45 protein-coding genes, 1 tRNA gene, 1 other RNA gene and 1 pseudogene (2 of these 48 cut by a window edge) are annotated in these 57,671 nt (G+C 33.6%); 21 read left to right on the top strand and 27 right to left on the bottom strand.

Features of this window, described 5'->3' with window-relative positions; translation table 11 throughout:
* The 3 genes from secA to H3T96_RS00475 form a co-directional block, all read left to right on the top strand.
* Positions 1–1,005, top strand: the end of a protein-coding gene (secA, locus tag H3T96_RS00485; RefSeq protein ID WP_086327331.1) for a preprotein translocase subunit SecA. The gene continues 1,728 nt to the left of window position 1, outside the view; 1,005 of the gene's 2,733 nt are visible here — the last part of the coding sequence; the start codon falls outside the window, past its left edge; it ends in the stop codon at positions 1,003–1,005.
* Between the two features lie 117 nt (positions 1,006–1,122).
* Entirely contained in the window at positions 1,123–1,527 is a 405-nt protein-coding gene (gene mutT, locus H3T96_RS00480; RefSeq protein ID WP_144091303.1) for an 8-oxo-dGTP diphosphatase MutT, read from the top strand.
* 364 nt (positions 1,528–1,891) lie between these two features.
* A complete protein-coding gene (locus tag H3T96_RS00475) occupies positions 1,892–2,128 on the top strand; it encodes a DUF4177 domain-containing protein (RefSeq protein WP_144091302.1) in 237 nt (78 codons plus the stop codon).
* Between the two features lie 149 nt (positions 2,129–2,277).
* On the opposite strand, the gene H3T96_RS00470 is transcribed toward H3T96_RS00475, so the two are convergent.
* From H3T96_RS00470 to H3T96_RS00450, 5 genes are read right to left on the bottom strand one after another with little or no spacing between them, the layout of a single operon-like run.
* Positions 2,278–2,661, bottom strand: a complete 384-nt coding sequence (locus tag H3T96_RS00470) for a multidrug efflux SMR transporter (protein ID WP_039128142.1) — start codon at positions 2,659–2,661, stop codon at positions 2,278–2,280.
* The gene (locus H3T96_RS00465) at positions 2,661–3,017 is read right to left on the bottom strand and encodes an EamA family transporter (protein ID WP_039128145.1); all 357 of its coding nucleotides are present in this window, start codon (positions 3,015–3,017) and stop codon (positions 2,661–2,663) included. The genes H3T96_RS00470 and H3T96_RS00465 overlap by 1 nt, the downstream gene beginning before the upstream one ends.
* Positions 3,005–3,439: a zinc uptake transcriptional repressor Zur gene (zur, locus tag H3T96_RS00460; protein WP_025316323.1), complete on the bottom strand. Its 435-nt coding sequence runs from the start codon at positions 3,437–3,439 to the stop codon at positions 3,005–3,007. Before zur ends, H3T96_RS00465 begins: the two co-directional genes overlap by 13 nt.
* 23 nt (positions 3,440–3,462) lie before the next feature.
* Complete coding sequence (locus tag H3T96_RS00455; RefSeq protein ID WP_144091301.1) at positions 3,463–3,732, bottom strand: RnfH family protein; 270 nt, start codon at positions 3,730–3,732, stop codon at positions 3,463–3,465.
* A 1-nt stretch (position 3,733) separates the two neighbouring features.
* A complete protein-coding gene (locus H3T96_RS00450; protein WP_039128162.1) occupies positions 3,734–4,162 on the bottom strand; it encodes a type II toxin-antitoxin system RatA family toxin in 429 nt (142 codons plus the stop codon).
* 65 nt (positions 4,163–4,227) lie between these two features.
* Here H3T96_RS00450 and smpB point away from each other — a divergent pair, with 65 nt between their 5' ends.
* Positions 4,228–4,710: an SsrA-binding protein SmpB gene (gene smpB, locus H3T96_RS00445; RefSeq protein WP_065738534.1), complete on the top strand. Its 483-nt coding sequence runs from the start codon at positions 4,228–4,230 to the stop codon at positions 4,708–4,710.
* 31 nt (positions 4,711–4,741) lie between these two features.
* On the opposite strand, the gene H3T96_RS00440 is transcribed toward smpB, so the two are convergent.
* From H3T96_RS00440 to H3T96_RS00405, 8 genes are all read right to left on the bottom strand, one after another.
* Positions 4,742–5,740, bottom strand: coding sequence for a substrate-binding domain-containing protein (locus H3T96_RS00440; protein WP_144091300.1), 999 nt, complete (start codon positions 5,738–5,740; stop codon positions 4,742–4,744).
* Positions 5,741–5,755: 15 nt separating this feature from the next.
* The gene (locus H3T96_RS00435; RefSeq protein ID WP_025316327.1) at positions 5,756–6,874 is read right to left on the bottom strand and encodes a glycoside hydrolase family 172 protein; all 1,119 of its coding nucleotides are present in this window, start codon (positions 6,872–6,874) and stop codon (positions 5,756–5,758) included.
* Between the two features lie 58 nt (positions 6,875–6,932).
* Positions 6,933–8,183 (bottom strand): oligosaccharide MFS transporter, encoded by a 1,251-nt coding sequence (locus H3T96_RS00430; protein ID WP_198248555.1) that lies wholly within the window; start codon positions 8,181–8,183, stop codon positions 6,933–6,935.
* 624 nt (positions 8,184–8,807) lie between these two features.
* Positions 8,808–10,124, bottom strand: a complete 1,317-nt coding sequence (locus tag H3T96_RS00425; protein WP_370545708.1) for a glycoside hydrolase family 28 protein — start codon at positions 10,122–10,124, stop codon at positions 8,808–8,810.
* Between the two features lie 114 nt (positions 10,125–10,238).
* Positions 10,239–11,738 (bottom strand): UxaA family hydrolase, encoded by a 1,500-nt coding sequence (locus H3T96_RS00420; protein ID WP_144091379.1) that lies wholly within the window; start codon positions 11,736–11,738, stop codon positions 10,239–10,241.
* A gap of 13 nt (positions 11,739–11,751) precedes the next feature.
* A complete protein-coding gene (locus H3T96_RS00415; RefSeq protein ID WP_144091297.1) occupies positions 11,752–13,215 on the bottom strand; it encodes a tagaturonate reductase in 1,464 nt (487 codons plus the stop codon).
* 18 nt (positions 13,216–13,233) lie between these two features.
* On the bottom strand, positions 13,234–14,646 hold the full coding sequence (gene uxaC, locus H3T96_RS00410; RefSeq protein WP_086309332.1) for a glucuronate isomerase: 1,413 nt from the start codon (positions 14,644–14,646) through the stop codon (positions 13,234–13,236).
* A gap of 68 nt (positions 14,647–14,714) precedes the next feature.
* Positions 14,715–15,983 carry an MFS transporter gene (locus H3T96_RS00405; protein WP_144091296.1) on the bottom strand — a complete coding sequence of 423 codons (1,269 nt, stop codon included), beginning with the start codon at positions 15,981–15,983 and terminating at the stop codon, positions 14,715–14,717.
* Between the two features lie 242 nt (positions 15,984–16,225).
* On the opposite strand from H3T96_RS00405, the gene exuR reads away from it, so the two are divergent.
* Entirely contained in the window at positions 16,226–17,008 is a 783-nt protein-coding gene (gene exuR, locus H3T96_RS00400; RefSeq protein WP_086326216.1) for a transcriptional regulator ExuR, read from the top strand.
* 560 nt (positions 17,009–17,568) lie between these two features.
* Here exuR and lolA read toward each other — a convergent pair.
* Positions 17,569–18,162, bottom strand: a complete 594-nt coding sequence (gene lolA / locus H3T96_RS00395; RefSeq protein WP_086309334.1) for an outer membrane lipoprotein chaperone LolA — start codon at positions 18,160–18,162, stop codon at positions 17,569–17,571.
* 175 nt (positions 18,163–18,337) lie between these two features.
* On the opposite strand from lolA, the gene H3T96_RS00390 reads away from it, so the two are divergent.
* From H3T96_RS00390 to H3T96_RS00360, 7 genes are all read left to right on the top strand, one after another.
* On the top strand, positions 18,338–19,678 hold the full coding sequence (locus H3T96_RS00390; RefSeq protein ID WP_086326218.1) for a replication-associated recombination protein A: 1,341 nt from the start codon (positions 18,338–18,340) through the stop codon (positions 19,676–19,678).
* A 686-nt stretch (positions 19,679–20,364) separates the two neighbouring features.
* Positions 20,365–21,780 (top strand): hypothetical protein, encoded by a 1,416-nt coding sequence (locus tag H3T96_RS00385; protein ID WP_144091295.1) that lies wholly within the window; start codon positions 20,365–20,367, stop codon positions 21,778–21,780.
* A 686-nt stretch (positions 21,781–22,466) separates the two neighbouring features.
* A complete protein-coding gene (locus tag H3T96_RS00380) occupies positions 22,467–23,861 on the top strand; it encodes a hypothetical protein (RefSeq protein WP_144091294.1) in 1,395 nt (464 codons plus the stop codon).
* 341 nt (positions 23,862–24,202) lie between these two features.
* The gene (nrdA, locus tag H3T96_RS00375) at positions 24,203–26,488 is read left to right on the top strand and encodes a class 1a ribonucleoside-diphosphate reductase subunit alpha (RefSeq protein WP_065738522.1); all 2,286 of its coding nucleotides are present in this window, start codon (positions 24,203–24,205) and stop codon (positions 26,486–26,488) included.
* 139 nt (positions 26,489–26,627) lie between these two features.
* Positions 26,628–27,758, top strand: coding sequence for a class Ia ribonucleoside-diphosphate reductase subunit beta (gene nrdB / locus H3T96_RS00370; protein ID WP_039128970.1), 1,131 nt, complete (start codon positions 26,628–26,630; stop codon positions 27,756–27,758).
* A gap of 329 nt (positions 27,759–28,087) precedes the next feature.
* Positions 28,088–30,742 carry a bifunctional uridylyltransferase/uridylyl-removing protein GlnD gene (glnD, locus tag H3T96_RS00365; RefSeq protein ID WP_144091293.1) on the top strand — a complete coding sequence of 885 codons (2,655 nt, stop codon included), beginning with the start codon at positions 28,088–28,090 and terminating at the stop codon, positions 30,740–30,742.
* A 24-nt stretch (positions 30,743–30,766) separates the two neighbouring features.
* Positions 30,767–31,690, top strand: coding sequence for an AEC family transporter (locus H3T96_RS00360; protein WP_144091292.1), 924 nt, complete (start codon positions 30,767–30,769; stop codon positions 31,688–31,690).
* A 163-nt stretch (positions 31,691–31,853) separates the two neighbouring features.
* On the opposite strand, the gene H3T96_RS00355 is transcribed toward H3T96_RS00360, so the two are convergent.
* Positions 31,854–32,534, bottom strand: a complete 681-nt coding sequence (locus tag H3T96_RS00355) for an HD domain-containing protein (RefSeq protein WP_144091291.1) — start codon at positions 32,532–32,534, stop codon at positions 31,854–31,856.
* A gap of 373 nt (positions 32,535–32,907) precedes the next feature.
* Here H3T96_RS00355 and mprF point away from each other — a divergent pair, with 373 nt between their 5' ends.
* On the top strand, positions 32,908–35,508 hold the full coding sequence (mprF, locus tag H3T96_RS00350) for a bifunctional lysylphosphatidylglycerol flippase/synthetase MprF (protein WP_198248554.1): 2,601 nt from the start codon (positions 32,908–32,910) through the stop codon (positions 35,506–35,508).
* Between the two features lie 4 nt (positions 35,509–35,512).
* The gene (locus H3T96_RS00345) at positions 35,513–36,793 is read left to right on the top strand and encodes a virulence factor family protein (protein ID WP_144091289.1); all 1,281 of its coding nucleotides are present in this window, start codon (positions 35,513–35,515) and stop codon (positions 36,791–36,793) included.
* A gap of 58 nt (positions 36,794–36,851) precedes the next feature.
* On the opposite strand, the gene H3T96_RS00340 is transcribed toward H3T96_RS00345, so the two are convergent.
* Together H3T96_RS00340 and H3T96_RS00335 are read right to left on the bottom strand one after the other, a co-directional pair.
* Positions 36,852–37,748: a DMT family transporter gene (locus H3T96_RS00340; protein WP_086327149.1), complete on the bottom strand. Its 897-nt coding sequence runs from the start codon at positions 37,746–37,748 to the stop codon at positions 36,852–36,854.
* A 622-nt stretch (positions 37,749–38,370) separates the two neighbouring features.
* Positions 38,371–39,363, bottom strand: a complete 993-nt coding sequence (locus H3T96_RS00335) for a LacI family DNA-binding transcriptional regulator (RefSeq protein WP_039128890.1) — start codon at positions 39,361–39,363, stop codon at positions 38,371–38,373.
* Positions 39,364–39,648: 285 nt separating this feature from the next.
* Between H3T96_RS00335 and H3T96_RS00330 the strand changes: the two genes are divergently transcribed.
* The 6 genes and pseudogenes from H3T96_RS00330 to H3T96_RS00300 all read left to right on the top strand — a co-directional run bounded on the left by H3T96_RS00330 (position 39,649) and on the right by H3T96_RS00300 (position 46,148).
* Positions 39,649–41,052, top strand: coding sequence for a glycosyl hydrolase family 32 (locus H3T96_RS00330; RefSeq protein WP_144091287.1), 1,404 nt, complete (start codon positions 39,649–39,651; stop codon positions 41,050–41,052).
* 143 nt (positions 41,053–41,195) lie between these two features.
* Positions 41,196–42,587 (top strand): MFS transporter, encoded by a 1,392-nt coding sequence (locus tag H3T96_RS00325; protein WP_086351332.1) that lies wholly within the window; start codon positions 41,196–41,198, stop codon positions 42,585–42,587.
* Positions 42,588–42,880: 293 nt separating this feature from the next.
* Positions 42,881–43,245, top strand: a transfer-messenger RNA (tmRNA) gene (ssrA, locus tag H3T96_RS00320).
* 183 nt (positions 43,246–43,428) lie between these two features.
* A pseudogene (locus tag H3T96_RS00310) lies at positions 43,429–44,076 on the top strand (integrase arm-type DNA-binding domain-containing protein).
* A gap of 173 nt (positions 44,077–44,249) precedes the next feature.
* On the top strand, positions 44,250–44,888 hold the full coding sequence (locus tag H3T96_RS00305) for a GNAT family N-acetyltransferase (protein WP_144091284.1): 639 nt from the start codon (positions 44,250–44,252) through the stop codon (positions 44,886–44,888).
* 717 nt (positions 44,889–45,605) lie between these two features.
* Positions 45,606–46,148, top strand: a complete 543-nt coding sequence (locus tag H3T96_RS00300; protein ID WP_144091283.1) for a hypothetical protein — start codon at positions 45,606–45,608, stop codon at positions 46,146–46,148.
* Positions 46,149–46,325: 177 nt separating this feature from the next.
* On the opposite strand, the gene H3T96_RS00295 is transcribed toward H3T96_RS00300, so the two are convergent.
* The 5 genes from H3T96_RS00295 to H3T96_RS00275 form a co-directional block, all read right to left on the bottom strand.
* Positions 46,326–46,673 (bottom strand): hypothetical protein, encoded by a 348-nt coding sequence (locus H3T96_RS00295; RefSeq protein ID WP_144091282.1) that lies wholly within the window; start codon positions 46,671–46,673, stop codon positions 46,326–46,328.
* A gap of 263 nt (positions 46,674–46,936) precedes the next feature.
* Entirely contained in the window at positions 46,937–47,845 is a 909-nt protein-coding gene (locus H3T96_RS00290) for a DUF5655 domain-containing protein (protein ID WP_144091281.1), read from the bottom strand.
* A gap of 1,021 nt (positions 47,846–48,866) precedes the next feature.
* Positions 48,867–49,604, bottom strand: coding sequence for a carbonic anhydrase (locus H3T96_RS00285; protein ID WP_144091280.1), 738 nt, complete (start codon positions 49,602–49,604; stop codon positions 48,867–48,869).
* Between the two features lie 394 nt (positions 49,605–49,998).
* The gene (locus tag H3T96_RS00280) at positions 49,999–50,727 is read right to left on the bottom strand and encodes an outer membrane protein (RefSeq protein ID WP_039126609.1); all 729 of its coding nucleotides are present in this window, start codon (positions 50,725–50,727) and stop codon (positions 49,999–50,001) included.
* Positions 50,728–51,000: 273 nt separating this feature from the next.
* Positions 51,001–51,076, bottom strand: a tRNA-Asn gene (locus tag H3T96_RS00275).
* Positions 51,077–51,222: 146 nt separating this feature from the next.
* Between H3T96_RS00275 and H3T96_RS00270 the strand changes: the two genes are divergently transcribed.
* Complete coding sequence (locus H3T96_RS00270; RefSeq protein ID WP_144091279.1) at positions 51,223–51,798, top strand: TIGR00730 family Rossman fold protein; 576 nt, start codon at positions 51,223–51,225, stop codon at positions 51,796–51,798.
* A gap of 55 nt (positions 51,799–51,853) precedes the next feature.
* Here H3T96_RS00270 and fruA read toward each other — a convergent pair whose 3' ends face one another.
* From fruA to H3T96_RS00245, 5 genes are all read right to left on the bottom strand, one after another.
* Complete coding sequence (gene fruA / locus H3T96_RS00265) at positions 51,854–53,551, bottom strand: PTS fructose transporter subunit IIBC (RefSeq protein ID WP_144091278.1); 1,698 nt, start codon at positions 53,549–53,551, stop codon at positions 51,854–51,856.
* 8 nt (positions 53,552–53,559) lie between these two features.
* Positions 53,560–54,495: a 1-phosphofructokinase gene (gene fruK / locus H3T96_RS00260; protein WP_144091277.1), complete on the bottom strand. Its 936-nt coding sequence runs from the start codon at positions 54,493–54,495 to the stop codon at positions 53,560–53,562.
* On the bottom strand, positions 54,495–55,694 hold the full coding sequence (fruB, locus tag H3T96_RS00255; RefSeq protein ID WP_144091276.1) for a fused PTS fructose transporter subunit IIA/HPr protein: 1,200 nt from the start codon (positions 55,692–55,694) through the stop codon (positions 54,495–54,497). Before fruB ends, fruK begins: the two co-directional genes overlap by 1 nt.
* Positions 55,695–55,903: 209 nt before the next feature.
* Positions 55,904–56,935, bottom strand: coding sequence for a catabolite repressor/activator (gene cra / locus H3T96_RS00250; protein ID WP_065738492.1), 1,032 nt, complete (start codon positions 56,933–56,935; stop codon positions 55,904–55,906).
* A gap of 122 nt (positions 56,936–57,057) precedes the next feature.
* Positions 57,058–57,671, bottom strand: partial view of an ABC transporter ATP-binding protein gene (locus H3T96_RS00245; protein ID WP_039126626.1) — the 3' portion only. The gene runs 142 nt beyond the window's last position; 614 of the gene's 756 nt are visible here — the last part of the coding sequence; its start codon lies off the right edge, out of view — the gene reads right to left on this strand; it ends in the stop codon at positions 57,058–57,060.

Raw genomic sequence — 57,671 nt, 5'->3', positions numbered from 1 at the left:
CGTCAAGGTGACCCAGGGGCATCACGCTTTTACCTATCACTGGAAGATCCATTAATGCGAATTTTTGCTTCCGATCGTGTGGGTAACATGATGCGTAAACTAGGTATGAAAGAAGGTGAAGCTATTGAGCATCCTTGGGTAACCAAAGCTATTGCTAATGCTCAAAAGAAAGTTGAAAGCCGAAACTTTGATATTCGTAAACAGTTACTTGAATACGATGATGTTGCAAACGATCAACGTAAAGTTATTTATCGTCAACGTAATGAATTACTTGATAACTCCGATATTAAAGAAACGATTGATTCAATCCGTAGTGATGTCTTTAATGCATTAATTGATCAATATATTCCGCCACAATCCATTGAAGAAATGTGGGATGTTGCAGGGCTTGAAACAGCACTTAAAAGCGATTTTGATTTAGATTTACCGATTGCTAAATGGCTAGATGAAGAACAAAATCTTCATGAAGAAACATTACGTGAACGTATTTTACAAATAGCCCAAGATACCTATATCGCAAAAGAAAATAATGCTGGTTCTGAAGCATTTAGACATTTTGAAAAAAGCGTTATGTTACAAACAATTGATACTTTATGGAAAGAACATCTAGCAGCAATGGATTATTTACGTCAAGGTATTCATTTACGTGGTTATGCACAAAAAGATCCAAAACAGGAATATAAACGTGAATCATTTAATATGTTTGCTGGTATGCTAGAAGCATTAAAATATGATGTAATAGGGATATTAAGTCGCGTTCAGATTCGTTCTCAAGAAGAAGTTGATGAAGCTGAACGTCAACGTCTAGCCGAAATGGAAAAATTAATGGCAAAACAACAAGCCAACCATGAAGAGGTAACAAATATGGGCAGTGAAAGTAAAGAACAATCAGCAGGAACTTTATCACAACCAATAGTAAGAAACCAAGCTAAAGTGGGACGTAATGACCCATGTCCTTGTGGTTCAGGTAAAAAATATAAACATTGTCATGGTGCTGTTCACTAAGGCAAAAATTTAGTATCATCAAGCAATATTGATATTAAATAACCGATTAAACTCGGTACTAAAATTACTAGGGAAAGTACCAACTTTCCCTGATTTTAATCACAAATAGACAGGATTATGGAAAAACATACTGAAATTGCTGTAGGTATTATTCGTTCACAAGATTGTCAAATCTTTATAACTCAACGCGGTGAAGACTCCCATCTTGCTGGTTTTTGGGAATTCCCAGGTGGAAAGATTGAAGTAGGTGAGACCCCATTTCAAACCTTGCAACGTGAAATAGCGGAAGAAGTTGATATCCAAATTCATCAAGCCCAATTTTTAAATGTTTTTAAACATAGTTATGATGATCGTGATATCACCATTCATGCTTATCTTGTTGAAGAATGGGACGGTGTGCCATTTGCTAAAGAAGGCCAACCTAGCCGTTGGGTTGCACAAGAAGATCTTAATGCTGACGAATTTCCTGATGCCAATAGACCGATTATCGAAATGCTTAAAAACTTAGATAAACAGATTTAATTCATTTGTCTGGTCACTTTAGATAGCTTTGAAATATTTTAAAGCTAGAGTACTTTTTGTTTTTTGTCACATTAAAGTAATACGCTAAATTATTAATTCCCTTTAATTTACTTATCAATTCTTGCCAAATGGTGTCATAAGCGTTACCAATTATCTTAATATTCATTTAAATTATAATTTTTATACTGAAACGTATGCATTACCTGAAACTTTTTGACAAAACTTACGTTAAATTAGTTAGTTTTAATTATTGTAAGTTTAATTGTTTGTTTGACTGGTTAAAAAAGGTATAATTTCTGCCTATTTTTTAACATTGCATTCAAAAAAATGACTATTTTTGTAAAAGGAATTAAGGTTTAACTATATGAAAGAATACAAAGTAATAATTTATCAAGAAAATGCATTATCCTCATTACTTTTAGGTACCGCTAACGCTGATCCTTTAAAGTTTTCTAATTTTTTAAATAAATATGCGCTTCAAGGTTGGCGAGTGGTTACGATGGAAAAAGACATACGTCGTTTATATCTATTTTGGCGTAGAGAAGCTTACTTAGTTATACTGGAACGAGAACACGATAATATTAAACCAAACTTTTTCTAATCCAGTCATTAAAAAAGGAATCAATATTTCTATTAACTTTATTGATTCCTAATAATTAATAGATCGAGTCAATAATTAACCTAAAAAAGTAAATAAGAAAAATTTTTGTCAAAAAGTTTCAGGTAATGCATACGTTTCAGTATAAAAACTTATTTTTTGCATTGTAATTTTTGCTCAGCCAAAGCCAAAAATACAATACCAATAATAATACATAACCCACCCAACAAACGAGTTAATGTTATTTGTTCATTAAACACGATCACTGAAACTAGCATAACGGTCACTACTTGTAGATGTGAAGCAGCAAACGCTGGCCCTACTGGCGCTTTTTTTAATAAAACCATCCAAGTCATAAATGCGCCTGTATAGCCTAAAATGACCAAATATGCCCAACCATGACTAAAAATACGGATTAACCAATCGAAACTAATTTCAAATGGTAAAGCTGATAATGCGGTTAATTTGAAAGTAGTTTGACCAAATGTATCAAAAAATAACAATAAGATAAAACCGATGATATAAAATTTTTTCATTAGGTAAGTCCTACTAATATCACGCCGAAAGTAATAAAAAATATACCAATAAGACGAAATGCTGTTAGATGTTCTTTGAATAAAATTCGCCCAGCAACCATTACTGTGATGATATTAAACGATCCTAATAGAATACCTTGCGATAATGGAACTTCACTTAAAAAAGCCAGCCAAAAAATAAAGCCAACAAAATAGGTACTAAACCCTAACCATAGCCAAAAATTACCAAACAATTTTTGCCAATAGTGTAAACCTTGTTGATGTTTTGAAGTTATTGCAGCATATTTAAAGGCAATTTGTCCGACAGTATCACAAAATAGATTTACTAACCAAAGAGTAATAATTAAGGCTGACATGGCTGACAAATTCCATGTATTTCAAGCACACTGTGTTTTATTAAAAAGTCACTTTGTAGCGCTAATTGCTTAAGTTGTGTTTCGATATCTTGAGAATGTTTTTCAATGATCTGTTGACACTTGTCACAAATAAACAGTATTGAAATATGCTCTGGATCATGAAAATGTGGACAAATAATAAAACTATTCGACGATTCAACTTTATGGATAAAACCTTGTTCAAGCAAAAATTCTAACGCACGATAAATTGTTGGCGGCTTTGCTTGTGGTTCACTGACCTTAAGCAAATCTAAAAGATCATATGCACTCATTGCTTTATTTGCTTTCAGCATAATATCTAACACTGTTCGACGCTGTGTTGTCAATTTAATACCACGCTTCTTGCATAAAGTTTCAATTTTTTCAATTAGCAGATTATGCATTCTGTTTCCTTTGCTTCAATAAATTATTTTTTTGCTGCTCTTCTTCGTCTTATTTCTTTAGGGTCATTAATTAATGGACGATAGATTTCAATACGATCGCCATTTTTCACTAAATCATTAAGATCACAACGTTTACCATAAATACCAATCAAGTGTTCATCTAATTTTATCTGACAGATCGATAAGATATTGGATTTTGTGATCGCTTGCAAGACATTCATTTGCTCATCAACATCACAATTAATTATTGTTGGATTATTAGGTAGCGCATAAACAATTTGAATACTGTTCATCTTAATAAATCTGCCTTGCTCTTTGTGAAAATGCATTAACCATATTCGCCATCACCTCTTTAAATACTGGAGTGAAAGCAATATCAAGTAACTTATTTTTGAATTCAAAATTCAACTCAAAACTAATTTTACTTTTATCTTCCCCTAATGAAGTAAACTGCCATTTTCCCGATAGATATTTAAACGGGCCATCTAACAAACTCATTTCTATTGAATGAGGCTGATTAATTTTGTTTAGTGTTGTAAAAGATTTCTTAAAACCTAATTTCTCAACTTCAATAAATGCCGCCATTAAATTATCTTGTTTTCTAATAATGCCAGTTGCGATACAATCAGGTACAAATTCTGGATAGAGAGTAATATCATTGACCAAAGCAAACATTTGCTCAATTGAATAAGGCTCGATAACCTCGTGAAAAACATGTGCCATAATAATAAAATAAAAGTTAAAATTAGTGGCATATAGTATCACGTAACTTTATAATATCGCACATTATGACTAAGAAAAAATTACACAAGCCGGGTTCGGCAACTATAGCATTAAATAAACGCGCACGCCATGAGTACTTTATTGAACAGGAAATTGAGGCAGGATTATCCCTGCAAGGCTGGGAAGTAAAATCATTGCGTGCAGGTAAAGCCAATATTAGTGATAGTTATGTATTACTTAAAGATGGTGAAGCATGGTTATTTGGTGCAACGATTACACCGCTGAATGTTGCGTCAACACATGTGGTGTGTGAACCTATGCGCAATCGAAAATTATTATTAAATGAACGTGAGCTTAACTCATTATTTGGTCAAATCAATCGTCAAGGTTATACCGTTGTTGCCCTTTCTTTATATTGGAAAAATGCTTGGGCAAAAGTAAAAATTGGTGTTGCTAAAGGTAAAAAAGAGTACGATAAACGCACCGATATCAAAGAGCGTCAATGGCAAGTTGATAAAGCCCGTATTATGAAAAACGCTAATCGTTAATCATTATGTAATTCATCAATCAATGATCAATTTAATGATGGCGTATTATTTGTGGTTTGATAAAAATTTCATGGTTTTTTAACTCTTTAAAGTTAAGTAAATCACCGATCACATCAACACAAACATGCGCCATACTTTGAAAATCCTGCGCAATGGCATCAATTGGATAATATGAGTAATCTAGATAGATGTTGTAGTCATAAGAACATATGCAAATTTCTTTCGGATCTAACTTTATTTCCACTAAATAACTAAGCACTTCTTGTAACAGATTCCCTGACGGTGTAAAAATCGCTTTTGGTAAGCGCCCTAGTTTGTTATGCAGATTTTTAAGCAAATCGTATCCTTTATTTGGACAGTAGTCATCACTCACTAACCACTCCGGATTAACGGCTAAACCAGCATTATTAAGTCCTTGCTTAAACCCTTTAAGCCTTGCATCAATCGATGTGAGTTGCGTGTCACAACCAATAAAATAAAATTCATCTAATTGTTTGGCATAAGGTTGAATTAATTCAGCAACTGAATCCAATGATTCACTTGTGATAAAAGGTAAGGAGGTATCTTTAAGATAACGGTCAAAAAATAGTACCGGGGTATGTTGGTTAATACTTACATAAAAATCATCACTGTCTAAAGATGTCACCACAATCATCGCATCTACTTTACGCTCAACTAAATTTTGAGCGACGTTAACTTCGACGTCTTTATTATAATGACTACAAGTAATTAATAATTGGATGTTTTTTTGCCTAAACGATGCCTCTAAATGATGCAAAAACATTGAAAAAAAAGAATTCGACATATCAGGAACAATAACACCTACTGTATTGGTACTATTGGCTTTTATTAAATATTGGCGAATATGCGATTGATCACTGTATTGTTGAGCAATGGCTAATACCCTTTGCCGTGTCTGCGGTGAAATACGATATTTTTTATCTCGTTTATTAAAGATATGACTGACGGTCGTCGCCGACACGCCAGCCAAACGAGCAATATCATTGATTTTTAATTTATTACTCGCCATTTACTACTCTCTAAATTATCGTGGTGTACGTTGTTGTTTATTCGGGAATACCGGATTATGGTTTTCCGATGGACTTTGATACCAATAAGCAACACTGGCAATATCATCGCAACGTTCATATAATCTTATATCATCATTACCAATTTGTTGAAAAGCAAGTTTGATATTTTTATGGAACGCAATTGGGTCTGGTAAATGCCAACGATATAAGCCATGCATTGGTAAGCTATCATCACCAAAACCGTGTACTGGGTTAGAATCTCCAGTTTGGAAAAAGTCACGCGTTGCATCACGATTGGTTTGATATGGATATCCCATAAACAGTGTTTGGAAACATTTCGCTTTTGGCCGACCTTGACTGTCGCGGTTATGAAATGCCCATGCGCCACCAAAATAGTCTTCTGAGCCGGTTGAATGTTGAGTTGGGTAATCGCTATCGCCATCTAGATAGAATTTAAACTCACCTTCCCCCCACCAATAACGCTCAAGGGCGGTCAATGCTAAGTAAGTACCAACATAATAGCCATGACCTTCAACATTGTCTAATATCACATAGTCTTGTGCATAATTAGTGACGCGCTGTCTACGCCATTGTGCATGGAAATAAAGTGGTGCTTCAAACGGTTTTGGCATAATGGCATAATTAATAGTAAAGAAGAAATGTTGTAAATCAGCTTCATGCTCATTTTGAATTTCAATGCGCGCTTTTTTATTAAATGGCATTCTAAAATAGCTATTAAAACCACCTGTTGGATTAACAACAATTGGCACTGAATTAATATCACACCTAGCCCCAAAACCATTACAGAAAAAATCACCAATTGGGCTTTCAACAGAAGGCACTTTTTCATCATCCCAATAAATACGAATCACTACATCACGAAGTACAAAACTACCGCGATGCGTTCTGTCGGTTAAGGTAAACCACATATGACGAATTTCAGCTGGACCTGTGATCTCAGCAATTGTTACCGTTTCACCTGCTGGAATCGAAATACAACCTTGTCCTTTACGGCTTGGACCTAATGCACTGCCTTTCATACAAGATTTACCTTTTTCACCGGTCATATTTTCTGGCGAAATGGTTCGAGTTTGTTCGAAGTGAAATTGTGTTACAGAATTATATATGTTCATTGTGAATCCTTACTAACGTTATTAAATTCTATTAATGAAAATTGAAAACAGTTTTAATTTATTTAACTTCTGGCTTATCTTCGATATTGACACTTTTTCTATCACGACTTAAGAAGAAGATGGCAAAAATCATAAAGCCTAATACAACTAAACCAAGATTATTAAATGTTGTTGCTGCACCTGCTGTATCATAAAAATCACCAACTAAAGTTGAAAATAAAATGACCCCTACTGAACCTGCAACCTGATAACCAATTAAAAAGACAGTCGCAGATAATCGAGCATTAAAGTTATTATCAATATATTTGAACACTGAAACCAAAATGGTTGAAATTTCTAAGCAGTGCATAAGTTTAATTACTGAGATAATTGCAATGCTGCTTACATGACCCGTTAAGAAGATACGAGAAGCCGAAACAAATGCGGCAAAAATCAATGCATTTTTTGCACCAACACGATTCACCACAAATGGTACACAAAACATAACTGCGGCTTCTAAAAAGACTTGGAATGAATTTAAAACACCATACAAACGATATCCATCATTGACATCTTCAAATTGTTGTGTGAAATAAACAGGGAATAACTGTTGATCATAAATATTATAAAGGCTGTAAGTTCCGAGCACATAGATAACAAATATCCAGAATTTTTTAAGGGTAAAAACAGAGAGGATCTCATTAAAACTGAGTTTATCCTTTTTCTGGAACACGGCTTCAGTTGATTTGCTTAAATCAGGCTTAAAGTTGAGGTTAAGAATCATGAAACAAACACCAACACCCGATGCTGCCCAAAAATTAAGGTGAGGATTGATACTAATCAAAATACCCGCAATAAAAGTACCGACAGCATAAGCAATACATCCCCATGTTCGACACTGGCCAAACTCAAAACCAAACGCCCGGCTGATTTTTTCGCAGTAGGAATCAATTAGCCCCATGCCAGCAATCCAACCAAATCCTAAAAAGAAACTACCGAAAATCACACCAAGATAAAAATTATGGCGCAATAGGGGTTCATACACATAAATTAATGCGGGAGCAGCGCAAGTAATAATAATACTTTGAAACCAGACAAGGTGTTTTTTTAGCACTAATTTATCTTGATAAATACCATACATAATCATAATGATTAACGAAATAAAGTAGTTAAACGAATAAATAATGCCGGTCTGTTTTGCGCTTAAGCCTATCTCCTTACTTAGCCATATAGCATAAAAGGAAAAAACGAAACTTCCCGCTGCGTAATACATAATGCTATAAAACGAGGCAAACCAATAAGTTGGTTTTTTATAAAATGCACTAGTCATAATTTATCCTATAAAGAGTTAAGTACGCATTTGAGTATGAATAGCTAAAAATTTAGCTTTAATGGCTTTATTAGATAAATGTGATCAACTTCAAAGTTATTTTGCTAAAGTAATGTAAATAAGAATTATAAGCGACCTTGTTATTGAAGCTCTGCTAAGTTTATTGTTGACCAATTAGGCAATATGAAAACACTTACAGACTCTGTAGTTTGGTGATCATTAGCAGCAAAATTAGCCATACTGTTATCTATTGGTTCCCATTTACCATTTCAATAAAGAAGATTTGTTGCATCCCCATGCGCAGCAGGATTTATCAACAATTAAGTCAATTTCAATCATTCAAATGACAAGGCGGTATAAATTTGTAATGAATATTGGATGGATTTTAATGTGCTTATCAGTGGATGGAATAAAATAGCTAAATTGCCATAATGGATAATGGATGTAATTATTACCATTGATAAATGGTAATAATTATTTAATTGCATTATGCGCAATCTATTTTCCAAAGGAATATTATTGATTAACGTTTTTTAATTATAAAAAATAACCGCTGCAAAAGCGGTTATTTACCAAAAATGACCCATCTTTCAAATAGAATTTGGAGGATTATCTATAATGTGCTCAAACTTTCAATTTAATTAATTTGCCATCCTGCTTAACAAATGACTGATTAACGTAAACATCACTACTATTTTTAACACAAAGCGGCTCACTTACAACATTATCGATAATAACGTTATTAAATAAAATACTTTGGGCATTTTCGATAAAAAATCCTTTACCAGCCTCAGGTTTAACATCCTTAAACATATCAACTTCACCTGCCTTGGCATTAATTTGCATTGATACTCGAATATTATCAAACGAAATATTGGCAATTGGCGATTCAGGAATGCCATATAAAAAACCAGCATAGGCACGCACATTTTTGGCGATAATGTTTGAAAAACTAATATTATGACAGGCTGGGGTTGCTTCATTTATTGACAGCGGATCTTTATTCCAAACAATTGGATCGTTACCTTTTGGTCCGCAGTAATAGTAATAATTCATTACAAAGACTGATAGTACTTCATCCATAACAATATTACTAAAAGTAATATCTGAAATGGTACCACCGCGACCTCGACGTGTTTTGAATCTCACACCTCGATCTGTTTTTTGAAATACACAGTTAGTAATAGTGACATTACGAATACTACCACTCATTTCACTACCCAATACTACCGCGCCATGACCATGAATCATATTACAGTTAGTAATTAAAATATTTTCGCAAGGGCTTTTATCTGCTGTTTCCTCAGTACCCGCTTTAATTGCAATGCAATCATCACCCACATCAATATAGCAATTTGAAATTCTGACATTACGGCAAGATTCAGGATTAATACCATCGGTATTAGGTGAATCTGCAGGATTTAAAATCGATATATTATCAATCACTACATTATTTGACTCCATTGGATGGACTGTCCAACTTGGTGACTGGGTTAAAAAGACTTTTTCAATAGTTATACGTTGGCAAAAATCAAAACCGATTAAGTAAGGTCTTGGATACTTTAGGGCATCACGATTATGACGGAAAGTATGCCACCATTTAGCACCATTGCCATCAATTTTACCGCCACCGGTGATAATGACATTTTCAAGATGTTGACCGTAAATACAAGGCATATAGACATCTTGTTTTACTCCCTCCCAACGTGAATGCACGATTGGGTAATGTTGTTCATTATCTGAAAATAATAAAGTCGCATTCTGTTCAATAACTAAAGTTAAATTACTGCAAAGCTTGATTGCGCCTGTTAAATAAGTTCCCACTGGAACGATAAGCGTTCCACCACCTTGTTGTTCTATATGTTGTATTGCATTGGCAAAAGCAACTGTATTAAGTGTTTTGCCATTACCTATTGCACCAAAATCTTTAACAGATACCATTGTCATTGTTGCTTCCTTTTGCATTTTAACGCGAACTGTCGCCCATTATAGATTACAGTTCGCATTGTTATTTGGATAAGTAGGCTGGTTAATTTTAGCCTTGAGTGGATAGTTTTAAAGAGTTACACCACTTTTTAATATCGCTAGATTTCTGAAATTATTTATCTCATTGCGTGTTTGCTGACCATTAGCAACCAGTACGATATAGTCAATAAATTCAATTAATAACTGTTGCATAGAGGTACCCTCAATGAGTTTGCCAGCATTAAAGTCAATCCAATTTCCTTTTTTGTCTGCTAATTGTGTATTAGTCGCAATTTTTACCGTTGGTACGATTCCACCATAAGGAGTTCCGCGACCTGTAGTAAATAGCACCATATGACATCCTGCTGCTGATAAAGCCCCTGTAGCCACGGCATCATTACCAGGCGCACTGAGTAAATTGAGTCCATGCTTTGTTAGTCTTTCACCATATTTCAAGACATCAATCACTTCACTTCCGCCTGCTTTTTGCGTACAACCAAGGGATTTTTCTTCTAAGGTTGTTATTCCACCCGCTTTGTTACCTGGAGACGGATTTTCATAAATAGGCTGATTGTTTGAGATGAAATACTGTTTAAAATCGTTGATCATAAGCACGGTTTTATCGAAAGTAGGCTCGTCAACGCAGTGAGACATCAAAATATTTTCTGCTCCGAACATTTCAGGTACTTCGGTAAGAACACTGGTTCCTCCATGGGCAATGACATAATCCGAAAACAGCCCTAGCATCGGATTAGCAGTGATTCCGGAAAAACCATCTGATCCACCACACTCTAAACCAAATTTTAATTCGCTTAACCGCCCTACTTCGCGTTTGTCTTGCTTCATAATGGCATAAAGTTCTCTTAGCAGCGTCAATGCACAAGCAACTTCATCGGCTTCTTGTTGAGCAATCAGGAATCTAACACGCGACTCATCATAATCACCAAGATCGGCTTTAAATTCTGAGATTTGATTATTTTCACATCCAAGTCCAATAACTAATACAGCCCCCGCATTAGGGTGTTTAACAAGATCTTGTAATATTATTTTGGTGTTTTTATGATCCTGTCCAAGTTGTGAACAACCATAAGGATGTTCAAGTACGGTAATACCATCAATTTCTAATTGATTATTGAGTTCATCACAAAACTGTTTAACAATTTGTTGCGCAATACCATTAATACACGTTACCGTTGGTATAATCCAAAGTTCATTACGGATACCAACTTCACCGTTTTTTCGGCGATAAATGTTGACTGGTTTATCAGCTATTTCATGTAAAGACTGATTTTTGGATAAAGTAGGTTGATATTTATAATCATTGATATCATTTAGATTGGTTTTTAAATTGTGTGAATGAATATGCTCACCTGTTTTAATTAAACAAGTGGCATGTCCTATTGGTAAACCATATTTAATAATATTTTCATTAGGCTCAATATCTTTAAGGGCAAATTTATGCCCTTGTTTGATCGCTTGTGGTAAATCAATGGCGTTTCCATCGATTATAATATTATCTTCATGTGCTTCTATATCAGATAATGCCACAGCGACATTATCTTCATTGTTAATTTTTATAAATTTTACCATTGCTCCACTCATTTTATTTGCTACCAGTAACACATTTTTCAATTGCACTGCGCATACCTTCTTGAGTAATGACAGTTAAATATTGTGTTAATGTTTGTGCTAATTGCGGAATATTTAGCAAATCGCAATCCCAATGAGTACTATCACTAAGTACTGTTTCCACTAATTGTGCGAGTGTTTCATTACCACTACTGACATTGGCCCAGCCAGTACTAAAGCGCTCTAACCAAATTGCATCGTCTTGTAATGGATAATTTTGGTTATTTCTTACACCTCGATAGAAAGCAATTAAAGCAGCAAAAGAGAAGACTAAATGCTTAGGTAACACACTTTTTGCTTTTTGATAAGCGAGCAATTGTGGAAGTATACGTGTTTTAAATTTGGTCATACTATTTAGAGCAATTGACATTAATTGGTGCTCAATAAATGGATTTTTAAAACGATTGATAACTGACTGCGCAAAATCAACTAATTCTTGATGTGGCAAATCTAAAACTGGAATAATTTCATCAAAAATTGTCTCTTTAATATATTCTAAAATTTGCGAATCATTCATTGATTCGCCTACCGTATCAATTCCAGCTAGATAAGCGACTGGAACCAATGCTGTATGCGCACCATTTAAAATTGCAACTTTACGCTCTTTATAGGGTTTAATATCATCGACAATTTTGATATTAATGTTGCATTTATCCAAATTCAATTTTTGCGCTAGCCATTGTGGGCCTTGGATAACAAAAAGGTAGAAATATTCTGCAGAATCAATAAAGTTATCTTTATAACCTAATTCCGATTCTAATTCAGAAATTTGAGCTTTAGGATAACCTGGGACAATCCTATCAACCAATGTTGAGCAAAATACATTATCGTTTTCTAACCAAGCAATAAATTTGTCTGACAAATTCCACTGGTTAGCATATTTTAAGACCAATTTTTTCAGTGCATCGCCATTATAATCAATTAACTCACATGGAATAATGATTAAGCCACTCTCTTTGCTACCAGAAAAATGGTTAAATCTTTCATATAAGAAAGCCGTTAATTTAGCTGGATAGCTTGTAGCAGGTTGGTCTGTAAGTTTATCGCTTTCAACATAGCTGATACCGGCTTCAGTGGTGTTAGAAAAAATAAATTGAATATTAGGATCTTTGGCTAATGCAAGGTACTGGTCATACTGTGTATAGACATTTATCTCACTATTAACGGAACGAATCATCCTAAATTCTTTTACTGTTTCATTGCGTTCATTTAATCCACGAATTAATGTGGTATATAAACCATCTTGAGTATTTAATGATGGTGGAAAGTCTGTATTAAGTGGGCGAATAATTGCTACACCCGCATCAAGATCGGTTTTTTCATTTAAGATATCCAATTGCCAATCTAAAAATGCACGTAAAAAATTACCTTCGCCAAATTGTACAACACGGGTAGTATATTTAGCGCCGGGAAAATCAATTCTGTTCAATGTTTTCATTACTATTACTCTAATATATTAATTTAATTCGATACCAAAATAGTTTTTCGCATTATCAAAACTAATATTTTTGACCATTTGACCTAGTAACTCGATATCACGAGGTGCTTCACCATCTTCTACCCAGCGACCAATCATACGACATAAAATGCGTCTAAAATATTCATGACGAGTATAAGAAAGGAAACTGCGGCTATCGGTTAACATTCCAACAAAACGACTTAATAAACCAAGCTGAGCCAGTTGGGTCATTTGGCGAATCATGCCGTCTTTTTGATCGTTAAACCACCAACCTGAACCAAATTGCATTTTGCCTTGTATTCCTTCCCCTTGGAAATTACCTATCATCGTACCCAAAATCTCATTATCAGATGGATTTAAGCAATAGAGAATTGTTTTAGGTAGAGCATTTTGTTTAGCTTGTGCATCTAATAGTCGGGATAATGGTTGAGCAATAGGTGAGTCATTAATAGAATCAAAACCAACATCAGGCCCCATTAGATTAAACATTCTTGAATTGTTATTACGTAAAGCGCCAATATGATATTGCTGTACCCATCCACGTTTGTTGTATTCGCTGCCTAAATAAATGATAACCGCAGTCTTGAATTGAGCGACTTCTTTCGAAGTTAGATTTGCTCCAGTTAGTCGTTTAGTTAAAATTGCATCTAATTCTTTTTCTGTCGCTTCTTCATAAACGACGGTATCTAAGGCGTGATCAGAAACTTTACAACCATGTGCAGCAAAATGATCCATACGTTTTGCTAACGCCTGACAAAGTTGGTGGAAACTTGAGATATTAATATCCGAAACAGTTGATAATTTTTCGATATAGGCTACAAAAAATTCAGAATCGATATTAAACGCTTTATCTGGTCGCCAACTTGGTAAAACTTTAATATCAAATGAACTATCTTGAGCAATGGTTTTATGGTGAACTAAATCATCAATTGGATCATCAGTTGTGCCGACCATTTTTACATTCATTTTTTTCATAATGCTACGTGCAGTAAATTCTTTAGTTTCAAGCATTGCATTACATTTGTTCCAAATGGTTTCAGCGGTGGCTGGTGATAGTAAAATATCATCGATACCAAATGGTCTACGTAATTCTAAATGCGTCCAATGATAAAGTGGATTACCGATTGTATGAGGCACCGTTTCGGCCCAAGCTTTGAATTTTTCAAAATCATTTACCTCGCTGCCAGTACAAAACTTCTCCGGCACACCATTAGTACGCATGGCTCGCCATTTGTAGTGATCGCCTTTTAACCAGATGTCGTACAAATTTTTAAATTGATAATCTTGTGCAATTTGTTCTGGTGGTAAGTGGCAGTGATAATCAAAAATCGGCTGTTGTGCCGCATAATTGTGATAAAGTTGACGAGAAAATTCAGTATCAAGTAAAAAGTCTTCAGTTAAAAAACGCATATTATTCTCCATAAACCGTGTTTATCTATTTAATTGCACATGCCAATAACATGCGCAACTCGATTAATTTATTGTTGCTCAGTTGTTGATGGTGCTTTTAAAATTGTCCATACCGCTAACGCAGCTAAAAGGTCAAGACAACTTAAAATTACAAATAATGGGCTAAAACCAACAGATTCCGCAAGCGCGCCCACAATTAAAGCAAAGATAGTACTAGCAAGCCATGCTGCCATACCTGTAAAACCATTAGCAGTTGCAACTTCATTTCGACCAAATACATCGGATGATAATGTAATTAATGCACCAGATAATGCTTGGTGAGCGAATCCACCAATACAAAATAAGAAGATAGCAACATAAGGATTTGCAAACAGTCCAATTAACCCAGGTGCAATCATTAATACGCCACCAACAGTAACAACTAATTTGCGCGAGTTAATCAAACTGACGTTGAAATTTTTTTGGAAAAATGGCGCCATATAGCCACCGAGTATACAACCAAAATCAGCAAACAACATTGGCATCCAAGCAAAAATCGCAATCTGTTTTAAGTCAAAACCATAAACCGTAGACATAAATAATGGGATCCATGCGTTAAAGGTTCCCCATGCAGGTTCGGCTAAAAACCTTGGGATGGCAATGCCCCAAAAGCGACGAGTACTTACGATTTTATACGCAGGTAATTTGGTAGTGTTTGATGTTTGGTGACTAACTTCTTGCCCTGATAAAATGTATTTTCTTTCTTCTTCTGATAATCGTTTTTGGTTAGTTGGATGACGATAAAGAGCAAACCAAAATAACCCCCAAATAAAGCTAAGTAAACCACAAATAACAAACGCTAATTGCCAACTGTGTAACCATATTGCTCCGGCAACTAATGGCGGTGCGATCATTGCTCCAACGGATGATCCTAAATTAAACCAACCAACAGCGATTGATCTTTCTTTTGCCGGAAACCATTCACTTGTTGCTTTTAAACCAGCAGGTATCATAGCCGCTTCGGCAGCTCCAACAGCGCCACGCGTAAACGCAAGCCCCACCCAACTGCCAGAAAATGCGGTACTGATACAGAAAACTGACCATAATAAAGCAAATACCGCATAACCTACGCGTGTGCCAAGTAAGTCAAGAACATACCCCGCTACAGGTTGCATTACGGTATAACAGGCTGAATAAGCTGCAACAACATATGAATATTGTTGAGTTGTCATACCCATGACTTCATTAAGCACTGGGGCAGCAACTGCAATTGAATTTCGAGTTAAATAACCAAGAATTGTGCCAATAGTCACTAACGCTATCATATACCAGCGAAGATTTTTTATTGTTTTGTACATTTTATGCTCCATATACATTATGAATTTTGGCGCATATTAACATGTCAGTCAACTTAAAAAGTTGACATACATCACAGAACATAGCAAATAACCACAATAAAAATCCGGTTGTTCATTTGTCCGTCTTATTGAAAAATTATCTGACAAGATTACAAAATTTTAATTCAAGCTTGTTTAACTCTAAGCAATTAGATGTTATTTTAAGTACCAAACTTGAATTATGGAACTACTCAAAAATTATTATGACCCAAGAACAGAATGAACATCAGCGTCTTTATCAAGTTATCGCTACAGAATTAAAAAACCGAATTATCAATGGCGTTTACCCTGTAGGCAGCAAATTACCGTCAGAAAGACTCATTTGTGAAGAATTAAAAGTCAGTCGTTCAGTGGTAAGAGAAGCGATTATAATGTTAGAAGTTGAAGGTTTTGTTGATGCTAGAAAAGGGTCTGGTATACATGTTATTGCCAATAAACAGCAGACCATAAATATGATCGCTGACTCACACGGACTCAATTTTGCTACAACAGGGCCATTTGAGTTATTACAAGCTCGTCAATTAATCGAAAGTAATATTGCTGAGTTTGCTGCAACTCAGATCACAAAAGATGATATTGTTAACCTATTAGAAATTCAGCATAATGCAAAAAAAGAAGATCACTATCGGGACTCTGATTGGGATCTAAAATTTCACACACAAATTGCCATGATTACGCGTAATACGGCTTTAATAACCATTGTTGAAGAAACATGGCGACAGCGAACCCTAAATCCTTTATGGAAAAAACTCCATGAACATGTACAGCAACAAGATATCGAAAGCTGGTGGGAAGAACATGATAAAATTCTTGAAGCATTAATCAATCGCGATCCTAAAGCAGCTAAATTAGCGATGTGGCAACATTTAGAAAATACGAAAAAAATGTTATTTGATGCGGCAAGTGAAGATTTTGAAACTAAACGCGATCACTATCTGTTTTCAGATAATCCAGTTGTCAGTATTAATGAAAATGAATTTGAATAACTATTGTACTTATTTATGCCTTGTTAACTTATAGGTTTTATCAACTGACCGTATATTTTATATGGCAAGCGAATAATGGGATCAGGTACTCTGGTTAATTTAAGCATTACAAATAAATACCAAAAAACCTTTTTTTATATTTGATAATCGAAATTGGTCAAACCAATACGACATTAAGATACTTCAAAAATGTTCCGATAAAATAATGAAGAAAGTTATTTTATCGGCCGTTTTGGCGACCGCAAATCAATACTATTTTTTAACCCTAAATTATTCAATATTGATGCTAAACAAGCTGATAGTATTTTAAAAATTGATAATATTTTTCAGAAAGATACATAAAGATTCTATTGAAAAATTGAATAGGCATAACTGAGTTCAGATAAAAGACATTCACTAACATTTTACATAGTAATAATCTTTTATCTGATATCATTATTAAAGATTTATAACTTTTATGATATTCATGACTAACTTTATTAATAACGGTCAAACATAAAAAAACTAACTAGAAGTATGAATGATAAATATCTACACATTCTAATTATCTCTATATAGAACTAACGTTGATCATCAATCGCTATACCTGCTGGTGGCGTAAATTTAAATTTGCCTAAGTCAACTTTGCCAAGTTTCTGGTTAGATAATTCATAGTAGCTACGTTGTCCATCTTCTTCAATAATGGAAAAGTTAGAAATCATGCCAGTTGGTAATACCGAAATAACAAAATCCTGATTGGATCCATCTGTTGGTTTTAATGTAAATGAATCTTGTTTACGAGTCACATTATAAACATTCCAAATGGCATTGTGACTATCAGTTATCAGTAGCATTAATCGATTATCCACTGCTTTTTTTAAATCCATGACACTTACTTGATCAACCGCCGGCGTATATACCCACATATCTGTTCCATCAGAGATAATTGAAGTTTCATCAGGTTCATTCATTGTCCAATTAAAATAATAAGGTCTTGTAACCCAAAGTTCTCCTCTCCCCTCTTGTACCAATTGATTATCAGCTGTTTTCACTTCTTGAGAAAAATGTGCATAAAATCCATCAATTTTATTAAGACGTTGTTGTAATAACTCTTTATCGCCAGCCCATACTGATACGCTAGTCAACAATCCCATTAACAATAAAAACTTTTTCATAACTCATCCTTATGTACTTTATTTGGCAATATTCAAATCAACTTTGATAATTGAATTTGCTTAAAATATTACTGTTTTTTAGTTAGAGGGAAAAGATATTTTCTTTTCTTTTTCACTAATTTCATCTAACAAGTATATAATACCTATAATTATCTAAAATTGGACTCAATGTGTTATGCCTAGTATGTCTTTTGAATTTACGACAGAAGAATTTAAGCCTTTAGCGGCAAGAATGCGTCCTCGTACGTTATCAGAATATATTGGTCAAACACAGCTTTTAGGTGCAAACAAACCACTACCCAAAGCAATTGCAGCTGGTAATTTACATTCGATGATTTTATGGGGGCCGCCTGGTACAGGTAAAACGACTCTCGCTGAAATCATTGCCCATCATGCTAACGCAAAAGTCGAAAGAGTTTCAGCAGTAACGTCAGGGATCAAAGATATTCGCGAAGCTATTGAAAGAGCAAAAATCAATCAGCAAGCGGGGATTCGTACTATTTTATTTGTTGATGAAGTTCACCGTTTTAACAAAAGTCAACAAGATGCATTTTTACCCTATGTTGAAAATGGTACGGTAACATTTATAGGTGCTACCACTGAAAATCCTTCATTTGAATTAAATTCTGCATTATTATCGCGTGCTCGTGTGTATCTGCTCAAATCATTAACCACAAATGACATTGAGTTAATTTTACAACAAGCAATGGACGATCCACAGCGCGGATATGGTAAGTATAACATTGAGCTACCCGATGAAACCAAAAAACAGATTGCTGAATTTGTGGGTGGAGATGCTCGACGCGCCCTAAATACCCTTGAACTTTTAGTAGATATGTCTGACGGACAACCGCTTACACCTACATTACTTAAAGAAGTGATAGGCGAACGTAGTGCTCGATTTGATAATCAAGGTGATCGTTATTATGATTTAATTTCTGCTGTTCACAAATCTATTCGAGGTTCAGCTCCTGATGCGGCACTTTACTGGTATGCGAGAATCATTTCAGCAGGTGGTGATCCACTTTATGTTGCCCGTCGATTATTAGCCATAGCGTCAGAAGACGTAGGTAATGCCGATCCAAGGGCAATGCAAGTTGCACTCGCTGCATGGGATTGCTTTACACGTGTTGGCCCGGCTGAAGGTGAACGTGCTATCGCCCAAGCAATTGTCTATCTTGCTTGCGCACCAAAAAGTAATGCCGTGTATTTAGCTTTTAAACAAGCTATGCTCGATGCACAATCGAAGCCTGATTATGATGTTCCAGAACATTTACGTAATGCACCAACAAATTTAATGAAAAAATTAGGCTACGGAGCTCAGTATCGTTATGCTCATGATGAACCTAATGCGTTTGCAGCAGGAGAAAATTATTTTCCACCTGAACTAGCCGATAGCAAATATTATTATCCAACCACGCGGGGAGCCGAAAAAAATTATAGTGACAAACTTGCTTGGTTAGAATCGCAAAATCAATCCAGCCCAATTCAACGTTATAAATCCTCAAAAGATTAAAATATTTGAAAAATGGTCATCTCATGACAAAGTGATTACTTTCTATTTAACGAAATTAAACATGTATTTCTTTTAGTGGATGGACAATTCTCAAAAGTTACACAAAGCTTAGTGACGCTTAACTTAATATATTGATAATTTCTTCGTAAATATTAATTGCCAAAAACTATTGTTATGTTCCGATATTATCACAATCAATTTAGAAAAAGGTTACAAAGATCATTAATTCATGGCCTAAGATACGTTAATTTTACTAGTCCATATTTAAAATTGTATACCACTCAATATATTTAATAATACGTATCATTTACATTAAGAGATATTATTATCGTATATACAATAAATTATAATATTTTAAATAAACAAAAATTGACAAAAATATTGTTTATTAAAAAATATTTATGAGATAGGATCTGCGAATTGTATATATGATGCCCATTTTTTAAATTATTATTAGCTATATAATTGATTTTTAAAATTTAAAGAATATTTTTTGATAAAAATTAAAAAAAACAGCGATTTTGAATATAATTGATCGACTAGCTATATTATTTTTATTATAATCAGCTCATTAATCATTCGATATATTGAATGATTAATTGAAAAAACAATATGCAATATATATAAAACAAATAATTACATAATAAAAGTAACAATTAACAATTTTAAACATGAAAGTGAATACAATGATCAGATCCTTAAAAAAAACTCGGTATGCTTTGCTGCTATTACCTTTTTTTCAGTTAAGTTATGCTAACTTAACTATCGAAACAGCTCAAACAATTCAAGGAACAAAACCAAGATTATCAGATGAATTAGAAAGTAGTTTAATTAATACTGGTGAATTAAAACCGTTATTTGGTTTGATTTTTAATAATCGCACTTATTATAATGATGAAGAAATAGCTCAAATATCGATTCCAATTAACGACGCATTTAGCCATCTAATTACGCCGGCAATGATTAAGCAACCCGATGCAAATGAATATTTTGATAGAGATGGCGATAAATTATCTTTTTTGACAACTGTAGATGAAATTGAGATGCAATGGTACTTTACAGACGAAAATGGTAAAGACAAAGAATTTACACCTGAAGAGGGGCAGACGTTTTGTTCATTGGCGGCTAAAGGAAAATCTGCACCCTATAAAGTAAAATTATCTGCTGATTTGATCTTATTTTCTGAACATGGTGATCCTGATTTTAATACTTATCCTAACGATGTCATTGATAATAAACCGTCGGCGACATTTACTATTCTAAAGGATGTTGGCGTTTGTTATGCAAAACCATCATTAAAACCTGGAGTTCCTTCTGGCGATAAAGGTCAGTGGGTTCCTAAAAAAGGTTTCAAAATCCAATCGGGTATTGACTCAACAAGAAACTTTCCAACTACTGGTTTTTTTGGTGCTCAGTTTGATCTAATCTTATTTGATACAAATCTTTATTCCGACTATCAGTGGTATGTAAAACAGGGCAGTGATCTTGTAACAGTTATTAAAGATACTCAAACCAATATTCCAACAGTAATGTTCAATGGACCAGATGCAAAAGATCCAGGAAAAGCTTGGGAGCATGTTATGGGTGGCTCTGGCAAAGGATATCCAGTTGTTATTGAAGGGAAAAATACTAAAACCGGTAAAACAACCCAATATGCCTTTACTATTAGACAATGGTTTGACGTTTGGAAACAAAATATTGTTAAAGGTAAGTTAGAGGCTGAAGTAGGTAAAGTTTCAGATGTTGTTCAGGCATGCGAAAGCAAAAGTGGATATTATCGTGTAAGCCGTACTGAAGATATAAGTAATGCTATTGAAACAGTTGATGGCAAAGGTAGACCTAAAGATGTTAAATTCACACGTGAAATAGGCTCATTAATTAGTGAATGGGGTGATGTTGATCAAAAAAGTTATCCTGGCTCTTTTGGTCCTCAGCGTAATGGTGCTGTTAACAAACGTTTTTATGTATTTAGTACGGATTTTGATGATGGAGATCCAGAAGATGGAAAATATTGTGATATACATCTTGACAACGGTACATTTCATTGCCGTAATAAAGAAAAGGAACATAAAAATGCTGTCTGTGCTTCCTTTAAGCCATAATATCTAAACGCCAGTCAATTTTCTTTAAATATATGACCATCTATAAACAGATGGTCATTGTCATTTAAATGATTGTTCTTTTCTTCAATATCTTTCGTATTATTTATTCCTTTCAAAAAGCAATAATATAACCTTTAATAACGGTTGATTTCCTATTAAGGCTAAAAAATATTTTATAGCAATGAGTGATGTAAGAATTCTGCTTATTTTAATCATCTTTTTTTACTTTAATATTTTGTTTTTCTAATGAAATTAGCAATACATCTAGTGATATATATTTATTGAATGATAATAGTCATTACCGATATGAGGACAGTAAAGATAAAAATAATGTTGTTGAATCGATATATAAACATTAGAAAAATTTCTGTGTAATACAATGACTATCTATTCATAGATTATCATTTAACTCTTTGTTCTTTTTTAACTCTTTCTTTTACTCATATCTAATTAATAATTATCAATATAACAATGAATAATAGTTAACTTCATTATCACTTTTAAAAAGTTTCTAATCCTATTGCTAATACCTTACATCCGTTAATCACATGAATTAACTATTATTTAACTGTTTTTCGTTCCAATTAAATTTAATTAATTAAGCTATACTCTTTTGTAAATATAGATAAGTTTACGTAAATAAACTTTCTTCTATCCAATGAACATTTAATGAAAGATAAAAAATAGTGAAATTAATAGCCATTAGTCGTCATATAAAAAAAATTACTTATACTTTCCTTTTATTGCAATTTTCTACCAGCAGTTATGGATATTTTACCGCCCAGACAGCACAAACAATCCAAGGGGCGCGTCCATCTTTATCACAAGAATTAGAGACGAATATTGATAATTTGCAGTTATTTGGTTTAATGATTTCTAATCACATTTATTATGGTCAGAAAGAAATAGCTAAAATGCCGATTCCAACTGCCTATCCATTTGCTAATCAATTGTCACCTTCAATAATGATTAGACAACCTGATGAAAATGAATTTTTTGATAGGGATGGTGATAAATTAGATTATTTAGTGGCTGACGATGATATTAGTATGGTATGGTACTATACAGATGCTAACAATAATGATATTGAATTTACACCAAAAGATAATGATACATTTTGTTCATTGGCTGCTGAAGAAAAATATGCACCTTTTAAAGTAAAACTATCTGCTAATTTAGTCCTATTTTCTCAATATGGTGATCCTAATGATAATACCTATCCTAATAACATTATCAAAACTCAACCATCAGTAACATATACAGTTGTTGATGATGTTGGCATTTGCTTTGCCAGACCTGAATTAAAACCTAATAGTGTTATTGGTAGTGAAAAAAATCAGTGGGATGCCGACAATGGATTTTTAATTCAATCGAATATTGATTCAACAAAAAACTTTCCAACTACCGGTTTTTACGGGGCTAAATTTGATCTACTTTTATCTAAAGATGGTATCGTCAATAATTATAATTGGCATGTAAAGCAAGGTAGCGAACTTGTTAGTATTGATGACAGTGATGCGAATGTAGTTACGGTATTATTTAATGGACCAGATGCTCAAGATACAGAAAAAGCTTGGGAGCATGTTATCGGTTCAGGCAAAGGGTATAAAGTTATTATTGAAGGAGTAAATAAAAAAAACAATAAAAAAATTCAATATACATTCACTTTAACTATGTGGTTCGATGCTTGGAAACAAAAAATTGATGGAGACGTATATAAAGCAGTAACAGGTGAAGTCGCAGAGGTTGTTGCTGAATGTGCAGCTAAAAAAGGTCATTATGAATTGAGTAATGCTGAGGAAATAAGTAATGCTGTTTTAGGATCAAAAGGTGAAGCTCAACTTTCACGTGAAATAGGCAGATTAATCAGTGAATGGGGTGATGCAAATCAACAATCTTATCCAGGTTCTTTTGCACCTCATAAAAATGGCAGTTACAAACGCTTTTATGTATGGGAACCAACAGCAGGAGATGACGGTGAAGGGCAAATTTGTGACTTACATATTGATTCAGGTGTATATCACTGTCGTTCTAACGAAAAAGAAAATAAAAATGGTGTATGCGCCTCAATACCTAAATAAAGCATTAATAACTTTTTAAGCTCTATTTGTAAATAGAGCTTATTTTTATTGAATGTTAACTCTTAAATAATAACTTCAAAAAACGATTCATTGGTAAATTCTTAACTACTCATTTTTTTGTGTTTATTTTAGTCGTCATCTCACATTATTATCATTATATAATTTAACATTATCAACTATTTAAAACTTTATTAACCAGTTTTAGTTCTTAAAATCAATATTATAAATTAATAAATATACTATATATAGTAATTAATTTATTAATAGGCACTATATATTGTATATTTTGACAAATATCAATTATTATATCTTTCACAAAACAACAGGACATTGGATGAAAAATGAATAAATTAATGCTCGTTACTAAACGAGATGGTAAAAAAGAACCGATTAATCTTGATAAGATCCATAAAGTAATTACTTGGGCAGCAGAGGGATTAGAGAATGTTTCAGTTTCCCAAGTTGAGTTACGCTCACATATCCAATTTTATGATGGCATTCGTACATCTGATATTCATGAAACAATTATTCGAGCCGCAGCCGATCTGATTTCACAAGAAACACCTGATTATCAATATTTAGCTGCTCGTTTAGCCATTTTTCATTTACGTAAAAAAGCTTTTAATCAATTTACCCCACCGCCTCTTTTTGAACACGTTAAAAAATTAGTAGAGAGTAAACGTTATGACAAACATTTACTTGAAGATTATACTCAAGAAGAGTTTGAACAAATGGATAAGATGATTGATCACTGGCGAGATATGTCTTTTTCCTACGCAGCAGTAAAACAGCTAGAAGGTAAATATTTAGTACAAAACCGTGTATCAGGTGAAATTTATGAAAGTGCACAATTTTTATATATTTTAGTTGCTGCTTGTCTTTTTGCTAATTACCCAAAAGAGACTCGACTTGATTATATCAAACGTTTTTACGATGCTGTGTCAACATTTAAAATTTCATTGCCAACACCCATTATGGCAGGCGTTAGAACCCCAACACGTCAATTTAGCTCATGTGTCCTTATTGAATGTGATGATAGCCTAGATTCAATTAATGCAACGGCGAGTGCAATTGTCAAATATGTATCACAACGCGCAGGTATTGGTGTCAATGCGGGACGTATTCGTGCTTTAGGGAGTTCAATTCGAGGTGGAGAAGCTTTTCATACTGGATGTATTCCATTTTATAAATATTTTCAAACGGCGGTTAAATCATGTTCACAAGGCGGTGTACGTGGTGGTGCAGCTACCGTATTTTACCCAATCTGGCATTTAGAAGTTGAAAGCCTACTTGTTTTACGAAATAACCGTGGTGTAGAAGAAAACCGAGTTCGTCATTTGGATTATGGCGTTCAAATTAATAAGTTGATGTATCAACGGCTGATTAAAAACGAAAATATAACACTATTTAGTCCATCAGATGTACCTGGACTTTATGATGCATTTTTTGCTGATCAAAATAAATTTGAAACACTTTATCATCAATATGAACAAGACGTAACTATCCGCAAACGTGTAGTAAAAGCAATTGAACTCTTTTCATTGTTAATGCAAGAACGTGCTTCAACGGGTCGAATCTATATACAAAATGTTGATCATTGTAATACTCATAGTCCATTTGATGCACAATTAGCGCCTGTCCATCAATCCAATTTATGTATGGAAATTGCGTTACCAACTAAACCTCTTAATAATGTTAATGATGAAAAAGGGGAAATTGCACTTTGTACCCTGTCTGCTTTCAACTTAGGAAAAATTGATTCTCTTGATGATTTTGAAGAATTAGCGGATTTAACCGTACGTGCCCTTGACTCACTACTTGACTATCAAGATTACCCCGTACCAGCTGCCCGTAACTCATCGATCAATCGTCGAACACTAGGCGTTGGCGTGATCAACTATGCCTACTATTTAGCTAAACATGGCGTTAAATATTCTGACGGCAGTGCCAATAATTTAACACACCGCACTTTTGAAGCTATGCAATATTATTTATTAAAAGCTTCTAACAATTTAGCGAAAGAAAAAGGTGCTTGCTCACTATTTAATGAAACAACTTACTCACAAGGTATTTTACCGATTGATACGTATAAAAAAGATTTAGACACCATTAGTAATGAACCATTACATTATGATTGGGAATCATTACGTGAATCAATAAAAACTTATGGTTTACGTAACTCGACTTTATCAGCGTTAATGCCGTCAGAAACTTCATCACAAATTTCTAATGCAACTAATGGTATTGAACCTCCTCGCGGTTATATTAGTGTTAAAGCATCAAAAGATGGTATTTTAAGACAAGTCGTACCGGATTATGAAAATCTAAAAAATGCTTATGAATTGTTATGGCAAATTCCAAATAATACGGGTTATTTGCATTTAGTTGGAATTATGCAGAAATTTATAGATCAATCCATTTCAGCCAATACTAATTATGATCCAACTAAATTCCCAAATGATAAAGTACCAATGAAACAATTATTAGCTGATTTACTAACAGCTTATAAATTTGGCGTAAAAACACTTTATTATCATAATACTCGTGATGGTGCTGAAGATATTCAAGGTGATATCGCATTAACTGGAAGTGACGATGGCTGTGAAGGTGGAGCTTGTAAAATTTAATTAATTTAAATTATAGAAACATTGATACATAGTATCGTATTTAGGGGAATTGATAACCCCCTAATGATTCCCCCTATTTTCTAATGACGAAATGTGGCGGTAAAAGCAACCAAACTCGATTAGGAGTTATTTTATGAGTATGAATTACAGTACCTTTTCGCATGTACATAATGATCAACTTAAAGAGCCAATGTTTCTTGGCCAACCGGTAAATGTTGCACGTTATGATCAACAAAAATATGAAATGTTCGAAAAATTAATCGAAAAACAACTTTCCTTTTTCTGGCGACCAGAAGAAGTGGATATCTCACAAGACCGCATTGATTATGCCGCCTTACCAGAACATGAAAAACACATATTTATCAGTAATTTAAAATACCAAACCTTGCTTGATTCAATTCAAGGTCGTAGTCCAAATGTAGCACTACTCCCACTCATTTCTATTCCTGAACTAGAAACATGGGTAGAAACTTGGTCATTTTCAGAAACCATTCACTCTCGTTCATATACACATATCATTCGTAACATTGTTAATGATCCTTCCGTTGTTTTTGACGATATTGTCACAAATAAAGAAATTCAAAAACGCGCCGGCGACATCGCAGGTTATTACGATGATCTTATTAGTTATGCAAGTTACTACAATTTATTAGGTGAAGGTAAACACACGGTTAACAACCGCACCATAACCATCGATCTGCGTGAGCTTAAAAGAAAGCTTTATCTTTGCCTAATGAGTGTTAATGCACTTGAAGCTATTCGTTTTTATGTCAGTTTTGCTTGTTCTTTTGCTTTCGCTGAACGTGAACTAATGGAAGGTAATGCTAAAATTATCAAACTTATTGCTCGTGACGAAGCTCTGCACTTAACTGGTACACAATTTATGATCAACACTTTGCGCAGTGGTGAAGATGATCCTGAAATGGCTGAAATTGCTAAAGAATGTGAACAAGATTGCTATGAGCTGTTTTTGCAAGCGGCCAATCAAGAAAAAGAGTGGGCTGGATACTTATTTGAAAGCGGCTCAATGATTGGTCTAAACAAAGATATCTTATGCCAATATGTCGAATATATCACAAATATCCGCATGCAAGCAGTTGGATTAAAATTACCATTCCAAGTCAAATCCAACCCAATCCCATGGATTAACAATTGGCTTGTTTCTGACAATGTTCAAGTTGCGCCACAAGAAGCTGAAATGAGTTCTTATTTAGTTGGGCAAATTGACGCTGAGATTAACGAAGATGATTTGAGTGATTTTAAATTGTAGTTTTTACTTAAACGTATAGTTAACCTCAAACTTTTTTACAAGAGGAACCTTTAAAGTTCCTTTTTATTCAAAAAGTTGTATAAAAATATTAATAATCGTTTATATAATTTATAACATGATTATTAATATTTATTATTTAATAATTAATTGATTATCACATACAAATCTAGTATCCATTAACTGACCAATTTACTTAACATTGTTTTATAAACTAAATAGTAAGTATTGTTTTTAAAACTTATAAACAATTCAAATAACTGTAACTTGACAGTGCTTTAAAATCAGGTGACGATATGGCAAATGAATCATCCTAATTTGATATGATGACTATGACTCAAATGCTTACGTTTTACCCTAATTCGCCGCTTAATTTTAGCGATGAGCAGATAAATATTGACTACCTCAAACAACAACTTAATGACTTTCAACAATGGTCTGTCACACAATTTAAACAAAATGTCGATATTGATATTTTAGTGCATTTACGCAGCCATTTTATTGATGAGTTGTTGCAACGTTTATGGTGTTATTTTCAAATACCTGAACAAGTCTCCTCTGTTTTTAAACAAAACCGTATAGCTTTGATTGCCGTTGGCGGATATGGACGGACTGAACTTCATCCATTATCGGATATTGATATATTAATATTAAGTGATTATCCATGTGCTAAAGAGATTGAACAAAAAATCAGTGATTTAATTCGTTTGCTTTGGGATCTTCATTTAGATATAGGTCATAGTGTTAGAACGTTAAAGACTTGTCTACAAGAAGCAAAAAATGATATTACCATCATGACAAACTTGATTGAATCAAGAATAGTCGCTGGTAATCAATCATTATTAAATGAACTGCGTAAACATATCTTTAGTGATAAGATCTGGCCCTCAGCTACTTTTTTCCGGGCTAAAGTTAAAGAACAACAAGATCGTCATAAGCAATATCATAGTACCAGTTATAATCTCGAACCTGATTTAAAAAATAGCCCGGGTGGACTTCGCGATATGCAAATCGTACAGTGGATTGCGATTCGTCATTTTGGTGAAGAATTCTTACAAAAAATAGCTCATTTTGATTATTTGACTCCTGAAGATATTGAAGACTTTAAGACATGTCGAAAATTTTTATGGCGTATGCGCTTTGCGCTACATAGTGTCATAACGCGTTATGATAATCGCTTACTGTTTGATCGCCAATTAAGCATTGCTAATATGCTTGGTTATCAAGGTCAAGGCAATACTCCAGTCGAAAAAATGATGCACGATTATTATTGTGTTGCCCGCAATATTACTGAGCTCAATCAGATGTTATTACAGCTTTTTGATGAGACGATACTCGAGCTTAATCCAAAAAATAAAATATATGATATAGATGAACATTTTCAGATTAGGGAAAAGCTCATTGATGTAAAAGATGACAATCTATTTAAAAAAGATCCGGTTATGATTATGCAACTTTTTTATACGATATTGCTTAATCCACAAATTATTGGACTTTATTCAAACACGATTAGACAACTACGTTCAGCGCGAAGACAATTAACTACACTGCTCAGTGAAGATGCAAAAGCAAGATCACTGTTTATGAAAATTATTAAACACCCAGATGCGATAAAAAAAGCAATCTTACCAATGCATCAATATGGCATCCTTACTGCCTATATACCAGGTTGGAAACATATTGCGGGGATGATGCAGTTTGATCTATTCCATGTTTATACCGTTGATGAACACACTATTCGCTTACTGCTTGAGCTTGATAGCCTTAAAACAGAATCGGGCAAACAAAGACACCCTAATAGTTCTAAAGTTTTTGCTAAATTATCTAAACCTGAACTATTGGTTATTACTGGTTTATTTCATGATATTGGTAAAGGCTATCATGGTGACCACTCTGAAATAGGTGCTAAATTAGTAGAAAAATTCTGCAAATTACATGAATTAGAGTCTAGAGATACAGATTTAATCATTTGGTTAGTACGTTATCACTTACTTATGTCAGTAACGGCCCAAAGCCGCGATCTGCAAGATCCGGCAGTTATCCGCGAATTTATTCAAATTGTAAAAAGTGAGCAACGTTTACAATATTTACTGTGTTTGACTGTTGCTGATGTCTGTGCAACAAATGAGACCCTTTGGAATAGTTGGAAGCAAAGCTTAATGCGCCAACTGTATGAAACAGCAAAACGATCGTTTGATTCTGGTATCCATCAAATACCAGAGCAACGAAGCATTGCTCGTCAACATAAACAGGAAGCATTGACTATCTTACTTAAGCAAAATTATGATGAACAGAAAATAAAAAATCTTTGGTTAGATTATCGCATTGACTACTTTCTACGGTACACCACAGAACAAATTGTCTGGCATGTACAAAATTTATTAACGCATGATTTAAACCAAATACTGGTATTGATTAATCCAAATCCTTATCATGGTGGTACTGAAATAATTATTTATTCGCCTGATAGACCTTATCTGTTTGCTACAGTATGTAATACTCTTAACAATCATAACTTAAGCATCCATGATGCCCTAATTATTACAAATAAAAAAGGATTTGCACTTGATACTTTTATTGTATTAGAGCCGAATGGGCAAACATTACAAAAGGATAGGCATCCAAACATTATACAAGCGCTAACTAAAGCCCTTCAACAACCGGTTTACAAAGGTGTGACAGTTAAACCACCCAAACAGAGATTACGATCGTTTTCGGTACCAACACAAGTTAATTTTTTATCTGCTTTCAATGAAAAGCAAACGTACATGGAACTCATTGCATTAGATAGACCAGGATTACTTGCATGTGTCGGTGAAGTATTTGCCAATTTAGATTTATCATTGAGTAGTGCTAAAATTGCAACTATCGGCGAACACATTGAGGATTTATTTATCTTAAAAGATAAAAATAATAATGCACTTGATGATAATACCTGTTATCAATTACGAGAATCAATTGTTAATGCTATTGAATTATTAAATTAATTATTCAAATCCAGGATATGGTTTATGCAATTTTTTATTATTTTGTTTCCTATTTTTTGTATTTTTATCGTCGGGTTTATTTCCCAGAAAATATTAAAATTTGATGTAGCTAATTTATCAAAAATGTCACTGTATGTGCTTTCGCCTTTTTTAGCATTTAAAACTTTTTATATCCATACACTAACCATTGATTACCTATATTACATTTTTTATATTTTAGGACTTTGCTTATCATTAGTATGCATCATCTCAATTTGGTCAATAATCATGAAATATTCGACTAAAGAACGTTGTGCCATGATTTTAAGCTCTTGTTTTATGAATAACGGTAATTACGGCACCCCTGTACTATTAGTATTTTTTGGTAGCATAGGGTTTGATCTTGGTGTAATTATGATGGTATTACAACAATTTGTGATGAGTACGGTTGGTATTTATTATGCGGTAAAAGGGAGTTCTCATAGTGATATTGTCAGTCAAAAAGATGTTATTAAGAAAGTAATCCGTATGCCTGTTGCTTATGGTGCATTTTTAGGTATTATTTTTCAGTTATGCCACGTCCCTTTATCTAAATCAATTATGACATCCATTGGCATGATTGGGGATTCATCTATTGTCGTTATTATGATTATTTTAGGAATGCAACTGGCTAAAATAAAGATCACACAGCTTGATTACCCTAAACTTTCATTTTCATTATTAACCCGCATGATAATTTCACCATTGGTGGCTACTTGTTTGGTCTACTTTATGCCAATTTTACCTGTTTATAAACAAGTATTAATTGTATTAGCTGCAATGCCAAGCGCTGCTAATACTACTCTAATGTCAGTCCAATTTGATACCAATCCTGAACTGGTTTCAAGTGCAACGTTAATGAGTACCTTGTTAAGTTTGATAACATTACCAACTGTGCTATGGTTAGTTGACGCCCCTATTCCTTTTTGATACAAAGTAGCGTTCTCCTTATCGGAGATCGCTAAATCAAACGATAAAAAACCTTATTTTTATTAATAAACAAGGTCATCATCACTCCCAGACATACCATTTAAAAAGGGTAATCAATTATAACGTTAAAGCCATTGCTACCAATCAATTGACCATAGTAAGATTAATCTTTACCTTGCCACTCGTTTTCAAATTGTTTAACAAATTCAACTAACAAATTATGTCTTGATATAGCCAGTTTTTTGGCCTTTTCTGTGTTCATCATATCTTTAAGTAGAAACAGTTTTTCATAGAAATGATTAATTACAGTATTGGGTAGTTTATAATTTTCTTCATTGATAACCGTTCTTGGTAAAATAGTTGGATCGTGCATAATATTATGTTTATTACCTCCATAATAAAACGTTCGTCCAATCCCTATTGCTCCAATAGCATCTAAGCGATCAGCATCTTGTACAATTTTCCCTTCTAGTGATAAAGTTTTTTTACCTGTTAGATTTTTTCGATAAGACATATTTTCAATAATATCAAATATCATTTTTATATCATCACTTAAAATGTTAAGTGAATTGAGATAATTATATAGTTCATTTGTCGCTTGATTGACATCATTAATAACTTTTTCATCAATGACATCATGCAAATAAGCACTTAAAATTACGATAAAGGCATTAGCTTTTGGTTCGTAAGGTAAAATTTTTTTTGCTAATCCAACTACGCGCTCAATATGTGCCATGTCATGGCCTGAAAAATCATTAGCAAGCTTTTGCTTAACATAAATTCTTATTTTTTCAATAATCTGATATTGTTCTTGTGTTAATTCAATTGGTTGGTCTGTGCTCATTTAATTTATAATTATCCATTTAATTAATGTGAAAATAGCAATTTAAAAATTTTGGTAAAGATTTTGCTAAACCTAAATTAAATAGATTACCACAATTAGATGGCTATTAATTTAATTAAGCTTGAAAATATTAAGTTACTAGATAATTCATTATTCTTTGATTTGTGTTTAACAATAATCATTAATTCGATTTCATTAATCTGAGCCTTTAGCCTATTCAACATTCAATAAATAGACAATTATTGTAAAAAAATTCTAATGATTAATATTTTTTTTAAATTTCCTTTAGTTTCTCACGATTGTTTTCATTAGTTTGCAACGGTAGAATGCGCCAATCTAAAATCCTATTGAAGCACGTATTGGAGTTGCTCACGTGAAAATATTAGCGCGTAAAGTTCTACCTTGGCAATTGATAGAATACTTCACTCGCTATCGTCAATTTATAACGTTATTGTTTGGCTTATCCATCTTCTTTGTTGCACTTATTTTATGCTGGCATCTACTTAAAGATATTAATCTATGCGATTTAAAAAATGCGGCTGACACACTTTCAATTAAAGCTATTTTATTTGCTTGCTTATCTGCTATAGGCAGTTATTTGATGCTTATTGGCTGCGAATGGTCTGCAACACGATATGCAGGTGTAAAATTAAAGCCATCGGTTATAACGCTTGGTGGTATTTGTGCTTCAGCCATTGGCAATGCGATCGGTTTATCAGCATTATCTGGTGGTGCAATTCGCTGCCGATTATATTTCAAACAAGGATTAACGACTATCGACGTAGCCAGAATGTCGATATTTGTTACGTTATCATTAGGACTTACCCTACCCCTACTGGCTACGCTAGCGGCCTTAATAAATACTAAAAATACTATGCTGGCATTGCATTTATCAAAAAACTGGATAGGGTTAATTTCGAGTGGCATAATTTGCCTTTATGCCGGCATACTAATTTTTTTATATTGCAATCGATTAAAAACAAAACCGAATAAAGACACTCAATTATTCCAACTATTTCACTGGTCGATACGTTTACCTAATTTACGCCTTGCATCTTACCAATTTGTAATTACTTTAATTGATACTGTTTTAGCAGGAGCCATTCTCTACTTTTTATTACCAGTACAACCCCATTTTACTACCTTTATTATGATCTATATTTTGGCTTTAGTTGCTGGAGTGCTAAGCCATATTCCTGGCGGTGTAGGGGTATTTGAAGCAGTAATGTTAGCTGCATTTTCATCTGAAATTGGAGCTGCGTCATTAACTGTTGCGTTAATTATTTATCGTATTATTTATATTTTAATACCACTTTTTATAGCGAGCTTTCTACTTTTAATAAATGAAAACAAGCACCTTTTTACTTTGCCTGAAGTTAAAGAAACAGAAACCGGTATTGCAGCTATTATTATGGCTGCTGCTGTATTTTTTGCGGGTGTAGTAATGATGTTTTCAAGTGTTCTTCCCGGATTTAATCACTACTTAGTCAATACATTTATTCCCAATAAAATAATTAATACTGCTCATCTAGTCGCGAGTTTAATCGGTGTTTTATGTTTACTCTTGGCTGTGGGTCTACGCCGAAGACTTTATTCGGCTTGGGTTGCTTCGGTCATTTTATTGTTTTTAGGTAGCATCTGCTCACTTTTACGGGGCTTACATTGGATAGAAGCTGGTACTTTATTAACGATTGCGATGTTATTAATCTATTTTAGACACGCTTTTTATCGCAAAAGTCGATTAAATGTATTACCTTTTCCGATTAAATCCTTTGCTGTCTGTTTTTGCTTAATTGCGGTTCTTGTATGGTTAATATTATTTATTTATCAAGATGTACCTTACAACCATTCATTATGGTGGCAATTTGAATTAGATACCCGAGTGCCGCGTGCATTAAGAGCAACCTTGGGTAGTTTTATTTTATTAATTTGTATTATGCTCTATTGGCTATTTCATCCTGCTCTGCCAATTTTAAATAGTCCAAAACGCGAAGAGTTAATTAAAGCTCATCAAATTATTTTAGATTCAGCTCAGCCAGAAGGTGGACTCGCCATGACTGGCGATAAATCACTGTTATTCAATGAATCACACACTGCTTTCATTATGTATGCTAAACGTGGCAGAAGTATGGTAGCACTGTATGATCCGATTGGCGATAACACTAAACGCGCTGATTTAATTTGGGCTTTTCGAGATTTATGTGATGCCCATCATCTTCGCCCAGTTTTTTATCAAGTTAAAGCCGCCAATTTACCTTTTTATATGGATATTGGTTTACGAACCATAAAATTAGGCGAAGAGGCTTTAGTTGATTTAGAAGAGTTTAATCTTTCATCTAAAGGGTATAAAGATCTTCGTTATACATGGAACAGATGCCAACGCGATGGACTTAGTCTTGAGTTTTATGCACCAGGTTCTGCACCACTAGATGAGTTAAAAGTCATTTCCGATACGTGGCTAAAAAACAAACACTCTAAAGAAAAACAATTTTCATTGGGATCTTTTTCAAAGCCATATTTAGATAATTTCACTATTGCTACTATCAAATTTGAAGGTCGCATTATTGCTTTTGTCAATTTACTTGAAACGAATCAACATTACTCAGCTAGCATCGATCTAATGAGGTTTGCTCAAAATATACCTAAACTAACCATGGAATTTTTAATGATTGGTTTAATACTGCATTATAAAGAAAAAGGATTTAAATACTTTAGTTTAGGTATGGTACCTCTATCAGGCATGCAAAGAAGACGTGGAGCCCCATTAATTCAAAGGCTAGGTGCGTTAGTATTTAGGCGTGGAGGTCGGTTTTATAATTTTCAAGGATTACGTCGTTTTAAAGACAAATTTGCAACTCATTGGGAACCGCGTTATATGGCTGTTCCTGCAGGACTTGATCCATTTGTTGCTTTAATTGATACCACTATGCTGATTTCGGGTGGATTAACTGGCTTAAAAAAGAAAAAGAGCTGATCTTATGAAAAATTTCATACGCTATTTTTTGTTATTAATTTTCATATTACTGATTATCTTGCTTGTATTTATTGGTGGGTATTATATAAAAAAAAGTGGCAGTGCAACTGTAAAAACCGTCACCATAAATAATGATTTTTCAGTAATATTAGCTAACCCCAAAAATTCAGCAGAAGCAGCTGCGATTATTGTTGCTACGCAAAAAGATTTTTTTACTGAACAACAATTATTAAATTTATCTGAAAAGATGGGCGCTAAATTGGTTCAATTTGAATTAAAACCTCAGGCAAGTTGTGACGAACAACAAAATCGTTTTAATCAAGCAACCAAAATATTAAATGAGCATAAATTTGTAGTTGCAGGTATGGAAGAAGGCGCAGCTTTTGCTTACCGTTGGCTCTCTAAACAACAAGATGATAACGCTAAAGCATTATCAATAGAGTTCGCTTTAGATCATAAAGATTGTGAGGCACCTTTACCAGATCAAGCTACACATGGAACATGGCGAGTTATTTGGAACAATCCCCCTGATGAACAAGTTGCGATTTTTCCTCGCCAACAAAAACTGATTAAAGTAACGACTGAAATTGGTGAATATCAAGCATCACCAACCGAGCTTTTAAGTTCACATTTATCATCCATTTTATTTGATGAGCATAAACCATTACCAATCATTGAGTTACCCGCGAAAAACAAACAACAACATCCTAATAGCGTAACTTTTTATTATTCGGGTGATGGTGGATGGCGAGATTTAGATAAAGTTTCAGCTGAATATATGGCCTCACATGGTTACTCGGTGGTTGGTGTCGATGCATTAAAACTGTTTTGGCAACATCGCTCGGTTGAACGTAGTGCTAAAGATTTAACTTATTTAATGCAACAGTATCGTGAAAAGTGGGGAACAACTAAGTTTATATTAGCTGGCTATTCGTTCGGTGGTGATATTTTACCTGCACTATACAATCGTTTATCTAAAGAAGATCAAAATAGTATTCAAGCTTTAATCATGATAGCTTTTTCCAAAGACGCTAATTTTGAAATAGAAGTCAGCGGGTGGCTTGGGCAATCTGGTGATGAAATGAAAACCGCACCTGAGGTTGCGCAGATCCCAGAAAAGAAATTATTTTGTATCTATGGAGAAGAAGAAAAAGAGGATACTGGCTGCCTACAACCAGAGATGAAAGGCGAAGCATTTCAATTACCGGGTGGCCATCATTTTGATGAAAATTATCAGCATTTAGGGCAAATTATTATGCAAGCTATCGATAAACGTATGCAATAAATGTAGCGCTTTAGGTAATATTTTTTAAATCAAAGCATTAATAAAACATGCTAGAATATTAATGTTTTTTAAGTTTAATTTTACCTTCGGACAATAGCACGCCACCAAGTGTAAATAATGTACCAATTGCCGCAATCCACGTAAAAGGTTCATCTAAAATTAACACTGCATTAATAATTGTCAAAATTGGCACCAAATAAATATAGATGCTAATTTTAACTGCACCGACTAATTTCACTGCATAATTCCAAGAAGCAAAACAGATTGCAGATGCACCCACACCTAAAAATAAGATATTTAATAGATTGACTGGCCGATTAAACCTTGAAAAATTCCATTCAAAATCAAATAAATAAAGCGCTGGCAACATAAATATTAGACCGTAAAAAAAGAATCTTCGCGTTAATAAAATAATATTGTAACCATAGTTACTGCTTCTTTTAGTTAATATTGAATAACATGCCCAAAATAGACATGCAAACACTGCCAATAAATCGCCTAGTGGATTAACGGATAATACAAATTTTCCATTTAAGGTAATTAACACAATACCAATCATCGAAAATAGACAACCAATATAAAAACTTTTAGCTGGTTTTTCAGTTTTCAGAAAGAAGATCGCCAATATCGCAGTAAATACTGGCGCTAATGTGGTGATCACCCCAACATTTGACGCGGTGGTATATGTTAATGCAATATTTTCACAGAGAAAATAACACGTTACTCCACAAAAACCAGCACCAAGGAACATCAGTTCTTGTTTAATTCCCTGCCAAGCAAAAAAGCGAGGAGATAATAACCAAAGTGTGGCATAACCTAAGGTAAATCGAAAAAAGAGAATTTCAATGGGTTTAAATTCTGTCAGTAAAACTTTGGTTGCAACATAAGTTATTCCCCAAACAAACACTGTCATCAGAGTTATCAGGTGTCCTTTTGTACTTGATGAAAATAACATGAAAATTCTCTCTGTTTACTTATTATTTATATGTCATTCATTACCCTGCTACTTCTTTGCCAATTTAGACATAGAAACTAAACAAAAGAGAAAAGCCTTGATAACAATAAAAGTGACGCTATTTTATTAGAAAGTTAAAAATCACTGAATCTTAACTTACTGTTGATCATTGTTCAATAAGTTTTGATATATCATTGACTTTAATGAGTAATATGACGATATAAAACGATGCGAATGTAGAAAAATGAGTTATAAGTAAAATCGTAGATAAAAAAAATCCACTCGAATATTCGAGTGGAGGGCAAAAAATGAAAAAACATAATCTGCTTATATAGACAAACTAAATCGTAAAAAGTTCAATTTAAATTGAAATATTTTTCATATTTTTATAAAAAACATATAACCAATTGATTAATATTAATTAAATATTTTAATTTTTTTTGAAATTTAAGCATTTATTATTCTATTTAGTATTTTTAAATTAGTTTTAACTCATTACCAAATACTAAAATACTCATACTATTACACAGTATTCTCAAAATCACTTTTCTGAACTTGATTATAATTAATTTAACTTTGAGTCTTTAATGACAAAATAGCATTTTTTCTTTTAATAAAAAGTTTATAACAGGTTATTTTCATTTTGACCCTGATACAAAGTTATTGGTAAATCAGTGATGCTGTGATATGGTTCGCCGTTAATCATGGCGAGCAATACAGAAACCGCATTTTGTGCAATTTGCGCAATTGGTTGACGAATCGTAGTCAAAAATGGCATATGTTGTAAAGTCAATTCAGCACCATCAAATCCAACAACTTTTAGTTGTTTAGATAAAGATAATTTGCAGTCTCTGGCAGCATTAATAGTGGCAATTGCTGATGAATCGTCGGCTAAAACTCCGTCAATATGTTGGGACTGTAAACGGTCTTTAATCAATTGATACTTTTCTTGATAACTAATTGAAAAATCCATATCAAGAGTAATTGATTTAATTCCTGCGAGTTTAATACTATCTTTATAAGCTTGATACCGTTTATTGGCATCCATATCGACATGTTTGTCATTTGTAATAGAACCAATATAAAGAATATCTTTACAACCTTGATTGATTAGATATTGACTGGCCAGATAACCGCCAGCATAGTTATCACATGAAATAACCGGTATTGTTTCATTAATTTTGCGATCAATGGAAACAATATTCAGATCAGGTATTAGGTAATCAGCTAAATTTTCATTCATAGAGTTTACAATTACCCCCTCAACCTGATGACGTCTTAACATAGTTAAAAAATTCTTTTCCTCCTCTTGGTTATGATGGCTATTGCAAATTAATATTTTGTAACCTTTTCGAGATAATATTCTTTCTAAATAGCTGATTAATTCCATTTGAAAGGGGTTAGTTAAACTAGGAAAAATTAAACCAATCAAATTACTTTTATTATTCGATAATGAACGTGCTAATTCATTAGGGTAGTAACCCAACGTTTCCATCGCATCTTGAACTCGTTGTCGAGTTGTTGCACTAATGTACCCACGATTGTTTAATACTCTCGATACAGTGGTTGCGGAAACCCCTGCCAACTTAGCAACATCATCTCTGCTTAATTTCATACTCATCCTTTAATCAAAATTTATATTATATCCACATAATTATAATGCTTTTTGTTATGGCGTAAATCATTGTAATTGAATTGATTTACATCTTGGTCTTCATCTTTTTTAGTGATATTCATCACAAAACTACCTTCTAATAAGTGATGTCTCTCACAAAATTATCATTTTAACTATGGTCTCGGTTGACATATGAACGCGGTTGACATGAAATGAAATAAATGATTATCAAAATAAATGACAACGTAATGTTATTTGTCCATGTTAAAAAAGAAGGAGTAAAAAATGCAAAAATTACATTATCAACCAAAAGGGTATTGGGTTGGCGATATAATGCCATTTGGTAAGGATGGTACTTTTTATCTTTATGATCAACGTGATAATCGAAATCCATGCCCATTTGGAGAACCATTCGGTTGGTCGCTTGCGACTACAACTGATTTTGTTAATTACCAAAATCTTGGTGATTCAATAAAAAAAGGTGGTGAACAAGATGTCGATCAGTTTATTTATGCTGGTTGTGTGTTTGAGGCAGAAGGTAAAGGACATGCTTTTTATACTGGTTACAACCGTAATTGGGAAAGAGAAAGAAAAACATCACAAGTCTTATTACATGCTTGGAGTGATGATTTTAAAACATGGCATAAATCCTCTGAACTCATAACATTAACACCTCAAGCTGGTTATGATATTAGTGATTGGCGCGATCCTTGGGTTATTTGGAACGATGAAAAACAAGAGTACCTATTAATTTTAGGCGCAAGATTGCAAGGTCCTAAAACTGAACAATCAGGCCGAGTTGTTGCTTTCACTTCAAAAGATCTAAAAAATTGGCAGTTCCAAGGTGATTTTTGGGTGGCAGGTAAATACACCATGATTGAAATGCCAGACTTATTTAAAATCGGTAATTGGTGGTATTTGGTTTATACCGAATACAGTGATCAAAGTAAAACACGCTACGTAATGAGCCAATCTTTAGAAGGTCCATGGATTACGCCTGCTGACGATGCATTTGATGGTAGAGCTTACTATGCAGCAAGAACTGCATTTGATGGTAAACGTCGTATTCTTTTTGGCTGGGTACCAACAAAAGAAGATAACGATGATTTAAAAAATTTCCAATGGGCGGGTACTTTTGTTCCTCATGAAGTTTATCAAAAACCCGATCATACTTTAGGAGTAAAAGTCGTTGATAGCTTATGGAACTGTTTTACTCACCCTAAAAAAATTGATGATTTTTCGATTAATTCACCTTTCGCACGTCAAGAACAATTATTAATTGAAAATACGGGCAAAACATTCCGTTTTTCAACGACAGTGAAATTCAGTAAAGGTACTCGTGATTTTTCAATACGTTTAATGAAAGATAAACAAACTGGGGAATCCTATGACTTTATTTTTTCACTTGTCGATAACCGATTAACTTTTGATAAAACCCCTTGTTATCCTTGGTATCGTGTAATGAATAAAGGTTTAGAGCGCCCTATTCATCTTGAAGCTGATCGCGAATATGACATACAGATCATTGCTGATGATACGCTATTTACTTTGTACATTGATGGCACTGCACTTAATGTCCGAGGCTATGATCAATTAGGGAGTGGATTAGCAATTGCTGTCAGTGATGGAACATTAAGTTGTAAAAACAATACTTTTTCAAATGAAGGATGTTTTCCAGAAAAATGGTAATAGTGCTTATCAGACCGTTTAACTAGCAAGTTAGATGATCATCATTATCAAGGCTTTCGTCATTGAATAGGCTAAAAGCCTTGGTTTAGATAGGCGACTATCACCAGTAATCTGAACTTGGAAACTTCTCTGGAGATATCATAATGAACACAACAGTAACGGATAATAATGGTCAAATGCCTGACCATGACATCTCATTTAAAGAAAAACTTGCCTATGGATTAGGAGATTTTGCAACAGGGTTCTCGGGTGTTACCGTTGGAACTTTCGCACTTTACTACTATACCGATATTGTGGGAGTTTCAGCAACTTTATTAGGTGCAGTGCTACTATTTTCACGTGTTTTTGATGCTGTAATTAATGTGGTTATGGGCTATATTGTTGATAGAACTAAAAGTAAACATGGTAAAGCTCGGGCATGGATTTTATGGTCAACCATTCCATTTGGTCTATCATTGATAATGGTATTTAGTGCACCAGAAAATTGGAGTGAATTTGCATTATTAATTTTTGCCGGCATTACGCTCAACATACATTGGATTATTTATACCTCAAGTAATATACCTTATGGTACGCTTGCTGCATTAATGACTCAAAATTCTTACCAACGTAGTCGCTTGAATACATATCGTATGCTTTGCTATTTTGCTAGCATGCTAATTATTCCTTATATTACCTTACCTTTGGTCAATTTTTTTGGTGGAGGTGAACGCGGTTGGCAGTTCACTATGATAATTTACGCCGCAATTTTAATCATTACGTTCTTCTATACTTTTTTTAATACTAAAGAACGTATTAAACCAATTAACCAATTTAATTACAATGCACCATCAATTGGTGTTTCATTAAAAACCCTTCTTGCTAATAAATATTGGGTAACTATGTTTTTTACCATGCTAGTAAGTTTTAGTATCCTAGGACTTATCAATGGCGTTGGAGTTTACTATGCAAAATACCTATTAGCCGATAGTCAACTTATTGGTTTAATCAATATGGCTTTTGCTTTACCGTTAGTTGTTGTATTGATGTGTTCAGCTTATATTCTAAAAATCATGAGCCGATTAACATTTATCATTGTCGGTATGGCCACAATTATTTTAGGAAGCACCATCATGGCCGTTGCCCCTCAAGATACGAATGTTGCAATAATAGGAACAATATTACGTGGTGCTGGTTTTGCGCCAATTATGGGAAATGCGTATTCCATGTTAGCCAACACAATAGATTATGGTGAATGGAAATTTGGTATTAGAAATGATGGATTAGTCTATAGTGGCGGAAGTTTCAGTGCCATATTAGGAAGTGGTATCGCTTCCGGAGGCATTGGTTGGGTATTAGGTATGGCGGGTTACATTGCTACCGATGATGTTGCAAATCAACCAGAAAGCGTACTAACGACCCTACAAATATTATTTATTTATTCGCCTTTAATCTTAAGTGCTATCACCATTATATTATTGCGCTTTTATACTTTAGAAAAAATTTATCCTGACATTATCAAAGAACTAGCGCAAAGAACGCACAACGTCTATTAATCTACCGAAACGAGGGATGGATATCTTCATGATTATTCCCTCGCTACCATCAAATAACAACTTATATGAATAACTGCTTCAACACAAACTAAAGTTTTAATATCACTATATGTCAGAGTATTAGGAGTTAAATACTGATATAAAATCGCAAGAAAGATACAATTGATAATATTACTACTTTGAAAGACGAAAAAACAATAAGAACAGGATTAATCACAAGGCAAGTTAACTTGTATTACATCTTGAATTCACATATAATGCCCCGACATTGTATTAAGTTACATATCACAATTGGGGCTGATTCTGGATTCGACGGGATTTGCGAAACCCAAGGTGCATGCCGAGGTGCGGTAGGCCTCGTAAATAAACCGCAAAAAAATAGTCGCAAACGACGAAAACTACGCACTAGCAGCTTAATAACCTGCATAGAGCCTTCTCTCCCTAGCCTCCGCTCGTAGGACGGGGATCAAGAGGAGTCAAACCCAAACGAGATCGTGTGGAAGCCTTGCTTGGGGCGGAAGCATTAAATTTAATCAAGCTAGTTTATCAGTGGCGTGTTTGTCCGCAGCGGGTAAGCGAAATTTAAAGACAAACTACGCATGTAGTACCAAGGATGTAGAGATTTCGGACGCGGGTTCAACTCCCGCCAGCTCCACCAATTCAATAAACAGTAACATTCTTTTAAATCCTTTAAAACACATCAAAGTCAATAAGCACAAGGCTTAAAGCTCATTTTATTATTCATTAAGCACCAGTAAGATACATTTACAACCAGAATTTTTAGGTATATGCTTAGGTATACGAATGCAATATACCTAAAACCCGTATACCTAAAATCATTATGGCAAGAAAGACTCTACCATTAACCGACACACAAATAAAAGCAGCCAAACCAAGAGATAAGGATTATTCATTATTCGATGGTGGCGGTATGTATCTTTTAATCAAAGCAAATAACTCCAAGATTTGGCGTTTTAAGTATACGCGCCCGTATACCTAAAAAGTGGCATTAATAAGTTTTGGCAGTTATCCAGAAGTTTCACTACAGCAAGCAAGAAAGCTAAGAGATGAAGCGCGAGAACTAATTAAACAAGGTATAGATCCTCAAGAATATAAAGCAGAACTAGAACAGCGCAAGCAAGAAGAAATAACCAGTACATTTAAAAAAGTGGCTACTGACTGGTTTAAAGTTAAGAACAGTAAAGGATTAACTGAAATTACATTAAAAGGTATTTGGAACTCATTAGAGTTACATATTTTTCCTTACATCGGGAATAGTTCCATCTTCAAATTAAAGGCAAAAGACTTCATCAAAGTTATGGAGCCATTAAGAGCAAGTGGCAAATTAGAAACGATTAAAAGACTTTGCCAACGCATTAATGAAATTATGTTTTATGCTGTGAATATAGGCTTAATTGAGGCTAACCCAGCCGTCAAGATTAAAGATGCATTTGAAAGCCTAACAAAAGGACAAATGCCAAAAAACTAAAAAAATCGGGTTAGCGCTGGAATGAACGTGTACGGGTGATTTTTAGGATGCTTCGTTATGAACTTTTGCCCCTCTCCTCCTAGATATAAAGGTTTTCTTTGTAGTGGTTTAATAATTTCAGACACCAAATAAGGTGGTAAAATAACATCATCAAAATGAGGAGAACCATGATAATGAACCGTCGAAGTTACACAACAGAATTTAAACGAGATGCAGCAGCTCTGGTCGTTGAGCAGGGATACAGTACAACGGAAGCCAGCCTTGTCAATGTTGGCGATAATGAAGTGCAAAGTCTTGCTAGAGCAAATCATAATGAAAATAGGAAACAATTTGAGTATTCTGCATCTAAAATCGAAGTAAAGCCATATTCTTCACTCTATGCCTCTGAAATATGCGATTTGTTTCATTCGACTATTCATGCTATTGATACCGATATTTATAGCAAAGCAGAGCAAGAAGCATGGTGCCCAACACCACCAGATTATCAGATGTGGTTAAAACGTTTAGATAACACTCATCCTTGGATGGCTATCTTTGGCTCACGCCTTGCAGGGTTTATTGAACTTAAAGATGATGGTTACATAGACTGTTTTTACGTGCATCCTGACTTTCAAAAGCGTGGTATAGCTAGAAAACTCTATGACCATGTGCTTGACTTGGCGCACCAGAAAAAGCTTTCACAATTGAGTGTAGATGCTTCAAAAGTGGCCATGCCAATTTTCAAAAAATGGGGGTTTAAAATAAAGCGGACTAACAAAATATACAGAAAAAATCAGGTACTGATAAATTACCATATGTATAAATTACTTTGATGTTTATTGAGACCTTTGTACTGTAAAGCTTCACTCAAACTAAATTCCTAACCGTGCTTTTTTGAGGCATTTAGGCTTATATTTAGACCTAACTAATTATAAAAAAGTTACTATTTATCGCCACTTCCTTGTTTTAGACACAACTTTCCTGCTGTATATTAGCACTTGAATGTTGTATTTGATTGTTGAATGCAATGCATAAATTACGATAATTTTCCAATGTTGACATTGAGTGAATAAGAAATTGTTTTTTGTTTATGCTTCAGTAGGTTTGTATGGCGATAATAATTTGTAGTCAAAAAAAGTATAATCAAGTTCACCACCCCACCTAACCCCTGATTGATGTTCAAATTTACGATTTGCTTCGGTATGATGTAAGCAAAGCTTCGCTATTTTGAGAGCAATCTTGCAAACACAATTTTATTGATTAAAAATTGCGATCAGTTTCGCAAGAATAATCCTAGCCCAATGCACTAACATATTGAATATTCATCAACAAAAATTGTTGTGCATTGTCTGTTAACGCTTTAACTAAAATGGAATTTATGCTATATTTTTCCAACGATTGACAAGGTTTAGGTAAACAAACTGGTTGAAAACGGGATCAAAAAAGAATATTTGTTGTTGAACCTAATTAACCAATTATTGTTAAAAAAGTACTTTTTATTGAAACCTAAATCGTCAATATTCACTCAAATAAGCTATCGTGACACTAAAATGAATAATATTAAATCTATCAATGCAAATCATTTTAAAGAATATATACTTCAAACAGATATCACCGAATTAATCAATTTATTAGATACAACGGTATTACAAGATGGCGAGAGCTCAGTGCATTACTGTTTTATCAATAAATCAGAGGTAAAATCATCACTCGAAGCATTTTATATTTTAGGTACTCGTTTAATAATTACTGGGCATGGGTGGGATGATTTATATCAAAATCATGAACCTCCAGTATATATAGATAAGCAATATATTAATGAATTAATTCATGAATATTTTTATATTGAAGATAATGTTATCCAATTTAATGCTTTATCGACTAATATAACAGCAAAACAGCTTGCTAAACATTTGTATTATCACATGAATCTTGAAGAAGATTCAAATTTCATTAATGATATAATGGATAAATTTCCTTTGATATCTTTATTTGAGCTTGTCGATAATCCTGACAATTATATGAAAGACTTGGGATATTTTATGGAGACAGAGTTTCACTATATCTATGTTACCAGTTTTACTTCAGGTTAATATTATAATTAAATCAAAGTATTATCACAGTTACTCTTATTAAATAAAAATAGCATCAATTTGCTTTGGTTTGCGTAAGCTAGCAAAAAGTGAATATTCATTAATATTGTGCTCACGCTGAACAAGCTTTGCGTACGACAAACCAACAGCAACGTGTTAAGCCATAAGTTTTCCTCGTTACCCAAACTTCCCTAAATCGTCATTTTTGAAATTGGTCTCAGATACGATTTGAATATTCTCACTAAGCATAACGTAGGGTCGGGAATTGTTGGGATAATAGACAACAGTATACTTTCGCCCATAACTTTCGGCTTTTTCAATCCAATCTATTTTCGGTTTATTCTTAACAATAAGAAGATTTCCCTTTATTTGCTCAAATGGATTCACTTGGCACTGTGTTAGCGGCTGAGTATATTTTTTGCCAGAAAGAAAATAGCTAGTGAGTTTGAGTTCTTGATCTTGATTATCATAGTAGAGAGACCAGTCGCTAATTTGCTTGGTTTTATTTTCTGCCATTTTTTGCAATGATACTTCACATATTCTTGTATTAATTTCATCTATGGATGAGAGACCATACAAACTAATATAAATAAAATCATCTTTATTTTTCAGAAATTTTTTTATAAAGAAAGTTTTTCCAGCCCCCTAATGTCCATTAATCAACACAGCATAGTCAGGAGATTCTTTAAGCGAAAGATAGTAATTAAGATACTTGATAACTACTTGATTCGATAACTCAATAGAGTCTGTATTATTTATTTTTCTCAAGACTAGCTTCCAATAAAAATTTACAAAATCTGCTTCACCAAGCTCATAATATACTCTAAATTATTAGTATCAGACACAGTTAACTCATAATCACCAGTCGACCAATGGCCAACATTTGAGACGTCTTTTGTTAATTTTTTAGGATCATCTAGATTACCTTTTTTAGCATTAAACCAAAGTTTTAGTGATCTATTTTGTAAATGTATTGAAACAATATTATTTTTACCTTTTTTGAAGGCAATATATAATTTTTTAGGACAAATCTCGATATCTGCAGATAATGCTAAAATAGCATTTTTAAAACTATCATAAAGCTCCGATACTTCATCGTTTTTATCTTTCAGATGAGTATCTTCATCATAAACAATTAACTCTTTTGTTACTTTATCTAAAGGTGAATTTTGGGTATGTTGAATTTGTTTAATACTTGGCGCTGATTTAGAACGTTTGATTGGATTGATAGTGATCATATCATTTTCAAAACGTTTTATTTCCCAAAGCTCAATGGCTAAATCCTTGAAATTTGTTGATTGCTTTTGATAATCAGTAAAAGCTGGAGAAACAAAAATAATTTTGCTTTGTGACCAATCAATTTCATTGCGTTTCAAATTAGCTTGACAGGATTCGTTATACTCAACAATAAAATCAGCTTGATAATCGAGCATAAGGTTCAAATAGGTAACACCCTGATCTATAACACTTAAATTACGATCACGCTTATATTCAATTATTACAAAAGATTTTGACTCTTCGTCATAAGCCAAGGTATCAATACGATAATCTTTTATCCTAAATTCGGATTTTACAAAAGTTAAGTTACCAATCATCTCTAAATTATTTTCGAATAATGTTTGGATTTCTTTTTCTAATTTAAATGGTTTCTCTTTTAAAAGAATAAGAGATTGTTTTTTATTTGAGAAGATTTGCATTGTTTTTATCCATTACAGAGATATTGCTATTTACTAATTATTCGTATAATTTTATTTAATTGATATATTAACGTTACAAATATTATTAGTACAACTAACTATTTTTAGATAATAGTTCCTTATTTTAATTCATAAAAATCAATAGGAAAAGAATATTTATACAAATATATATTATAACTACTAATATTATTTTGATAGTAAATATCTTTTTCTTTATTAACTCCAGCTAAACTATTATTAATGGTCTTCAGTGGTTTCTAATTATTGCTATTATTTAATACATAGAAGATGCAATAATTATTAATATTTTTCTCTATTATACCGTAACAAGGTCTTATTTATTTAGATTCTCGATATTGAGAATTTGAAACAACAATGCCTTTTTCGATTACATCAAAATCTATAATATTTGGTTTTCGATCAAGATATTTGTCACAATATGTCGAATGTTCATAAAAAAGCATACATATTATTTTTATAATTTTTAATTTCATCGACAATCCATTCAATTACAGCAAAATATTTAGCTAACCAACTTTCACCATTTGGCTTTTAGTTAAAATGAATAAATCGGGATTTAAGATTTTTAAATATAAATTAATTTTTTGAAACCAAAATAGTTTTGTCTAGAAGAGGAATAAATGTGGGCTGATCACAGTACTTACCCAGATGGATTAATCTTAAATTTATTAGTGATTCTTTTGGAAAAATGATGCAATAATACATTCAAGCGTTGCTATTATTTCATCTTTATTGATAGATTCAATTTGGGTTGAAGCTGAAGCCGAGTCATTAGAATAAAATTAAATTATTTGTTAATTCTATTATATTCCCTGACATCAGGAACTGAGCTCATCATCTAAACTTCTTGTTCATTGACAAAAAACAAGATCCATTCATGAGGAAAGTTCTTTTAGATACAAGTTGTTTTCAATTGATTGTCATGTGATAGCCCTATCATTCGAAAATAGCAACAATTGGCTCTATTATCAATATAAATAAAGCCAATTAAAATCATTCATTAATCAACAATAACTCTACCATTCAATGGCTGAACAGGTCGGTTGTTGTCATGATGCATGGTTGAATGGAATTTTTGAATTTGTTCATCTGAAGCAGTTACTGCTTGTTCTAATACAATCCATCTAACACCTTCAGTACATGGTGGAGTTGTAAGTGAACCACTAAAGCGGTAATAATCTAATTTTTTAGGAAATAATGTGTTGATATCAACAGTTTTGTCTAAAATTATTTTATTATTCACTTCTGCTGGCATTTGTTGCCAGGCTTTCGCAATTTCAGGATTTGCTTCGCCGTTATTAAACATTAAGGCAACAACAGTAAGTTCTCCATCTTTATTTTTATAAACAAAGTGGGCTTCCATTGGATAACTTTTGCCTTTAATGGTATTTTCACTTGGAGTATGAAAATGAAATTGTTGTAATGTGAAAACTTGGTCGTCTAACATTAACTGGTTATCTCCAGAAACATTAACCTGTACCGTGTGTCCGTTATTAATAATTTCTTGTTTACTTGGTTTAAACAAAAACTTTAGGCTTTCATGTTCTGTTTTTAATGCATGATCAATATTGATTGGTGACTGATTTTTACCGTTTTCACATGTTGAATATTCAGGTGATAATTTACCCCAATTTTCTGGTTTTTCTTGACCTTCATATCCCCAGTGCGAAGTATGCTCTGCTGCTGCACAAGATAGACTTGTTAACATGAGTGTTGCAAATATTATGTTTCGTTTCATTTTAAATTTACATTAAAATATTAAATAAAAAGGAATTAAATTATACGCCACAAAAAATTACCTTACTACAAACAATTAACATAATTTTTTCTTTTTTTTATTAATTATTTTATTGTTGAGCAAAGTAATTTCAAATCAATAAATCATCCAATCTAGCTATTTTGTTTACAGCTATAGTTTATAATATTAATTATAAATCAATAAGTTGACTTTTATAATAATGAAAAAGAGGATTATAATTCAAGGAGTAAAATTCATCTGGTGCTATAAAAAATAATTATCGGCTACTAAAGATATAAATAATGAGTTTGCAGTATAATTTTGAATTGAGTATAGAAAAAACTGACAGAAAAAATAAAAAAGGGCAAAAGCCCTTTATTGTTTAAATAAAATACTAGAAAGTGTAACGAATACCTGCTAATAAATCAATTGAACTTAGTTTAGCACTACCTTTTACATTAACACCTTGAATATTTGTTTTTACAGTTGTTTTACCTGCATTAACATAACGCCCAGTAAAATCTATGTCTAAATTTTCATCAATATTATAGGTCACACCCGCTGCTACATTCCAAGCAAATTTTGTTTTGGTATCTGACATACCAACTGAACCAGATCCATCATAATAAACGCTTTCATATTGTGCTGAATATGTTTGATCCAATTTAGTGAAAGCAACACCTAATCCTGCGCCAACAAATGGAGTAATTGAATAATTAGTTTCAATATCATAATATGCATTTACCATTAAAGTATGCATGCGAACTTTGTGACGGTCACTAGTTTTAAGATAATCGTCAGGCACCACAACATCGCTATAGCCGTGACTATATTTCTTATTTGAATTACCGCGCATCGTATAAGATAACTCTGCACGTACAGGAAGGTCATAATCATATTTGAAGTTATAACCAATATTTAATGCCCCTGCGAATTTACCTTTATTAAAAGATCCTATTTTAAAATCTTCAGAGTAACTATGATAAGATACCGTATCTTTAATACTGTTTGCTTTTAAAATACTCGCACCTAATTGACCACCTAAATAAAATCCTGTGGTATCAGTTTGAGCAAAAGCTGGGAAACAGGCGATAGTTGCTAGAGCAACAAGTGTTTTTTTCATATTTTATTTCCTTTCCTTTTAAATTACTTTTATGTCATTCAATAGACTTAGCAAGTGTAAACCAGCAAATAGCAGAAATCAATAAAAAAACCATCAATATTTTTTTATTAAATTATTGATATTAAATAGATAATTATATAACGACTATTTTGAAATGAATTTTGACTCGATATCAAAAACTAAATCTTTACAAAAGTCAAAGATAACAATTGATATTTTTATATTAATATATTCGAAAATTAAATGATAAAAAGGAAAGAATTGGTGAAAGGTTGGCTCCTCCAACAGGACTTGAACCTGTGACATACGGATTAACAGTCCGCCGTTCTACCGACTGAACTATGGAGGAACACTTGGGTTAAGATAGTAACGATCTATAACGATTATGTCAACGTGAAAAACATTAATTAAACTTAATTGCTCAGCTTGTAATCAAATTCAATCATAACATGTTAGAATAGATAAAATTATATAGTTAAGGTAAATAAAATAGTTATGAAAAAAAATATTTGTGTTTTTTGTGGAGCCAGTGAAGGTAATCGCCCAGAATATCACCTAGCTGCAGAACAATTAGGCATGTTAATTGCGAACCAAAATAGACGATTAATTTATGGTGGTGGAAATAAAGGTTTAATGGGTATTATCGCTAATTCTGTTTTAGATCATGGTGGTGAAGTTATTGGAATTATTCCTGAGCGGCTAGTCAAAGCCGAAACAGCACACCATAACATTACTCGTTTAGAAGTTGTTGAAAATATGCATCAACGTAAAGCGCGACTTTCTGAATTAGCAGATGGCTTTATTGCTATGCCTGGAGGAACAGGCACTTTAGAAGAAATCTTTGAAGTTTGGACTGGTATGCAAATTGGTTATCATGAAAAACCGGTTGCATTGTATAATCCAGCCAAATTTTGGCAACCTATGCTGGATTTTTTACAACATACTGTTGATGAAGGATTTGTTAGATACAGTTTTTATAAAACTTTAATTGTGTCTGATGAGCCACAATCGATTCTACAAAAAATGGATGATTTTATTCCTAAAGATTTGCAACGTTGGGTAAAAAAATAATTCAAAAATAAAAAATGCCATCAATTGATGGCATTTTGCATTTAAATAAGTGATTTTAATTAGAAGCCATTTCTGCAGTTGATTCTGGCTGTTTTAGAACTGCATAACCAACACCAGCCACAAGAGAACCAATTAAAATTGATAATAAATAACCACCAACAGGTTTAACAACGCCTGGGATAGCTAAAGCGAATAATCCACCATGTGGCGTCATAAGTTGTGAACCAAATGCTAATGCTAAACCACCGGTAATTGCCCCACCAATGATACAGCAAGGAATAACACGTAATGGATCACGCGCAGCGAAAGGAATAGCCCCTTCAGAGATAAAACATAAACCTAATACTAATGAAGCCTTACCACTTTCTTGTTCAGCTTTAGCAAATTTTTTACGAGCAATTAATGTAGCAATACCCATGGCCAAAGGAGGAACCATTCCGCCAGCCATAACTGCTGCCATTGGTGCGTATACTTGAGCCGAAATTAAGCCTGTACCAAATGCATAAGCAACTTTATTGATTGGTCCACCCATATCAGTGCACATCATACCACCTAAAATTACACCTAACAGAACTGCATTGGCAGTTCCCATTGATTTCAACCACTCAGTTAAAGCGCCCATTAGCCATGCGATCGGCGTACCAACAATAAACTGCATAACTAAGCCTGTAGCTAATGTCGCAAGTAATGGCACAATAAGAATTGGTTTTAATGCTTCAAGTGTTTTCGGTAATGGTAAATACTTAGCAATTAACATTGCTAAATAACCAGCAAAATAACCAATGACAATACCACCTAAGAAGCCCGCACCAGTAGAAACAGCAAGTAAACCACCTACAAGCCCTGGGGCTAAACCGGGTCTATCAGCAATAGAATAAGCAATATAACCAGCAAGTAAAGGTACCATCAGTGAGAATGCAAGCCCACCAATTTCTGCTAAATGAGATTCACCTACCAGTTTTTGTACGCCATCAACCATTTCAAATGAACCAAAAGCAAATGATAAAGCGATAATTAATCCACCTGCAACAACCATTGGTAACATGTAAGAGACACCCGTTAATAGATGCTGATAGAAACCTTTCTTCTCATTACTTGATTTTGCTGTTGAAGCAGAACTTGTTGGTTGATAGATTGTAGCTTCTTCAAAAGCTCTATCTAATTCTTGTGCAGTCTTTTTAAGAGCTGGACCGGTCTTAGTTCGGTACATCTTTTTACCTGCAAACTTACTTAAATTGACATCTATATCACATGCTACAATCACTACATCAGCAGAAGCCACCTCTTCTGGTGTTAATTCATTACCAACACCAACCGAACCACGCGTTTCAACTTTACACCACCACCCACGTTTTTTCGCTTCTTCTTCAATCGCTTCGGCTGCCATAAATGTATGAGCAACACCCGTTGGACAAGCGGTAACCGCAACAATACGTTTTACATCATTGCCTGATACAGAGCTTGTATTACTTTGTGTCGATTGTTCGAAAATAGAAGCTTTACTTTGTGCATCAATGAGTACTTGTTTAGGATCAGCAAAAATATCATTAAGATCACTAATAACATAAACCTTTTTACCGATAACTGTTTTATCACTGACATCACCTGAGCCAATAGCAACAGTTACGTCTGCAGATGCCACACTATCGACTATGTTTAAATTTAATGAATTAGCAGCTAAAACCAATTCGGCTTTAGCCAAACGTCCATTAACAGGGCCTGCATTACTACCCTCAATTATGTAAATATTCATGAATACTCCTATCCAGCAATGATTTCAATTTTATCCAACATATTGGTTACAGCCTGACGATCAGCAATACCAACTCCGGCTTGTCCAACAGATAACGCAGCAACACTTGAGGCGAAAACTAAAGTGTCTTTAATTGATTGATTGGTCATAACTCCATACATTAATCCACCAACCATTGAATCACCTGCACCAACAGTACTTACTACCTGACATTTTGGTGGTTTTGCTAACCATGCTTCATGTTTAGTTACCCACAAAGCGCCTTTGCTACCGAGTGAAATGACAACGTTTTCTATACCTTCATTAATAAGTTCCATAGCCGCCGCTTTTATTTCAGCTAACGTTGATAATTTGCGTCCTACAAACATTTCAAGCTCTTTATCATTAGGTTTTATTAACCATGGCTTAGCTTTCAATCCTGCAACTAATGCATCGCGACTACTATCAAAGACAACTTTTGGACAAATTGTTTTAACTTGCTCCATCCACTTGGTGAATTTGTCGAGTGACACTCCTGCTGGTAAACTACCACTAATGGCGATCATATCAAAATCTTTTAACCATTCGAGAGAATCTGTAACAAAACGTTGCCAATCTTGTTCAGTAATAGTAAAACCAGAAAAATTTAGATCCGTTACTTCGCTATTTTCCTCAGTTAATTTAACATTAATGCGAGTACGACCTTCTACAGTTTGAAATTTATCTTCAACATTAAGTGAATTAAATAATAAATTAAAACCATCACGGTTTTCTTTACCTAAAAATCCTCCTAGTGTTAATTTAACATCTAAATCTGATAATACTTTGGCGACATTAATTCCTTTGCCAGCAGGTAGTAAAGCATTAGTTTGAACTAAGTTAACATCACCAAGCTCTACTTTGGGACAAAATCCTAAAAGGTCATAAGCAGGATTCAAAGTAATGGTTGCAACGCGATAATTCATTATTCAGTTCCCTCACCTAAGCCACTTTCAATCGCTTTTCCAATTGCATCTAGTGCTTGAGCAGCATCATCACCGACTGCTGTAAACTGTAATCGACTGCCTTTTTTAGCACCAAGGGCAACAATTTTCATTAAGCTTGTTGCACTAACTGGCTCTGCTTTACCATCAAGATTTGCAACAGTGACTTTACTTTTAAATTCTTTCACTAATTTAACTAATACCGATGATGGGCGAGTATGTAAACCATTTGCATTCGGAACAATAAATTCACGAGTTAATACTTGATTATTCGTATCTGAAGTTTGATTTGTAGAGGACAATTCAGTTTCAGGCTGATTTGAATCTGTAGATGGATGGTTAGAAACCAATAAATCAATAATTTTATCGATATTGGCTGACAATAAAAGATCTAATTTTTTATTAAATGCTAAAGAGGCCAAATTATTTACAACGTCGGCAATAGCATCATTAACCATCGACATGGTGATAAGCAATTTAACTGGTTTACCATCTTCATTTAAATCACTTATTGTACGACTGATCGCTATCGCGTTTTTTAAATTACCTTCTTTACTATCATTAAACCAAACTCCACAACCCAAATAGTTTGGTTTATTCTCCAGCACACAAGTAATAAAATTAGTATTTACTGCATTTTGTTGTTTTAAACGTGAAGCATTTAACGCTTGTAATGTTCCTAAACTATCAGCGGGAATATCCAATAATAATGATGATTCATTTACACTAAATTGGCTATCTTCTATGCTTGGTTTACCAGTTAAAATAGCAATTGCTTCATCTGCTGATTTAATGTTTTTGATGCGTTCTTCAACACCATCAGCGCTAAGCACATGTGTTAATTGACGAAGTAACTCCAAATGCTCATCAGAGCTAGCTGCAATACCGATGGCTAGATAAGCCTTTTCGCCATCATCACCCCATTCAACTCCGTTAGGAAAGCAAAAAACTTGCACACCTGTTTTTTTAACTAAATGACGAGTTTTAGTTGTACCATGAGGGATAGCAAGACCAATACCCAGATAAGTTGCTGCTTGATCTTCGCGTTCGAGCATTCCATCTACATATCCTTCCTCAACAAATCCTGCACTGGTTAAAGCAGCAGCTACTTTTTTTATCGCCTCAGTTTTGTTAGGGGCTTGTTCATTTAAATGGATATCTTCTTTAACTAAATGAAACATATAATAAATACCTCTGGGTTGCTATATTAAATCATCTAACATAATTCATATTATTTGCTTAAATAACGTTATTGAATCGTTTCAGCAATAATGACGAGAATTACATTAATTATCAAATAAATTATCTCTATTAATAGAAAATATGTGATCTGGATCTTCTTTTTGTATAAAATTTAACTAAATATTTTGTTAAAAAAACAACATGTTTTTTATAAAGTTCGATTCCGACTTAAACTACCACGGTAAATGAGTCGCCTAGGAATAACTGTGATTCCTGGTTGATAGCTTTCATTTTGCAAACAATTTAATAACATTTTTATTGTCATTTTAGCAACTTCTTTATGATCTTGACAAAGAGATATAACTTTACAAGGTAAGAAATCCAATAATTCATTATCACCAAACGTAGCAATAGTTAATGTTTCAGGTAAATGACCGAACTTTCTTAAGATTGCATCAATAGCCCCTTGAAGCAAAGAAAAGGATGTAGTAAAAATGCCGTCTGGTAATTCATGATTTTCTAACCATTGACTAAAAGCGATATCAGCGTCATGACGACTATAATTAGTTGCATATAAAAAATCAACTTTATTACTATTATCATGGTGATAATTATCAAGTCTAATATCGTTAAATCCATCTAGACGAAGTTGACTAACTGATAAATTAGGTGAGGCACCAAGATAAACCATCGCCCCCTGAACAACATCATTAAAAGCTTGAGCCAAGGTTTTAGAATCTTGTTTATCCGCCCCTACTATATTCCTAAATTTAGAAATGGGTAAGATTCTATCAAGAGCGAATAATGGAATTTTGGAATTTTGCCAATCATCATAAAAAACATAATCGTCGACAGAAACAAATGATGAGGAAATCACTAACGCATCAACTCTCCGTTGTTGAAGATGCTTAACGCACTCTTTTTCGATTTGGGGATCATCTTCTGAACATGAAAGTAGCACTTGATAACCTTCTTTTCTTATCAATTGCTCTAAATAATTGGCAATCCGAGTATAACTAATATTTTCTAAATCAGGAATAATAATGCCAATAGTATGGGTTTTACCCGCTCTTAATCCTGCAGCAACCGCATTGGGCTGATAATCATGCTCTTTGACAACTGACATTACTTTTTCAATTGTTTGATCACTAACGCGATATTTTTTTGCTTTTCCATTTATAACATAACTAGCCGTTGTTTTTGAAACGCCAGCTATCAGTGCGATTTCCTCTAATTTCATTATTATTATCTCGGCAAAAGTATTGTCATTTATTTAACATGAATCAGAGAAAATAGTAAACAATCGTTTCTCTATTTGATTGAACATATTTAATATTTTTACTACTAATAGTTAAATATCTATCAATAATAGATTGCAATATTTTGATCATGAACTTTTTCTATCTGAACAGGAGTATCGAAAATATCTTCTAAAATAGTAGAATCCATTATCTGATCTGGATTACCTTGATAAATTAATTCTCCATTTTTCATTGCTAGAATATAGTTGGAATAGACCGAAGCAAAATTAATATCGTGAATGACAATAACAATCGTTTTACCCAATTCATCAGCAGCACGGCGTAACTGTTTCATCATTGCTACAGCATGCTTCATATCAAGGTTATTTAATGGTTCATCAAGTAATACGTATTCTGTGTCTTGACAAAGTACCATTGCAACATAAGCACGTTGACGTTGTCCACCAGAAAGCTCATCTAAAAATCGATCTTTATATTCAGTCAAATTCAAAAATTCAAGAGCCCGATTAATATGTACTAAATCATCTTTATTTAATCGCCCTTTGCTATAAGGATAACGGCCAAATCCAACTAACTCAAAAACAGTAAGTCTGCTGGTAAAACGATTTTCTTGCCTTAATACTGAAAGATAGGTTGCTAGTTTATCGCTTGGCGTGTTAATAACATCCATATTTTGAATCTTTACTAGCCCCTCATCAGCAAGCAATAAACGAC

This window comes from Gilliamella sp. W8136 (assembly GCF_016101285.1).
In the GTDB taxonomy this organism is placed as follows: domain Bacteria; phylum Pseudomonadota; class Gammaproteobacteria; order Enterobacterales; family Orbaceae; genus Gilliamella; species Gilliamella apicola_N.
The sequence above is the reverse complement of the archived record's forward strand: the minus strand, read 5'-3'. Positions and strand labels throughout refer to the sequence as shown.

Bases quoted from the DNA above. Each gene is read 5' to 3' on its own strand.
- mutT (WP_144091303.1), top strand. From the start codon at position 1,123: ATGGAAAAACATACTGAAATTGCTGTAGGTATTATTCGTTCACAAGAT.
- H3T96_RS00475 (WP_144091302.1), top strand. From the start codon at position 1,892: ATGAAAGAATACAAAGTAATAATTTATCAAGAAAATGCATTATCCTCA.
- H3T96_RS00470 (WP_039128142.1), bottom strand. From the start codon at position 2,661: ATGAAAAAATTTTATATCATCGGTTTTATCTTATTGTTATTTTTTGAT.
- H3T96_RS00465 (WP_039128145.1), bottom strand. From the start codon at position 3,017: ATGTCAGCCTTAATTATTACTCTTTGGTTAGTAAATCTATTTTGTGAT.
- zur (WP_025316323.1), bottom strand. From the start codon at position 3,439: ATGCATAATCTGCTAATTGAAAAAATTGAAACTTTATGCAAGAAGCGT.
- H3T96_RS00455 (WP_144091301.1), bottom strand. From the start codon at position 3,732: ATGAACAGTATTCAAATTGTTTATGCGCTACCTAATAATCCAACAATA.
- H3T96_RS00450 (WP_039128162.1), bottom strand. From the start codon at position 4,162: ATGGCACATGTTTTTCACGAGGTTATCGAGCCTTATTCAATTGAGCAA.
- smpB (WP_065738534.1), top strand. From the start codon at position 4,228: ATGACTAAGAAAAAATTACACAAGCCGGGTTCGGCAACTATAGCATTA.
- H3T96_RS00440 (WP_144091300.1), bottom strand. From the start codon at position 5,740: ATGGCGAGTAATAAATTAAAAATCAATGATATTGCTCGTTTGGCTGGC.
- H3T96_RS00435 (WP_025316327.1), bottom strand. From the start codon at position 6,874: ATGAACATATATAATTCTGTAACACAATTTCACTTCGAACAAACTCGA.
- H3T96_RS00430 (WP_198248555.1), bottom strand. From the start codon at position 8,183: ATGACTAGTGCATTTTATAAAAAACCAACTTATTGGTTTGCCTCGTTT.
- H3T96_RS00425 (WP_370545708.1), bottom strand. From the start codon at position 10,124: ATGGTATCTGTTAAAGATTTTGGTGCAATAGGTAATGGCAAAACACTT.
- H3T96_RS00420 (WP_144091379.1), bottom strand. From the start codon at position 11,738: ATGGTAAAATTTATAAAAATTAACAATGAAGATAATGTCGCTGTGGCA.
- H3T96_RS00415 (WP_144091297.1), bottom strand. From the start codon at position 13,215: ATGAAAACATTGAACAGAATTGATTTTCCCGGCGCTAAATATACTACC.
- uxaC (WP_086309332.1), bottom strand. From the start codon at position 14,646: ATGCGTTTTTTAACTGAAGACTTTTTACTTGATACTGAATTTTCTCGT.
- H3T96_RS00405 (WP_144091296.1), bottom strand. From the start codon at position 15,983: ATGTACAAAACAATAAAAAATCTTCGCTGGTATATGATAGCGTTAGTG.
- exuR (WP_086326216.1), top strand. From the start codon at position 16,226: ATGACCCAAGAACAGAATGAACATCAGCGTCTTTATCAAGTTATCGCT.
- lolA (WP_086309334.1), bottom strand. From the start codon at position 18,162: ATGAAAAAGTTTTTATTGTTAATGGGATTGTTGACTAGCGTATCAGTA.
- H3T96_RS00390 (WP_086326218.1), top strand. From the start codon at position 18,338: ATGCCTAGTATGTCTTTTGAATTTACGACAGAAGAATTTAAGCCTTTA.
- H3T96_RS00385 (WP_144091295.1), top strand. From the start codon at position 20,365: ATGATCAGATCCTTAAAAAAAACTCGGTATGCTTTGCTGCTATTACCT.
- nrdA (WP_065738522.1), top strand. From the start codon at position 24,203: ATGAATAAATTAATGCTCGTTACTAAACGAGATGGTAAAAAAGAACCG.
- nrdB (WP_039128970.1), top strand. From the start codon at position 26,628: ATGAATTACAGTACCTTTTCGCATGTACATAATGATCAACTTAAAGAG.
- glnD (WP_144091293.1), top strand. From the start codon at position 28,088: ATGACTCAAATGCTTACGTTTTACCCTAATTCGCCGCTTAATTTTAGC.
- H3T96_RS00360 (WP_144091292.1), top strand. From the start codon at position 30,767: ATGCAATTTTTTATTATTTTGTTTCCTATTTTTTGTATTTTTATCGTC.
- H3T96_RS00355 (WP_144091291.1), bottom strand. From the start codon at position 32,534: ATGAGCACAGACCAACCAATTGAATTAACACAAGAACAATATCAGATT.
- H3T96_RS00345 (WP_144091289.1), top strand. From the start codon at position 35,513: ATGAAAAATTTCATACGCTATTTTTTGTTATTAATTTTCATATTACTG.
- H3T96_RS00340 (WP_086327149.1), bottom strand. From the start codon at position 37,748: ATGTTATTTTCATCAAGTACAAAAGGACACCTGATAACTCTGATGACA.
- H3T96_RS00335 (WP_039128890.1), bottom strand. From the start codon at position 39,363: ATGAAATTAAGCAGAGATGATGTTGCTAAGTTGGCAGGGGTTTCCGCA.
- H3T96_RS00330 (WP_144091287.1), top strand. From the start codon at position 39,649: ATGCAAAAATTACATTATCAACCAAAAGGGTATTGGGTTGGCGATATA.
- H3T96_RS00325 (WP_086351332.1), top strand. From the start codon at position 41,196: ATGAACACAACAGTAACGGATAATAATGGTCAAATGCCTGACCATGAC.
- H3T96_RS00305 (WP_144091284.1), top strand. From the start codon at position 44,250: ATGAACCGTCGAAGTTACACAACAGAATTTAAACGAGATGCAGCAGCT.
- H3T96_RS00300 (WP_144091283.1), top strand. From the start codon at position 45,606: ATGAATAATATTAAATCTATCAATGCAAATCATTTTAAAGAATATATA.
- H3T96_RS00290 (WP_144091281.1), bottom strand. From the start codon at position 47,845: ATGCAAATCTTCTCAAATAAAAAACAATCTCTTATTCTTTTAAAAGAG.
- H3T96_RS00285 (WP_144091280.1), bottom strand. From the start codon at position 49,604: ATGAAACGAAACATAATATTTGCAACACTCATGTTAACAAGTCTATCT.
- H3T96_RS00280 (WP_039126609.1), bottom strand. From the start codon at position 50,727: ATGAAAAAAACACTTGTTGCTCTAGCAACTATCGCCTGTTTCCCAGCT.
- H3T96_RS00270 (WP_144091279.1), top strand. From the start codon at position 51,223: ATGAAAAAAAATATTTGTGTTTTTTGTGGAGCCAGTGAAGGTAATCGC.
- fruA (WP_144091278.1), bottom strand. From the start codon at position 53,551: ATGAATATTTACATAATTGAGGGTAGTAATGCAGGCCCTGTTAATGGA.
- fruK (WP_144091277.1), bottom strand. From the start codon at position 54,495: ATGAATTATCGCGTTGCAACCATTACTTTGAATCCTGCTTATGACCTT.
- fruB (WP_144091276.1), bottom strand. From the start codon at position 55,694: ATGTTTCATTTAGTTAAAGAAGATATCCATTTAAATGAACAAGCCCCT.
- cra (WP_065738492.1), bottom strand. From the start codon at position 56,935: ATGAAATTAGAGGAAATCGCACTGATAGCTGGCGTTTCAAAAACAACG.